51 protein-coding genes and 4 pseudogenes (1 of these 55 only partly in view) are annotated in these 55,659 nt (G+C 74.5%); 28 read left to right on the forward strand and 27 right to left on the reverse strand.

Annotation, left to right across the window (positions count from 1 at the left end):
• Window positions 1-71: 71 nt before the first annotated feature.
• The 4 genes from BJF77_RS02475 to BJF77_RS02490 all read right to left on the reverse strand — a co-directional run bounded on the left by BJF77_RS02475 (window position 72) and on the right by BJF77_RS02490 (window position 3,173).
• Window positions 72-686: an ABC transporter substrate-binding protein gene (locus tag BJF77_RS02475; protein ID WP_255396104.1), complete on the reverse strand. Its 615-nt coding sequence runs from the start codon at window positions 684-686 to the stop codon at window positions 72-74.
• Window positions 683-1,441, reverse strand: coding sequence for an ABC transporter ATP-binding protein (locus tag BJF77_RS02480; RefSeq protein WP_238985986.1), 759 nt, complete (start codon window positions 1,439-1,441; stop codon window positions 683-685). The genes BJF77_RS02475 and BJF77_RS02480 overlap by 4 nt, the downstream gene beginning before the upstream one ends.
• Window positions 1,417-2,508 (reverse strand): acyl-CoA dehydrogenase family protein, encoded by a 1,092-nt coding sequence (locus BJF77_RS02485; protein WP_083664927.1) that lies wholly within the window; start codon window positions 2,506-2,508, stop codon window positions 1,417-1,419. Before BJF77_RS02485 ends, BJF77_RS02480 begins: the two co-directional genes overlap by 25 nt.
• A 128-nt stretch (window positions 2,509-2,636) precedes the next feature.
• Window positions 2,637-3,173, reverse strand: coding sequence for a DUF4242 domain-containing protein (locus tag BJF77_RS02490; RefSeq protein ID WP_075871183.1), 537 nt, complete (start codon window positions 3,171-3,173; stop codon window positions 2,637-2,639).
• A 227-nt stretch (window positions 3,174-3,400) separates the two neighbouring features.
• Between BJF77_RS02490 and BJF77_RS02495 the strand changes: the two genes are divergently transcribed.
• On the forward strand, window positions 3,401-4,066 hold the full coding sequence (locus BJF77_RS02495; RefSeq protein WP_047802428.1) for a metal-dependent transcriptional regulator: 666 nt from the start codon (window positions 3,401-3,403) through the stop codon (window positions 4,064-4,066).
• 16 nt (window positions 4,067-4,082) lie between these two features.
• Here BJF77_RS02495 and pgm read toward each other — a convergent pair.
• Window positions 4,083-5,716, reverse strand: a pseudogene (pgm, locus tag BJF77_RS02500) (phosphoglucomutase (alpha-D-glucose-1,6-bisphosphate-dependent)).
• A gap of 189 nt (window positions 5,717-5,905) precedes the next feature.
• Here pgm and BJF77_RS20415 point away from each other — a divergent pair.
• A complete protein-coding gene (locus BJF77_RS20415; RefSeq protein ID WP_158041167.1) occupies window positions 5,906-6,064 on the forward strand; it encodes a hypothetical protein in 159 nt (52 codons plus the stop codon).
• Between the two features lie 119 nt (window positions 6,065-6,183).
• Here BJF77_RS20415 and BJF77_RS02505 read toward each other — a convergent pair whose 3' ends face one another.
• The 4 genes and pseudogenes from BJF77_RS02505 to BJF77_RS02520 all read right to left on the reverse strand — a co-directional run bounded on the left by BJF77_RS02505 (window position 6,184) and on the right by BJF77_RS02520 (window position 12,967).
• The gene (locus BJF77_RS02505; RefSeq protein WP_075871184.1) at window positions 6,184-7,668 is read right to left on the reverse strand and encodes an amidase; all 1,485 of its coding nucleotides are present in this window, start codon (window positions 7,666-7,668) and stop codon (window positions 6,184-6,186) included.
• A 582-nt stretch (window positions 7,669-8,250) separates the two neighbouring features.
• Window positions 8,251-9,564 (reverse strand): annotated as a pseudogene (gabT, locus tag BJF77_RS02510) (4-aminobutyrate--2-oxoglutarate transaminase); the annotation flags it as partial.
• A gap of 48 nt (window positions 9,565-9,612) precedes the next feature.
• Window positions 9,613-11,151: an NAD-dependent succinate-semialdehyde dehydrogenase gene (locus tag BJF77_RS02515; protein ID WP_075871185.1), complete on the reverse strand. Its 1,539-nt coding sequence runs from the start codon at window positions 11,149-11,151 to the stop codon at window positions 9,613-9,615.
• A 340-nt stretch (window positions 11,152-11,491) separates the two neighbouring features.
• Entirely contained in the window at window positions 11,492-12,967 is a 1,476-nt protein-coding gene (locus BJF77_RS02520; RefSeq protein ID WP_075871186.1) for an APC family permease, read from the reverse strand.
• A gap of 207 nt (window positions 12,968-13,174) precedes the next feature.
• On the opposite strand from BJF77_RS02520, the gene BJF77_RS02525 reads away from it, so the two are divergent.
• The 4 genes and pseudogenes from BJF77_RS02525 (at window position 13,175) to BJF77_RS02540 (ending at window position 16,521) form a co-directional block, all read left to right on the forward strand.
• Window positions 13,175-14,593, forward strand: a complete 1,419-nt coding sequence (locus BJF77_RS02525; protein WP_047801557.1) for an NAD-dependent succinate-semialdehyde dehydrogenase — start codon at window positions 13,175-13,177, stop codon at window positions 14,591-14,593.
• Between the two features lie 164 nt (window positions 14,594-14,757).
• On the forward strand, window positions 14,758-15,093 hold the full coding sequence (locus tag BJF77_RS02530; RefSeq protein WP_047801556.1) for a rhodanese-like domain-containing protein: 336 nt from the start codon (window positions 14,758-14,760) through the stop codon (window positions 15,091-15,093).
• A pseudogene (pheA, locus tag BJF77_RS02535) lies at window positions 15,090-16,060 on the forward strand (prephenate dehydratase). Before BJF77_RS02530 ends, pheA begins: the two are co-directional and overlap by 4 nt.
• Window positions 16,061-16,203: 143 nt before the next feature.
• The gene (locus tag BJF77_RS02540; protein WP_047801554.1) at window positions 16,204-16,521 is read left to right on the forward strand and encodes a hypothetical protein; all 318 of its coding nucleotides are present in this window, start codon (window positions 16,204-16,206) and stop codon (window positions 16,519-16,521) included.
• Window positions 16,522-16,594: 73 nt separating this feature from the next.
• Here the strand turns inward: BJF77_RS02540 and BJF77_RS02545 are convergent, their stop codons facing one another.
• Window positions 16,595-17,536: a diacylglycerol kinase family protein gene (locus BJF77_RS02545; RefSeq protein ID WP_047801553.1), complete on the reverse strand. Its 942-nt coding sequence runs from the start codon at window positions 17,534-17,536 to the stop codon at window positions 16,595-16,597.
• A 163-nt stretch (window positions 17,537-17,699) separates the two neighbouring features.
• Here BJF77_RS02545 and serS point away from each other — a divergent pair, with 163 nt between their 5' ends.
• Together serS and BJF77_RS02555 are read left to right on the forward strand one after the other, a co-directional pair.
• Entirely contained in the window at window positions 17,700-19,004 is a 1,305-nt protein-coding gene (gene serS / locus BJF77_RS02550; RefSeq protein ID WP_075871187.1) for a serine--tRNA ligase, read from the forward strand.
• Window positions 19,005-19,078: 74 nt separating this feature from the next.
• Window positions 19,079-20,077: an HAD family hydrolase gene (locus tag BJF77_RS02555; RefSeq protein WP_047801551.1), complete on the forward strand. Its 999-nt coding sequence runs from the start codon at window positions 19,079-19,081 to the stop codon at window positions 20,075-20,077.
• Between the two features lie 10 nt (window positions 20,078-20,087).
• Here BJF77_RS02555 and BJF77_RS02560 read toward each other — a convergent pair whose 3' ends face one another.
• Window positions 20,088-21,512 carry an NAD(P)/FAD-dependent oxidoreductase gene (locus BJF77_RS02560; protein ID WP_075871188.1) on the reverse strand — a complete coding sequence of 475 codons (1,425 nt, stop codon included), beginning with the start codon at window positions 21,510-21,512 and terminating at the stop codon, window positions 20,088-20,090.
• A 145-nt stretch (window positions 21,513-21,657) separates the two neighbouring features.
• Between BJF77_RS02560 and BJF77_RS02565 the strand changes: the two genes are divergently transcribed.
• The 4 genes and pseudogenes from BJF77_RS02565 to BJF77_RS02580 all read left to right on the forward strand — a co-directional run bounded on the left by BJF77_RS02565 (window position 21,658) and on the right by BJF77_RS02580 (window position 25,315).
• Window positions 21,658-22,299, forward strand: coding sequence for an ABC transporter permease (locus BJF77_RS02565; protein ID WP_047801549.1), 642 nt, complete (start codon window positions 21,658-21,660; stop codon window positions 22,297-22,299).
• Complete coding sequence (locus BJF77_RS02570) at window positions 22,292-23,530, forward strand: ABC transporter ATP-binding protein (RefSeq protein WP_075871189.1); 1,239 nt, start codon at window positions 22,292-22,294, stop codon at window positions 23,528-23,530. Before BJF77_RS02565 ends, BJF77_RS02570 begins: the two co-directional genes overlap by 8 nt.
• Window positions 23,531-23,631: 101 nt before the next feature.
• Window positions 23,632-24,338: pseudogene (locus tag BJF77_RS02575) on the forward strand (ABC transporter permease).
• Entirely contained in the window at window positions 24,335-25,315 is a 981-nt protein-coding gene (locus BJF77_RS02580) for a glycine betaine ABC transporter substrate-binding protein (protein WP_075871190.1), read from the forward strand. The pseudogene BJF77_RS02575 and the gene BJF77_RS02580 overlap by 4 nt, the downstream one beginning before the upstream one ends.
• Here BJF77_RS02580 and BJF77_RS02585 read toward each other — a convergent pair.
• The 5 genes from BJF77_RS02585 to BJF77_RS02605 form a co-directional block, all read right to left on the reverse strand.
• Entirely contained in the window at window positions 25,273-25,935 is a 663-nt protein-coding gene (locus BJF77_RS02585) for a hypothetical protein (protein WP_075871191.1), read from the reverse strand. The genes BJF77_RS02580 and BJF77_RS02585 overlap by 43 nt on opposite strands.
• Window positions 25,936-25,987: 52 nt before the next feature.
• Window positions 25,988-26,659 (reverse strand): hypothetical protein, encoded by a 672-nt coding sequence (locus tag BJF77_RS02590; RefSeq protein WP_139318406.1) that lies wholly within the window; start codon window positions 26,657-26,659, stop codon window positions 25,988-25,990.
• A complete protein-coding gene (locus BJF77_RS02595) occupies window positions 26,656-30,273 on the reverse strand; it encodes a TM0106 family RecB-like putative nuclease (RefSeq protein WP_075871193.1) in 3,618 nt (1,205 codons plus the stop codon). The genes BJF77_RS02590 and BJF77_RS02595 overlap by 4 nt, the downstream gene beginning before the upstream one ends.
• A 407-nt stretch (window positions 30,274-30,680) precedes the next feature.
• Window positions 30,681-31,208 carry an inorganic diphosphatase gene (locus BJF77_RS02600; protein ID WP_047804724.1) on the reverse strand — a complete coding sequence of 176 codons (528 nt, stop codon included), beginning with the start codon at window positions 31,206-31,208 and terminating at the stop codon, window positions 30,681-30,683.
• Window positions 31,209-31,842: 634 nt separating this feature from the next.
• Window positions 31,843-32,172 carry a biopolymer transporter Tol gene (locus tag BJF77_RS02605; RefSeq protein ID WP_075871194.1) on the reverse strand — a complete coding sequence of 110 codons (330 nt, stop codon included), beginning with the start codon at window positions 32,170-32,172 and terminating at the stop codon, window positions 31,843-31,845.
• Window positions 32,173-32,235: 63 nt separating this feature from the next.
• Here BJF77_RS02605 and glp point away from each other — a divergent pair, with 63 nt between their 5' ends.
• Together glp and BJF77_RS02615 are read left to right on the forward strand one after the other, a co-directional pair.
• Window positions 32,236-33,465: a gephyrin-like molybdotransferase Glp gene (gene glp, locus BJF77_RS02610; RefSeq protein WP_075871216.1), complete on the forward strand. Its 1,230-nt coding sequence runs from the start codon at window positions 32,236-32,238 to the stop codon at window positions 33,463-33,465.
• A 97-nt stretch (window positions 33,466-33,562) separates the two neighbouring features.
• Window positions 33,563-33,973 (forward strand): hypothetical protein, encoded by a 411-nt coding sequence (locus BJF77_RS02615; RefSeq protein ID WP_255396105.1) that lies wholly within the window; start codon window positions 33,563-33,565, stop codon window positions 33,971-33,973.
• 4 nt (window positions 33,974-33,977) lie between these two features.
• Here BJF77_RS02615 and BJF77_RS02620 read toward each other — a convergent pair whose 3' ends face one another.
• Window positions 33,978-34,853, reverse strand: a complete 876-nt coding sequence (locus tag BJF77_RS02620) for an alpha/beta fold hydrolase (protein ID WP_083664928.1) — start codon at window positions 34,851-34,853, stop codon at window positions 33,978-33,980.
• Window positions 34,846-35,313 carry a pyridoxamine 5'-phosphate oxidase family protein gene (locus tag BJF77_RS02625; protein ID WP_047802401.1) on the reverse strand — a complete coding sequence of 156 codons (468 nt, stop codon included), beginning with the start codon at window positions 35,311-35,313 and terminating at the stop codon, window positions 34,846-34,848. The genes BJF77_RS02620 and BJF77_RS02625 overlap by 8 nt, the downstream gene beginning before the upstream one ends.
• Before the next feature lie 169 nt (window positions 35,314-35,482).
• Here BJF77_RS02625 and moaC point away from each other — a divergent pair, with 169 nt between their 5' ends.
• The 5 genes from moaC (at window position 35,483) to BJF77_RS02650 (ending at window position 38,803) form a co-directional block, all read left to right on the forward strand.
• Window positions 35,483-35,980 carry a cyclic pyranopterin monophosphate synthase MoaC gene (gene moaC / locus BJF77_RS02630; RefSeq protein WP_075871195.1) on the forward strand — a complete coding sequence of 166 codons (498 nt, stop codon included), beginning with the start codon at window positions 35,483-35,485 and terminating at the stop codon, window positions 35,978-35,980.
• Window positions 35,977-36,585: a MogA/MoaB family molybdenum cofactor biosynthesis protein gene (locus BJF77_RS02635; protein WP_369821348.1), complete on the forward strand. Its 609-nt coding sequence runs from the start codon at window positions 35,977-35,979 to the stop codon at window positions 36,583-36,585. The genes moaC and BJF77_RS02635 overlap by 4 nt, the downstream gene beginning before the upstream one ends.
• Window positions 36,582-37,034 (forward strand): molybdenum cofactor biosynthesis protein MoaE, encoded by a 453-nt coding sequence (locus BJF77_RS02640; RefSeq protein ID WP_075871196.1) that lies wholly within the window; start codon window positions 36,582-36,584, stop codon window positions 37,032-37,034. The genes BJF77_RS02635 and BJF77_RS02640 overlap by 4 nt, the downstream gene beginning before the upstream one ends.
• A gap of 5 nt (window positions 37,035-37,039) precedes the next feature.
• Window positions 37,040-38,230, forward strand: a complete 1,191-nt coding sequence (gene moeB / locus BJF77_RS02645; protein ID WP_075871197.1) for a molybdopterin-synthase adenylyltransferase MoeB — start codon at window positions 37,040-37,042, stop codon at window positions 38,228-38,230.
• 114 nt (window positions 38,231-38,344) lie between these two features.
• Window positions 38,345-38,803 carry an SRPBCC family protein gene (locus BJF77_RS02650; RefSeq protein ID WP_047802405.1) on the forward strand — a complete coding sequence of 153 codons (459 nt, stop codon included), beginning with the start codon at window positions 38,345-38,347 and terminating at the stop codon, window positions 38,801-38,803.
• Between the two features lie 58 nt (window positions 38,804-38,861).
• Here BJF77_RS02650 and BJF77_RS02655 read toward each other — a convergent pair whose 3' ends face one another.
• Both BJF77_RS02655 and BJF77_RS02660 read right to left on the reverse strand, forming a co-directional pair.
• Entirely contained in the window at window positions 38,862-39,314 is a 453-nt protein-coding gene (locus tag BJF77_RS02655; RefSeq protein ID WP_075871198.1) for a VOC family protein, read from the reverse strand.
• Window positions 39,296-39,736, reverse strand: a complete 441-nt coding sequence (locus tag BJF77_RS02660; protein WP_047802407.1) for a VOC family protein — start codon at window positions 39,734-39,736, stop codon at window positions 39,296-39,298. The genes BJF77_RS02655 and BJF77_RS02660 overlap by 19 nt, the downstream gene beginning before the upstream one ends.
• 185 nt (window positions 39,737-39,921) lie before the next feature.
• Here BJF77_RS02660 and BJF77_RS02665 point away from each other — a divergent pair, with 185 nt between their 5' ends.
• On the forward strand, window positions 39,922-40,851 hold the full coding sequence (locus BJF77_RS02665; protein WP_075871199.1) for an NADP-dependent oxidoreductase: 930 nt from the start codon (window positions 39,922-39,924) through the stop codon (window positions 40,849-40,851).
• 84 nt (window positions 40,852-40,935) lie between these two features.
• On the opposite strand, the gene BJF77_RS02670 is transcribed toward BJF77_RS02665, so the two are convergent.
• Complete coding sequence (locus tag BJF77_RS02670) at window positions 40,936-41,607, reverse strand: hypothetical protein (RefSeq protein WP_075871200.1); 672 nt, start codon at window positions 41,605-41,607, stop codon at window positions 40,936-40,938.
• Between the two features lie 216 nt (window positions 41,608-41,823).
• Here BJF77_RS02670 and BJF77_RS02675 point away from each other — a divergent pair, with 216 nt between their 5' ends.
• From BJF77_RS02675 to BJF77_RS02685, 3 genes are all read left to right on the forward strand, one after another.
• A complete protein-coding gene (locus BJF77_RS02675) occupies window positions 41,824-42,621 on the forward strand; it encodes an SDR family oxidoreductase (protein WP_075871201.1) in 798 nt (265 codons plus the stop codon).
• Window positions 42,622-42,898: 277 nt separating this feature from the next.
• Window positions 42,899-44,179, forward strand: coding sequence for a glycosyltransferase 87 family protein (locus BJF77_RS02680; protein WP_083664929.1), 1,281 nt, complete (start codon window positions 42,899-42,901; stop codon window positions 44,177-44,179).
• The gene (locus BJF77_RS02685; RefSeq protein ID WP_075871202.1) at window positions 44,172-45,395 is read left to right on the forward strand and encodes an MFS transporter; all 1,224 of its coding nucleotides are present in this window, start codon (window positions 44,172-44,174) and stop codon (window positions 45,393-45,395) included. Before BJF77_RS02680 ends, BJF77_RS02685 begins: the two co-directional genes overlap by 8 nt.
• Window positions 45,396-45,419: 24 nt before the next feature.
• Here BJF77_RS02685 and BJF77_RS02690 read toward each other — a convergent pair whose 3' ends face one another.
• From BJF77_RS02690 to BJF77_RS02710, 5 genes are all read right to left on the reverse strand, one after another.
• The gene (locus BJF77_RS02690; protein WP_075871219.1) at window positions 45,420-46,172 is read right to left on the reverse strand and encodes a PIG-L deacetylase family protein; all 753 of its coding nucleotides are present in this window, start codon (window positions 46,170-46,172) and stop codon (window positions 45,420-45,422) included.
• Between the two features lie 82 nt (window positions 46,173-46,254).
• Complete coding sequence (locus BJF77_RS02695) at window positions 46,255-46,848, reverse strand: signal peptidase I (protein ID WP_075871203.1); 594 nt, start codon at window positions 46,846-46,848, stop codon at window positions 46,255-46,257.
• Complete coding sequence (locus tag BJF77_RS02700; RefSeq protein ID WP_075871204.1) at window positions 46,845-47,810, reverse strand: hypothetical protein; 966 nt, start codon at window positions 47,808-47,810, stop codon at window positions 46,845-46,847. The genes BJF77_RS02695 and BJF77_RS02700 overlap by 4 nt, the downstream gene beginning before the upstream one ends.
• A gap of 16 nt (window positions 47,811-47,826) precedes the next feature.
• Entirely contained in the window at window positions 47,827-48,423 is a 597-nt protein-coding gene (locus BJF77_RS02705) for a hypothetical protein (protein ID WP_075871205.1), read from the reverse strand.
• Window positions 48,424-48,517: 94 nt separating this feature from the next.
• Window positions 48,518-49,108 (reverse strand): alternate-type signal peptide domain-containing protein, encoded by a 591-nt coding sequence (locus BJF77_RS02710; protein ID WP_053004763.1) that lies wholly within the window; start codon window positions 49,106-49,108, stop codon window positions 48,518-48,520.
• Between the two features lie 391 nt (window positions 49,109-49,499).
• Between BJF77_RS02710 and fdhD the strand changes: the two genes are divergently transcribed.
• The 4 genes from fdhD (at window position 49,500) to BJF77_RS02730 (ending at window position 53,639) form a co-directional block, all read left to right on the forward strand.
• Entirely contained in the window at window positions 49,500-50,363 is an 864-nt protein-coding gene (fdhD, locus tag BJF77_RS02715) for a formate dehydrogenase accessory sulfurtransferase FdhD (RefSeq protein ID WP_047802414.1), read from the forward strand.
• Between the two features lie 40 nt (window positions 50,364-50,403).
• Window positions 50,404-51,138 (forward strand): glutamine amidotransferase, encoded by a 735-nt coding sequence (locus tag BJF77_RS02720; protein ID WP_075871206.1) that lies wholly within the window; start codon window positions 50,404-50,406, stop codon window positions 51,136-51,138.
• A 68-nt stretch (window positions 51,139-51,206) separates the two neighbouring features.
• Window positions 51,207-52,304, forward strand: coding sequence for a CPBP family intramembrane glutamic endopeptidase (locus BJF77_RS02725; protein WP_139318408.1), 1,098 nt, complete (start codon window positions 51,207-51,209; stop codon window positions 52,302-52,304).
• A 9-nt stretch (window positions 52,305-52,313) separates the two neighbouring features.
• A complete protein-coding gene (locus BJF77_RS02730; protein WP_075871208.1) occupies window positions 52,314-53,639 on the forward strand; it encodes a M18 family aminopeptidase in 1,326 nt (441 codons plus the stop codon).
• A gap of 123 nt (window positions 53,640-53,762) precedes the next feature.
• Here BJF77_RS02730 and BJF77_RS02735 read toward each other — a convergent pair whose 3' ends face one another.
• A complete protein-coding gene (locus tag BJF77_RS02735; protein ID WP_075871209.1) occupies window positions 53,763-55,214 on the reverse strand; it encodes a glyceraldehyde-3-phosphate dehydrogenase in 1,452 nt (483 codons plus the stop codon).
• Window positions 55,215-55,417: 203 nt separating this feature from the next.
• On the opposite strand from BJF77_RS02735, the gene BJF77_RS02740 reads away from it, so the two are divergent.
• On the forward strand, window positions 55,418-55,659 hold the start of the coding sequence (locus BJF77_RS02740; protein ID WP_075871210.1) for a carbohydrate kinase. It continues 688 nt past the right edge of the window; the window shows 242 of its 930 coding nt (coding positions 1-242); its start codon is at window positions 55,418-55,420; the stop codon falls past the right edge of the window.

Raw genomic sequence — 55,659 nt, forward strand, 5'->3', positions numbered from 1 at the left:
CCGGTGGATGGTCCCCACCTCCTTCGCCTCGGCGGCCGCGTTGAACGGGTCGGCCACCACGTAGCCGCCGATCACCCGTTGTTCAGGGCCGGGAGCATGTCGGAGGGGGCCATGGGCAGGAGGGCGACGGTGCGGTCCTGCCGGGACGGGGTCTCGCGCATCACCGGGGTGAGGCCGGCTTCGCGCAGCATCTTCTGCACGATCACGTTGTGCACGGACCACCACGCCGGGATCGCCACCGACTCCCCGGACAGGTCCCCGAGCCGGTGCACGTCCGGGCGCACCGTGAGCGCGGACCCGTTGATGTGGTTCCAGGCGGTGATGCGGACGTCGGCCCGCAGCCCGTAGCGCATGTACAGGGCCATGGGCATGAGCATGTGGATCACGTCGACCTTGCCCGCCACGAAGGCCTCGGACAGGGAGGCCCAGCTGCGGAAGAGCACCGGCTCGGCGACCGGCACGGCGGCGTCCTGGTAGTACCCGTTGGCGTGGGCGACCAGCAGGGGGGAGGCGTCCGTGATGGGGAGGTACCCGATCCGCACCGGGCGCGCCGGCCCGGACGCCGCCCGGGCGTCCTGCTGGCGGTCGGCGTACAGGGCCCCGGCTCCCCAGCCGAGCCCGGTGAGCGCCGCCGCCCCGGCCCCGGCCCGCAGCAGCACCCGCCGGCTCGGCCCGCCGGTGCTCATATGACCCAGTTCCCGGAGCCGTCGTCGGCCCCGCGGTAGTGGGCGAGGATCTGCTCGGCCGTCGTGCCGTCCTGCGCCGGCACCCACTGCTGCCGGAATCCGCGCGGACCGGCGAAGAAGCCGATCCGGTCGCCGAGGGTGATGGCCTCGTCGACGTCGTGGGTCACGAGGAAGACCGTCAGCTCCAGCTCGGTCGTCAGGGCGCGCAGCCACAGCTGGAGGTCCTTGCGGGTGGCCGGGTCCAGGGCGCTGAACGGCTCGTCGAGCAGCAGCACGTCGGGGTCCACCGCGAGCGCGCGGCCCACCGACACGCGCTGGGCCTGCCCGCCGGAGAGCTCCTGGACGGGGGTGTGCGCGAGCTGGGCCAGGCCGAGGATCTCGAGCAGCTCGTCCACCCTGGAGTCCTCGAAGCGGTCGCGGTTGCGCCGGTACCGCCCGCCCAGGGCGATGTTCCGGCGCACCGACAGCCAGGGGAACAGCCCGGGGTCCTGGAAGACCACGGCGAAGCGGTCGTCGGCGTCACCGAACTCTATGCTGCCCCCGTCCAGGGGCTCGAGCCCGGCGATGGCCCGCAGCAGGGTCGACTTCCCGGAGCCGCTGGGGCCCAGCACCGCGAGGGTCTCGCCGTTGCGCAGGGTCAGGTCCACCCCGTCGAGGGCGGGGGCGGAGGCCCCCGGGTAGCTCTTGCGCAGCCCGCGGACGGTGAGCGCGGGCCGCGGGGCGGCGCGGCTCAGGCGAGGTTCTGCAGCACCCACCGCAGGTGACCTTCCGTGGGGGACTGCACGGGCAGGAACGCGGCCTCGCGGGCCCGGCGCGCCGTGGGGGAGGACATGGCGTAGCCGCGCCCGCCCACCACCTTCCCCTCGATCCGGGTGGCCCGGCCGGTGAGCAGCGCGGCGTCCAGCCGGAGGGAGAACAGCTCCCGGGGCCCCGCCTCGCGGGGTGCCTCCGCGAGGCGCAGCAGCTCGGCCCGCAGCCGCCCGTGGTCGGCGGTCGCCTGCTCCAGCTCCTCCCGGAACACGTCCGCCACGCCCTGCATGCTCTCGTGCGCGGCGGTCAGCGCGGCGGCCGAGAGGCCGAGGCAGAACGCGGTCTGCAGCAGCAGGAACGGGCCCCGGACGGCGGTGAGGAAGGACGGGACGTCCTCGCTCAGCAGGTCCTCGGCGAGGTCGACGGGCACGTCCTCGAGCACGAGCACCCCCGAGGCCGTCGCGTTGAGCGCCATCAGGTCCTCGAGCAGCCGCACCGTCACGCCGGGCGCCGCGACCCGGGTGCGGAGCACCGCGCGCGAGCCGTCCTCCCGCACGGCGGGCAGCACCACGACGCCCTCGGGGTACAGGTTGGAGGCCCACGGCACGGTGCCGTTGAGGACCGGTCCCGCGGCGCCGTCGGTGAGGGTCACGGGGATCTCCCCGATGCCGGCGGCGTCCTTGAACGCCGGGGCCATCGCCGAGCACCCGGGCACGGCCCCGGACCGCACGTCCGCGGGGATCTCCGTCCCGGTGGCGGCCAGGTACTCCACGGTCGCACGGTGCGCCCACAGGGAGAACGCCGTGGCGGTGCACTCGGTGGCCAGGTCGAACACGACGGCGGCCTGCTGGGCCAGCGACCCGCTCAGCCCGAGGTCCAGCAGCCCCCGGGCCCCCAGTTCGCGCAGGGTCTCCCACGGGGACTCGACGGCCGTGTCGACGTCGTGCGCCCGTGCCGCGGCCGTGCGGCGGACGACGTCGTGGTCGGGGTAGTCGACCAGCGGTGCGAGCAGGGGCCGGCCGCCGAGGGCCGGCCCGCCGGGCGCGGACGGAGGGCGGGTGGACTGGGTCATGGTCTTCCGTTCTGCCGGGGTGTGCGGGGCGGGGCCGGTGCGCACGGCGGGGCGGGTCCGGGGGCGGGACGCACGACGGCGGCCCCCGGGTCGTGGGGGCCGCCGTGCCGCCGAGTGCTGCGGTCCGCTCAGACGTTGAGCTTGAACAGCCGGTCGAACGGGGTGCCCACGGCCTGGCGGGCCCGCTCCACGGACGCCTCGTCGGGGGCGTTGTAGAAGCACAGGCACTTGGCGGTGTCCTCGCGCACGTACGTGCGCAGGAAGGAGACCTCGGGCACCTCGGCGTACTTCGGGGAGTTGGCCTTCTTGCGGGCCAGGTACTGCTCCATGGTGATCTCGGCGGGAATGTCCCACTCCACCAGGTACTGGGCGTCACCCCGCAGCTTCTTGATGTCCTCGAGCTCGGCGCCCACGAGGCGCACGGCGTCGGGACCGGTGACCTCCGTGGCGGCGTCACCGGCGGCGGAGCGCACCGTCCCGGCGAGGCCCTCGGCGGCGTCCTCGGCCTCGACGATCACGAAGACCCGTCCGTGATCGGCCGTGACCTGGGACTCGATGACCTCGGCGCCCGCCGCGGGGACGGCCTCGGAGACCGTGGCGATGAGCTGGGTCACGGCGTCCTTGGACGGGGAGGCGGGCACGATCTCGAGCAGGTGGAGAGACATGGGATTCCTTCCGGGGAGGACGGGGACCGCGGCGCCGGGGCCGCTCGGGCACTGCTCCCAGGCTAGGCTCCGGCGTCCGGTGTGTCCGGGGCGGCGTCACAGTGCGCAACACGAAAGATTCCGAATGGTTCTTCGTGACACGGGGGGCCGCCGCGTGGACAATGCGCCACCACGTCCGGCTCCCGGCGGCCGGGTGCTGCCGCTCCGCGGGTCGCTACCCTGGTGGGATGCGCGCGGAGGAGCTGAACCGGTCCGTCCAGGACTGTCTGAAGACCGTCTGGCTGGCCCAGGAGTGGTCGGCCGACCCGGTGACCACCACCGGCCTGGCCCAGCGGCTGGGCCTGTCGCCGTCGACCGTCTCGGAGGCCGTCAAGAAGCTCACGGCGCAGAACCTGCTGGGCCGCACCGAGCACGCGGGGATCGTGCTGACGGACCGGGGCCGGGAGGTCGCGGTGCAGATGGTCCGGCGCCACCGGGTCCTCGAGGCCTTCCTCGCCACCCGGCTCGGCTACGCGTGGGACGAGGTGCACGAGGAGGCCGAGGTGCTCGAGCACGCGGTGAGCGAGAGGTTCATCGCCCGGGTGGACGCCCTCCTCGGCCACCCGGAGCGGGACCCGCACGGGGACCCCATCCCGCGGCCGGACGGCACCGTGCCGCCGGCCACGGCCGTGCTGCTGGCCGAGGTCCCGCCGGGCACGACCGCGGTGGTGGCCCGGGTCTCCGACGCCGACCCGGGCCGGCTGCGCCGGCTCGGCGAGGCCGGCATCCGCCCCGGGACGGAGCTCGTGCTGGGCGAGGTCCTGCCCCGGGGCGTGGCCGTGACGGTGGGCGGGGCCGTCGTGGAGGTGGGCGTCCTGGCCGCCGAGGCGGTCTGGGTCCGGCCGCGGCCCTGAGGCGGCCGGGGCCGCCTCAGGAGATGACGTCGTCCACCAGGGCCTTGGCCTCCTGCTGCACCTGCGCCAGGTGCTCCTCGCCGAGGAAGGACTCCGCGTAGATCTTGTAGACGTCCTCGGTGCCGGACGGGCGCGCCGCGAACCACGCGTTCTTGGTGGTGACCTTCAGTCCCCCGATCGCCGCGCCGTTGCCGGGGGCGTTGGTGAGCTTGGCGGTGATCTGCTCCCCGGCCAGGGTGTCGGCCTCCACCTGGGCGGGGGAGAGCTGCTTCAGCGCGGCCTTCTGCTCGCGGGTCGCGGGCGCGTCGATGCGCTGGTAGACGGGCGCGCCGAAGTCCGCCGTGAGCTCGGCGTAGCGCTGGGACGGGGTCTTCCCGGTCCGGGCCGTGATCTCCGAGGCCAGCAGCGCGAGGATGATCCCGTCCTTGTCCGTGGACCACACGGAGCCGTCCGTGCGCAGGAAGGAGGCGCCGGCGGACTCCTCGCCGCCGAAGCCGATCGAGCCCTCCATCAGCCCGGGCACGAACCACTTGAAGCCGACCGGCACCTCCACGAGCTCGCGGCCCAGGGAGCCGCGACCCGGTCGATGATCGAGGAGGACACCAGGGTCTTGCCGACCCCGGCCTCCGGGGACCACCCGGTGCGGTGCCGGAAGAGGTAGTCGATCGCCACGGCGAGGTAGTGGTTCGGGTTCATCAGGCCGGCGTCCGGGGTCACGATGCCGTGGCGGTCCGTGTCGGCGTCGTTGCCGGTCGCGATGTCGTACTTGTCCCGGGCGCCGATGAGGGAGGCCATGGCCGAGGGCGAGGAGCAGTCCATCCGGATCTTCTCGTCCCAGTCCAGGGTCATGAACGCCCACTGCGGATCCACCGACGGGTTGACCACCGTCATGTTCAGCCCGAAGCGCTGGGCGATCTCGCCCCAGTAGGCCACGGAGGCGGAGCCCATGGGATCGGCGCCGATGTGCAGGCCGGAGTCCCGGATCACGCCGAGGTCGATGACCTCCGGCAGCGTCCGCACGTACTCCTCGAGGAAGTCGTAGCCGCCGGTGGTCCCCGCCGCACGGGCCTGCGCCAGGGGCACCCTGCGGACCCCCGCCATGCCGTTCTCCAGGAACTGGTTGGCGCGCCGGGCGATCCACTCGGTGGCGTCGGTGTCGGCGGGGCCGCCGTTGGGCGGGTTGTACTTGAAGCCGCCGTCGGAGGGCGGGTTGTGCGAGGGGGTGATGACGATGCCGTCGGCCATGCCCTCGACCCGGCCGCTGTTGTGGGTGAGGATCGCGTGGGACAGCGCCGGGGTGGGCACGTAGCCGTCGCGGGAGTCCAGCAGGACGGTCACGGCGTTGGCGGCCAGCACCTCGAGCGCGGTGTCCTGGGCGGGCCCGGAGAGCGCGTGGGTGTCCTTGCCCATGAACAGGGGCCCGGTGATCCGCTGGCCGGCGCGGTACTCCACGATCGCCTGCGTGATCGCGGCGATGTGCTGCTCGTTGAACGAGCCCTTCAGGGACGAGCCCCGGTGCCCGGACGTGCCGAAGGCCACGCGCTGGTCCGGGTCGGACGGGTCCGGCACGACGTCCGTGTAGGCGTCGAGGAGCTTGCCGAGGTCGACGAGGTCACTGGGTTGGGCGACGGCGCCCGCACGATTGGTCATGCCGCCCAACCTACCGCCAGCCTCCGCGGCGCGCGGAGGCTGGCACGCGATCACGTCGCCAGGTTTCGCCGATTCCGCTCTGCGCGAGGCGCGCGCGGGAGACCTGGAGGAATCGGGGCCGGTGGGACAGGATGAGGGCACCAGCGAGCGCACGACCCAGTGACACGACCCAGCAAGGAGGCCGGCAGCATGAGCGAAGCACCCGACGAGACGAACGAGGACTCGGGCAAGGGCCCGGAGGGCACCGTCCCCGACAACGAGCAGGGCATCGGGCTGACCACCGACGAGGACCGGACCGGCTTCGAGCCGGAGGAGGACCCCGAGGCGGCCACCACGCCGGACGCCTGAGCCCGCCGCGGACCCAGCGCGCCCGCCGGCCGTGCCACGGCCGGCGGGCGCTCGCGTGCGGCAGGTCCGCCGCGGGTGCGGGCGCGGTGGGCCGGGGCCGCGTCCGGGTGCCGGGCGACTCAGTGCGGGGCGTCCTCGAGCTGCGCGACGACGGCGAGCAGCTGCGCCTCCGCGCTGGGGCGGCCGATGAGCTGGACCCCCATCGGGACGACCGGCCCGCCGACCGCCGGGCTGGTCCACAGCGTCGGGACGGTCACCGCGGGCAGGCCCACCACGTTCACCACGGAGGTCCACGGCGTGTACTGGCACTGACGCCTGTAGTCCTGGTCCGCGCCGGCGGGGTCCTCCTGGTCGTGCCCGGCCCAGTACCAGCCCAGAGGCCGCGGCGTCATGGCGAGCGCGGGCGTGAGCACCATGTCCCAGGCCCCGTACGCCCGGATCACGTCCTGTTCGATCCGGCGCAGCGTGCCCACGGCGCGCGCGAGCTCGACGGCCGAGCGGCGCAGGGCGCGGGCGCGGAACGCCGCCGCCAGGCCGGTCAGCCGCTGCGCCTGTTCGTGGTCCAGGGGCGCGGTGCCCATCGAGGTGGTCCAGACGTCGAAGAATGCCCCGGGATACTCGGGGTCGTAGCCGATCGAGGCCTCGCCGACCTCGTGCCCGGCCGCCCGCAGTCGGGCGACCCCCGCGTCGAGGGCGGCCCGCGCCTCGGGGGAGACCTCGATGTCGTGGACGGTGTCGAAGGGCGAGGCGGTGCTCACCCCGATCCGCAGCGGCCGCCCGCCCCAGGGCAGGTTCCCCCGGCGGGCGGCCCGCACGCTCTCGAGGAAGGATGACTCCGGTGCGGCGGCCACCGCCCGGTGCACCACGTTGCCGTGGGCCGGTCCGCGGGCCGGGGCGCAGAGCACGTCCAGCAGCAGGGCCGCGTCCTCCGCGGTGCGGGCGATGGGTCCGTTGACCACGAGCTGCGCGGCGTCCGACTGCGCGTCGGCGGTGGGCACCCGCCCGCGGTTGGGCTTCAGGCCCACCAGACCGCACGCCGCCGCCGGGATGCGCACGGAGCCCCCGCCGTCGGAGCCCGGGGCCAGGGGGAGCATGCCGGCCGCCACGGCAGCGGCCTGGCCGCCGGAGGATCCGCCGGCGCCGGTGGTGGGATCGTACGGGTTCCGCGCGGGTGGGGCCACGAGGTTCTCGGAGTAGCAGTTGAGGCCGAACTCGGGGACCTGGGTCTTGCCCAGGCACACGGCGCCGGAGGCCGTGAGCACGGCCACGAGGTCGTCGTCCTCGGCGGCGGCCGCCGCCCCGGTCCCCGGGTCCGCCACGGCCGCGGAGCCGTAGCCGGTGGGCATGCCGGCGACGTCGTGCAGGTCCTTCACCGCGAGCGGCACCCCGTGCAGCGGCCCGCGGGGCGCACCGGCGGGCAGGGCGTCGAGGGCGCGGGCCCGTGCGAGCGCCGGTCCGTGCGCCACGTGCACGAACGCGCCCAGCTGCGGATTGCGCTCCTCGATCCGGGCGAGGAAGAACTCCGTGGTCTCCGTGGCGCTCAGCTCCCCGCGCGCGAGCGCGTCCCGCAGCTGCACGGCGGTGAGGTCCCCGATCCCGGTCACGGCGGCTCCTGTCTCGGCCACGGCGGTCCGGGGACGGCGGTCCGGGACACACTGTGGGGCGTGGTGCCCAGGCTAGTAGGGTGAGGGCGCCCGGACCGCGACCGCGGTCCCCGATCCGCACAGGAGGGCCCCCGTGCCGACCTCCCGCCCGCCCCGTTCCGCCGCGGCCCGTGCCGCGGCGGCGTCCGCCCTGCTCCTGGCCCTGACCGGCTGCTCCCTCTTCGAGCGCGAGGCCGAGCCCGGCGCCCCGGCGCCGTCGGCCTCCGGCAGCGCGTCGGCCCGGGCCTCGGACCGGGCCTCGGTCAGCACCGTGGAGGAGACCTGCGCCCGGGTGCTGGAGGCGGCCCGCACCGCCCCGGAGCGGCTGCAGGAGGACCCGGCCGGGCTGCTCGCCGAGGTCGAGGACCTCGCCGCCACCGCGCCGCCCGAGCTCTCCGGGCAGATCGCCTCGGTCCGCGAGGCCGTCGACGAGTACCGGCAGGGCGAACGGTCCATGCTCAGCGTCGCCCGGGAGGCCCGGGCCCTGCAGGAGCGCTGCTCCGGCTGACCGCATCCGGTGCCGACCGGCGACGAGCACGAGGGGCCGTCGCGCAGCAGGTCCTCGCCGATGACCAGCGGGGGCAGCAGGCGCACGATGTTGCCGAAGGTTCCGCAGGTCAGGATGATGACGCCCTGCGCCAGGCACTCCGCGGCGATGGCCTTGGCGGCGTCCGCGTCCGGCTCCTTGCCGCCGGGCAGCACGAACTCGAGCGCCATCATGCCGCCGCGGCCGCGGATCTCCCCGACGATGCCGGTCTCCTCGGCCACCGGGGTGAGCTCCTCGCGGATGATCTCCTCGATCCGGCGGGCACGGGCGATGAGGTCCCACTCCTCGATGGTCTCCAGCGCCCCCAGGGCGGCGGCGCAGGCCACGGGATTGCCGCCGTAGGTGCCGCCGAGGCCGCCGGCGTGCACGGAGTCCATGATCTCGGCGCGGCCGACGACGCCGGACAGCGGCATGCCGCCGGCCACGCCCTTGGCCACGGTGATCAGGTCGGGCACCACGTCCTCGTGGTCCACCGCGAACCACTTGCCCGTGCGGGCCACGCCGGCCTGGACCTCGTCGACGACGAACACGGCGCCGTTGTCGGTGCACCACTGGGACAGCGCCGGCAGGAACCCCTCGGCGGGCACGATGAAGCCGCCCTCACCCTGGATGGGCTCGATCACGACGGCGGCCACGTTGCCCGCGCCCACCTGCTTCTCCACCTGGAGCAGAGCGCGGCGGGCGGCCTCGGCGCCCGTCATGCCCTCCGGGTCGCGGAAGGGGTAGGAGACCGGCACACGGTAGACCTCGCCGGCGAACGGGCCGAAGCCCTGCTTGTAGGGCATGACCTTGGCGGTCATCGCGAGGGTCATGTTGGTGCGGCCGTGGTAGGCGTGGTCGAAGACGACGACCGCCTGGCGGCCGGTGTGCACCCGGGCGATCTTCACGGCGTTCTCGACGGCCTCGGAACCGGAGTTGAAGAGCGCGGCCTTCTTGGGGAAGTCGCCCGGGGTGAGCTCGGCGAGCTTCTCCGCGACGGCCACGTAGCCCTCGTAGGGGGTGACCATGAAGCAGGTGTGCGTGAAGTGCTCCACGGCCTCCTTGACCCGGGCGACCACGGCGGGGGCGGAGGCGCCCACGGTGGTCACGGCGATGCCGGAGCCGAGGTCGACGAGCTGGTTGCCGTCGACGTCGAGCACGATCCCGCCGTCCACGTCCGCCGCGTAGGCGGGCACGCTGGAGGCGACGCCGGAGGCGACGGCCTCCTGCCGGCGGGCGGACAGCTCCCCGGAACGGGGGCCGGGCAGGGTGCCCTCGATGCGGCGGACCTGCTCCAGCCGGTACTGGATGTCGGGCAGGGTCTCGGTCATGGGAGACGTCCTTTCGGGAACGGGGTGCGGACCGTCCGGGGACGGAGGTCAGGCGGGGGTGCCGGTGCCGGGGTTGGGGACGTCGGCCCAGGGGTTCTCCACGCCGATGTACTGGGTGGTGGTGTACTCGGCGATGCCCTCGGCCCCGCCCTCCCGGCCCAGGCCGGACTGCTTGACCCCGCCGAAGGGGGCCGCGGCGTTGGAGATCACCCCGACGTTGAGGCCCATCAGGCCGAACTCGATGCGGTCGCCGATGCGCAGGCCGCGGGAGATGTTCTCGGTGAACACGTAGGAGGCCAGCCCGTACTCGGTGGCGTTGGCCAGCTCCACCGCCTCGTCCTCGTCGGCGAAGGTCACCACCGGGGCGACGGGGCCGAAGATCTCCTCGCACACCGCCCTCGCGTCCTTGGGCACGTCGCGCAGCAGGGTGGGCTGGAAGAAGTAGCCGGGCCCCTCCACGCGGGAGCCCCCGACCACGACCTTCGCCCCGCGCTCGACGGCATCGGCGACGAACTCCTCCACGGAGTCCCTGGCCTTGGCCTCCACGAGCGGGCCGACGCTCACGCCCTCGTCCACGCCGGGCCCGACGGTGAGCGCGGCCATCTTCTCGGCCAGCTTGGCGATGAACTCCTCGGCGACGTCCTCGTGCACGAGCAGCCGGTTGGCCGCGGTGCAGGCCTCGCCCATGTTGCGCATCTTCGCGGCCATCGCCCCGGTCACGGCCTTGTCGATGTCGGCGTCCTCGAAGACGATCAGCGGGCCGTTGCCGCCGAGCTCCATGGAGGTGCGCAGCACGTTGTCGGTGGCGGCCTTCATCAGCTGCTTGCCCACCGGGGTGGAGCCGGTGAAGGAGACCTTGCGCAGGCGCGGGTCGGCCATGATCGGCTCGGAGACGTCCGAGGCGGACTTGGAGGAGACCACGTTGAGCACCCCGGCCGGGATCCCGGCGTCGATCATGATCTGCGCGAAGTACTGGGAGGTCAGCGGGGTCAGCCGGGCCGGCTTGAGCACCATGGTGCAGCCGGCGGCCACGGCAGGGGCGACCTTGCGGGTGGCCATGGCCAGCGGGAAGTTCCACGGGGTGATCAGCAGGCACGGGCCCACCGGCTTGCGGGTCACCAGCATCCGCAGGGTGCCCTCGGGTGCCTGAACGTAGCGGCCGTAGTCGCGCACGGCCTCCTCGGAGAACCAGCGCAGGAACTCACCCCCGTACTTCACCTCGCCCATGGCCTCGGCGACGGGCTTGCCCATCTCCAGGGTCATCAGCAGCGCCAGGTCCTCCGCGCGCTCCTGGACGAGGTCGAAGGCCCGGCGCAGGATCTCCGAGCGGACCCGGGCGGGGGTGCGGGCCCAGGACTCCTGGGCGGCCGCGGCGGCGTCCATGGCGGCGGCGGCGTCCTCGCGGGTGGCCGAGGCCATGGTGGCGAGCACCTCGCCGGTGGCGGGGTTCTCCACCTCGAAGGTGCCCCCGTCGGAGGCCTCCCGCCACTGGCCGTCGATCAGCAGCCCGGTGGGGGTCTTGGCCAGCAGCGCGGAGATGCGGTCCTGGATGGGAGCGGCCGTGGCCGTCTGGTCCGTGATGCTCATGAATCAGCCTCTCTATCTCGACGCACGCCCCGGGCACCGGGGCCGGTGCCTGCTCGGTGCGTCAACGGGGTGGTCGGACGGGCGGGCGACAGCACTGGGCCCGCTCGTCCATGGTACGAGTCCCCGGGCGACCGTGACGGGCCCCGGTGTCCCCCCGGAACGCCGCACCGGGTGCCGGGCCGGTCGCCGGGGGCTGCCGGGGAGGCCCCGTGGCCCCTCGACGAGCTCAGACTAGCTCTCCGCCCGAAAGGCGGAGTGCTGAACTTTCTGTGCCCCGATGGGCACAGTGCACAGCATCCCGGGGTGCCTCGTCCGAGCCGCCCCGGGATGCTGTGCCGGATCAGGCCCCGGCGCTCGGGCGCCGGCGGTCGACCTCGGCGACGAGGCGGTGCTCGGCGTCGACCCCGGGGTGGATCCCGGTGGGGATGCGCAGCAGGAACACCAGACCGAGCAGCCACCACAGCCCGAAGATCGTCCAGGCGGGCGCGCTCAGGAACGCGGGCATGCCGGGCAGGTACAGGCTGATGAGGCCGACGCACAGGACGACCGAGAGCACGCCGATGGCCGTGCCGCCGTGGCTGCGGCCCCCGATCCTGAAGGGACGGTCCATGTCCGGCTCGCGCCGGCGCAGGATCACGAAGACCACCGAGACCAGGGCATAGGCGATCACGATCGACGGGGAGCCGGAGTCCACCAGCCAGCCCAGCATCTCCGCGCCGAAGAACGGCGCCACGAAGGAGATGGCGCCCACGAACAGCAGGGCGTTGGCCGGGGTGCCGTACCTGGGGTGCAGCCGGCCGAACCACCGCGGCACCATCCGGGAGTTGCCGAGCGCCCACAGCAGGCGGGACGCGCCCATGAGCAGGGAGTTCCAGGAGGTGAGGATGCCGGCCAGACCGCCCGCGATGAGCAGGTTGGCGACGGCGGTGCTGCCGAACATGGCGCCCATGGCGTCGGCCACGGCGATGTCCGCGCCGGCGATGTCCGCGCCGGACATCGCCGAGGACGTGGTGAGCACGACCATGACGTACCACGCCGCGGCGAGCAGGACGGAGACGATGATGGTCCCGCCCAGCTGCTTGGCCGGCAGGTGCATCTCCTCGGAGACCTGCGGGATGACGTCGAAGCCGACGAACAGGAACGGGACGGTGACGAGCACGAGGAAGAAGCCGGCGGTGCCGCTCGTGAAGAAGGGCTCCATGGTGGCGACCGAGCCGCGGGTGAACGCCCCGAAGAGCATCATCAGACCCACGATCAGCAGGAACAGGATCACGAAGATCTGCACCGTGGACGCGTGCTTGACGCCCCGGATGTTGATCGCGGTGATCAGGACGGCGGTCAGCGCCCCGACCAGGGCCCAGGTCAGGTTCACCTCGAAGCCGGCGACGGTCCACAGCGGGATCTGGCTCAGGCCGGGGAAGATGTACTGCACCGTGCGGGGCACGGCCACGGCCTCGAAGGCCACGATGGTGATGTAGCCGCCGGTGATGGCCCAGGAGCCGATGAAGGCCCACCGGGCGCCCATGCCGCGCAGCAGGTAGTTGTGCTCACCGCCCGCGTACGGCATGGCCGCCACGAGCTCGCCGTAGACCAGGCCGACCACGGCCATGATCAGCCCGCCGGTCACGAGGGCGAGCACGGCGCCCATGGTTCCGGCCTCCACCAGCCAGTCCCCGGTGAGGATGACCCAGCCGAAGCCGATCATCGCGCCGAAGCCGAGGCCGATCGCGTCGAGGCGGCCCAGGACCTTCTTGAAGCCGTGGTCCTCGCGGTCCGGGGCGAGCGGTGTCGCGCCCCGGGGTTCGTTGCTGCTCATGGCCGTGATTCCTTCGTGTCGGGGACGCCGGGGTGGGGTGTCCGGTGGGGGGGGGGCCGTGCGGAGGTCCGGCGGCCGGGGGACAACGTACACAGCCATTGTTTCGTTTCTGTGAGCCACCTGAAAGTCCGGACCCCGGGGACGCCCGCGGCGAACACGGACGCGGTCCCGTGCGGCCGGGGGGAGCCCGCGCATAGGCTCGGGGGCATGACCTACGCAACAGTGAATCCCGCCACCGGGCAGACCGTCCGGGAGTTCCCGACCGCCACCGACGCCGAGGTCCGGGAGGTGGTCGAGCGCTCGCACCGGGCCTTCGGCAGCTGGCGCAGCACGCCCGTGCCGGAGCGCGCCGCGCGCATGCGCGCGCTGGCGGAGCTCTACCGCGAGCGCAAGCGCGAGCTCGCCGCCCTGCTCACCGAGGAGATGGGCAAGCCCGCCCGCCAGGCCGTGGGCGAGGTGCTCCTCGTGGCGAGCATCTACGAGTTCTACGCCGAGAACGCCGAGCGGTTCATGGCCGGGGAGAAGCTCGAGCCCTCCACGGGCGGGGACGCCGAGGTGGTGCTGGAGCCCACCGGCTCGATCCTCGGCATCATGCCGTGGAACTACCCGTACTACCAGGTCGCCCGGCTGGCGGCCCCGAACCTGATGCTCGGCAACACCGTCGTCCTCAAGCACGCGCCCAGCGTGCCGCAGGCCGCCCTGGTCCAGGAGCAGCTCTTCCGCGAGGCCGGGTTCCCCGAGGACGTCTACCGCAACGTCTTCGCCACGAACGAGCAGATCGCCGAGATCGTCATCCCCGCCCGGACCGTCCAGGGCGTGTCCCTCACGGGCTCCGAGCGCGCCGGGTCGGCCGTCGCCGAGCTCGCCGGCCGCCACCTCAAGAAGGTCGTGCTCGAGCTGGGCGGGTCCGACCCGTTCGTCGTGCTCGACGCCGAGGACCTCGAGAACACGGTCAAGCACGCCGTGCTGGGCCGGCTCGGCAACACCGGGCAGGCGTGCACCGCCGCCAAGCGCTTCATCGTGGTCGAGGAGGCCTACGACCGGTTCGTCGACGCGTTCGCGCAGGCCATGGACGCGGTCGAGCCGGGGGACCCGACCGACCGGAAGACCCTGCTGGGCCCCCTGTCCTCGGTCGCGGCCCGCGACGGCGTGGCCGCGCAGTTGCAGGACGCCGTCGAGAAGGGTGCCACCGTCCGCGCCGGCGGCACCCCGGTCGACCGTCCGGGGGCCTGGATGGAGGCCACGGTCCTGACGGACGTCACCCCGCAGATGCGCGCCTACGAGGAGGAGATCTTCGGGCCCGTCGCCGTGGTGCACCGGGTCCGGGACGCGGACGAGGCCGTCGAGCTGGCCAACTCCTCGCCCTTCGGCCTGGGCGGGTCGGTGTTCGCCGCGGACGTGGACGCGGCCCGGGAGGTCGCGTCCCGGATCGAGTCCGGCATGGTCTTCGTCAACGAGGTCACCGGCACCGCCCCGGACCTGCCCTTCGGCGGCATCAAGCGCTCCGGCGTGGGCCGGGAGCTCGGCCGGTTCGGCATCGAGGAGTTCGCCAACAGGAAGCTCATCCACGCGCCCCGGCGGGAGGAGAAGCTCCCGCTGCAGGACGAGGAGATCGTCTCCCCCTGAGCGGGCGCCCCTCGGCGCCGTGTCCCCTGCGGCACGGCGGCTCTCGCCGTGCCGCAGGAGGCCGTCCTGCGGCCGTGGCCGGCGCACCGTTCCGGACCGCGGCCGCAGCGGCCGCGGACTAGGCTGGTCAGCGCAGACCCACCCGCAACGAGAGGACCCGCACGATGGACAACCTGGACAACCTGCCCAGCGCCTCGGTGGAGGAGATCCCCGAGGACGCGCGCATCCTGGACGTGCGCGAGGACACCGAGTGGGAGGCCGGGCACATCGCGGGCGCCCAGCACATCCCGCTGGGCCAGCTCCCCGAGCGCTACGGCGAGGTGCCCGCGGACGAGGACGTCTACGTGATCTGCCGCTCCGGCGGCCGCTCGCTGAGGGCCACGGCCTACCTCCAGCAGTACGGCTTCGACCCGGTCAACGTCCTGGGCGGCATGGGGGCGTGGATGGACGCCGAGAAGCCCATGGTGTCCGAGACGGGCCAGACGCCGACCGTCCGTTGAGATACGCCTACCTGGGCCCCGCCGGCACCTTCACGGAGGCCGCCCTGCTCGGCGTGGAGGGCGCGCGGGAGGCCGAGCGCCGCCCGGTGTCCTCCGTGCCCGTCGCGCTCGCGGCCGTCCGCGCCGGCGAGGTCGACGCCGCGATGGTCCCCATCGAGAACTCCGTGGAGGGCGGGGTGACCGCCACGCTCGACGCCGTGGCCACCGGCAGCGAGCTGCGCATCGTGCGCGAGGCGCTCGTGCCCGTCAGCTTCGTCCTCGTGGCCGCGCCGGGCACGACCCTCGCCGACGTCCGTACCGTGTCCACGCACTCCCACGCCTGGGCGCAGGTGCGCGGCTGGATGGACGGGCACCTGCCCGGCGCCGACTACGTCCCGGCGTCCTCCACGGCCGCGGCGGCCCTGTCGCTGCTGCCCGGTGCGGCGGCGGAGCCCGGCTTCGAGGCCGCGGTGTGCTCTCCCGTGGTCGTCGAGCAGCACCCCGAGCTCGAGGTGCTCGCCGAGGACATCGGGGACAACCGGGCCGCGGTGACGCGCTTCGTGCTCGTGGCCCGCCCGGACGCGCCCCTGCCGCCGCGCACCGGCGCGGACCGCACCACGCTGGTCATCCCGCTGTGGGAGGACCGGGCCGGGGCACTGATGGAGATCCTCGAGCAGTTCGCCACCCGCGGGGTGAACCTCTCCCGGATCGAGTCCCGTCCCACGGGCAACTTCTTGGGGGAGTACTTCTTCAGCGTCGACGTGGACGGGCACCTGCACGACGCCCGCGTGGCCGACGCCTCATGGGCCTGCGCCGGGTCTGCCCGAGCACCCGGTTCCTCGGCTCCTACCCGCGCGCCGACCACAAGCTCGCCACCGTGGCGCGGCACCACTCCGACGGCGCCTTCCGCGAGGCCGCCGCCTGGGTCGCCGCGCTGCAGGGCCGCGGGGCCCACAGGCCCGGGGCGGCGGGAGCGGGTCCCGCGTAACGGAACGTCCCGCGCCGCCCGCCGCTTGTTAGCTATTGCGAATACATGCACCATGGGTGGTGCGGGCACGTCCGTTCCCGCGATCTTCAGCCGGTGTCGATCGACCCCCCGGGTCGGTGCCGAGCCCGACCGGAGGTGCCATCATGCCTGCTCCCGCCGCCCGCCGTCTCGCTCTCGCCGCCGCGCCCGCCGTGCTGGCCTGCGTGCTCGCCGCGCCCCCGGCCGCCGCCGCGACCCCGGAGACCTCCGGGGTGGTCCGCACCGAGCCCGCTCCGGCCCCTGCCGCCGACGACCCGCGGACGGTGGAGGACCTCGTGCCGGCCGCCCGGGTCATCCCCGAGCCGGTGTCCTCGTTCCCGGACCAGGGGCGCGGCCCGCTGCTCGCGGTGGGCGGGGCGGTGGTCGCCCTGATGGGCGCGTTCGTGGCGGGTCTCAGCCGCCGCCCCGACCCGGTCGACTGAACCGGCCCGGTCGACTGGACCAGCCCGCAGGCCGCGCGGGCCGGCCGCCCGGCCGGGCCGGCGGGCCCGCGCGTCAGTCGGCCTGGGAGGGGGGCACGCGCACCGAGAGCACGCCCGGCAGGATCTCGGACTCGAAGCCGGTGATCCGTCCCGTGCCGTCCCCGTCCACCTGGGACTCGATGGGCTCGTGGAACTCCACGCGCACCTTCTTCCCGGCGAAGAACTCGATCACGGGCAGGTCCCGCCGCTGCCGGAACACGACCTTCGCGGCCATCAGCGCCCACTCCAGGGTGCTGCGCGGGGACATCACGACGAGGTCCAGCACGCCGTCGTTGATCTTCGCCTGGGGCACCAGGATCATCCCCGCCGTGAGGATCCCGCAGTTGGCGGCCATCACGGAGCGCACCCGGCGGCTCTGCCACTCGCCGTCGTCGATCCGGAACCGGGCCCACCGCGGCGGGGCGAACAGGTGCCGGACCCCGGCCTCCCCGTAGGCGGCCCAGCCGACCAGCTTCTTGAGCTCGTCCTTGGTGTCCGTCATGATCTGCGCGTCGAAGCCGGCCCCGCCCATCACGCAGAAGGCGTGGTCCTGCACCGTTCCGTCGGCCAGCTCCACCCGGAAGGTCGCCATGTCGATGGCCCGCTCCGCGCCGAAGAGCGCGATGTCCACGTTGCGGTGCGGGTCGCCGAGGTCGGCGCCGAGGTTGCGGGCCAGGAGGTTGCCCGTGCCCAGCGGCAGCAGGCCCATCGGGACGTCCCCGTCGACGAGGGTCTCCGCGACGGCCCGCACGGTGCCGTCGCCGCCGGCGGCGAGGACGAGGTCGAAGCCCTGCTCCAGCGCCCGGCGGGTCATGGAGAACCCGGGGTCGTCCTCCTCCGTCTCGAAGAAGACGGGGTCCGGCAGCCCGCCCTTGCGGCAGCCGATGATGATGGCGTCGCGGGCGAGGTCCGCGTCGGCCTTGATCGGGTTGATGACGACGGCGACCCGTTTCGGGCCCACTGGAGTGGCGGTCACGCGAGGACTCCTCGGTTCGGCGGTGCTGGGGGTGGGCGGCATCGTGCGGTGACCGCACGGCGCGGCGCGCCCGTTCCGGGGCGCCGGGCGGATGGCGGCGGTCCTCCAGCCTAACCCGCCGGCCCCGCCCGGCCCGAGCACGGGTCTTCGGTACCCTGTCAGGGTGATCGACATCAACCAGCTCCGTGAGCACCCCGACGTCTTCCGCGCCTCGCAGCGCGCCCGCGGGGCGGACTCGTCCCTGATCGACCGGATCCTGGAGGCGGACGTCGCGCGCCGCAACCTGATCACCGAGTACGAGAACCTGCGGGCCGAGCAGAACGCGTTCGGCAAGCAGGTGGCCCGCGCCCGGGGCGAGGAGAAGCAGGCGCTGCTGGCCGAGGTCAAGGAGCTGGCCGCCCGGGTCAAGGAGGCGCAGGCGGCCTCCGAGGCGGCCCGCGCCCGACAGGACGAGCTGGTCTCCGTGGTCGAGAACCTGATCCTCGACGGCGTCCCCACCGGCGGTGAGGACGACTACGTCGTGCTGCGGACCGTGGGGCAGCCGCGGGACTTCGCCGCCGAGGGCCTCGAGCCCCGCGACCACCTTGAGATCGGCGAGCTGGTGGACGGCATCGACATGGAGCGCGGCGCCAAGGTCTCCGGGGCACGGTTCTACTTCCTCAAGCGCGACGTCGCCCGGCTCGAGACCGCCCTGCTGCTCATGGGCCAGGACCTGGCCCTGGACAACGGCTTCGTCCCCATGACCACGCCCAACCTCGTGCGCCCGGAGATCATGAGCGGCACGGGCTTCGACATCGCCCACTCGGACGAGATCTACCACGTGGGCAAGGACGAGCTCTACCTGGTGGGCACCTCCGAGGTGCCCCTCGCCGGGTACCACGCGGACGAGATCCTCGACCTCGCCGACGGGCCGCTGCGCTACGCGGGCTGGTCCTCCTGCTACCGCCGCGAGGCCGGCTCCGGGGGCAAGGACACCCGCGGCATCATCCGCGTCCACCAGTTCAACAAGCTGGAGATGTTCGTCTACTGCTCCCCGGAGGACGCCGAGGCCGAGCACGCGCGGATGCTCGGCTGGGAGGAGGAGATGCTCACCCGCTGCGAGCTGGCCTACCGGGTGATCGACACCGCCGCCGGGGACCTCGGCGCCTCGGCCGCGCGCAAGTTCGACTGCGAGGCGTGGGTGCCCACCCAGGGCCGGTACCGCGAGCTGACCTCGACCTCCAACTGCACCACCTACCAGGCCCGGCGGCTCAACGTGCGCGAGCGGCTGCCCGGCAGCACGGAAGACGCCGGCAAGGCCCGCAAGGGCGGCACCCGCACGGTGGCCACCCTCAACGGCACGCTCGCGACCACCCGCTGGCTGGCCGCGATCCTGGAGACGCACCAGCAGGCGGACGGGTCCGTGCGCGTGCCGGAGGCGCTGCGCCCCTACCTGCGCGGCCAGGAGACCATCCCCGTCCGGCGCTGAACCGACGGGTCGCGTTCGACCCGTATTCATCTCATACCGAAATGCTGGTCACCCTGTCGGTGTCATGTGGCACCATGTCCCGCATGACGAAAGAAAAGACGGCTGGCACCGAGGACCAGCACGAACTGATCAGCATCAACTCCACCGTCCCGCTGAAGGTCGAACACTCGGAGGACCTCGGCGACACCGGCGGCACCACCGCCCCCACGCGCTCGGCCGCGGACGTCCGCGTCCCGCTCAAGGTCCAGCCGCCCCGCTCCAACGGGTGGAAGAAGGAGGCGGGGGTCCGCTACCTCGTGGCCCTCGACGTCGACGGCACCCTCGTGGACCACGACGGGCACATGTCCCCGGCGGTGCGCGACGCGGCCCGCGCCGTGCTCCGGGCCGGCCACCACGTGGTCATCTCGACCGGCCGCTCCAAGGGGGCGACCCTGCCCGTGGTCGAGCTCATCGGCCAGGAGCGCGGCTACGCCGTGTGCTCCAACGGCGGCATGACCCTCGAGCTGGACCCGGGGCTGCCCGACTACCACCGCGTGCTCGAGTGCGTCTCCTTCGACCCCGGCCAGGCCCTCGAGGCCCTCGAGCAGCGCCTGCCCACGGCGAAGTTCGCCCTCGAGACCGAGGACGGGTCCTTCTACTCCACGGAGCGCTTCCAGGACGCCTCCTTCGGCATCGAGGCCGTGGGCGTGGACCTGCACCAGCTCGCCCAGATGCAGGCCGTGCGCATGGTCGTCTACAGCACCGAGCACACCCCGGAGGAGTTCGCCCTGGCCATCGACGAGGCCGGCCTGCACGGGGTCACCTACTCGGTGGGCTGGAGCGCCTGGCTGGACATCGCCGCCAACGGCGTCTCCAAGGCCAGCGCCCTGGAGCAGGTCCGCCGCCGGCTCGGCGTGGACCCCTCCCACACGGTGGCGGTCGGCGACGGCCGCAACGACATCGAGATGCTCGACTGGGCCGCCCGCGGCGTCGCCATGGGCCAGGCCCCGGACGAGGTCGCCGCCGCCTGCCACGAGGTCACCCACACCGTCTACGAGGACGGCGTCGCCCGGATCCTGCGCTCCCTGCTGTGAGGCGTGCGGCTCACAGGCCGTACTCCTCGAGCAGGCGCAGCCACACCTCGCTGATCGTGGGGAAGACGGGCACCGCGTGCCACAGCCGCTCCACCGGAACCTCGCCGGCCACGGCCACGGTCGCCGCGTGGAGCAGCTCCGCCACGTCCGGGCCCGCGAAGAACGCTCCGACGATCGTGCGGCGGCGCCGGTCCACCACGAGGCGGGCCCAGCCGCGGTAGCCGTCCCGGTGCAAGGAGGCCCCCGCCACGTCGATGTCGTGCTCCACGACGTCCACCTCCAGCCCGTCCGCGCGGGCCTGCTCCGCGGACCGGCCCACGGAGGCCACCGCGGGATCGGTGAACACCACCTGCGGCACGGCGCAGGCGTCGGCGGTGGACGCGTACCGCGACCACGCGGGAACGGAGTCCCCGAGCCGCCCGGCGGCGCGGGCCACGACGGCGTCCCCCACGGCGCGCGCCTCGTACTTGCCCTGGTGGGTCAGCAGCGGGCCGCCCGCGGCGTCCCCCGCCGCGTACAGCCACTGCTCCTGCGGTCCGGCCACCCGCCCGGAGGCGTCCACCTGCAGCTCCGCGGGGTCCAGGCCGAGCTCCTCGAGCCCGAGGCCGTCCAGGGCGGGGCGCCGCCCGGTGCTCACGAGCAGCCGCTCCGCGCAGACCGTCCCGCCGTCGTCGAGGACGAGCTCGATGCCGTCCTCGCCGTGCCGGACCCGGTCCGTGCCCCGTCCCTCGAGGACGGTGACCCCCTCGGCCTCCAGCGCGTCGGCCACCAGCCGTGCGGCCGGCCGCGGGAACGCGCCCAGCAGCCGGCTGCGGGCGACCACGGTGACCCGGGAGCCCAGCCGGGCGAAGGCCTGCGCCAGCTCCGTGCCGGACACCCCGCCGCCGAGCACCGCGAGGGAGCCGGGGACCTCCCGGGCGGCGGTGGCCTCCCGCGTGCCCCAGAACGGCGCGTCCGCCAGCCCCGGCACCGGAGGCACGACCGGGCGCGAGCCCGTGGCCAGCACCACGGCGTGGCGGGCCGCGAGCCGGCGCACGCCCCCGTCCCCGGCGGTCACCTCGACCTGCCGCGGCCCGGTCAGCCGCGCCCGTCCCCGGAGCAGCTCCACGCCGGCTCCGGCGAGCCACTCGGCCTGGCCCGAGTCGTCCCAGTGCGCGGCGAAGGCGTCCCGGCGGCGCAGCGCCGCGGCCGCGTCCGGGCGCCCGGTGACGGCCTGCGCGGCCCCGGCCACCCCCCGGGCGGCCTCGACCGCGGCGCCCGGGCGGAGCAGCGCCTTGGAGGGGACGCAGGCCCAGTAGGAGCACTCCCCGCCCACGAGCTGCGCCTCCACGAGCGCGGCGCTCAGCCCGCCCCGCACCACGCGGCCGGCCGCGTTCTCGCCGACCGGCCCGCCGCCGATCACCACCACGTCGTACGTCTCCGGGGTCCGTGTCATCCCCCGAGTCTGCCAACGGCGGGGGCACCGGACAACCGGCTCCGCCCCCGGGAGTGACCCGGGCCACGCCCGGGGGAGGCCCTGGTGATAGGGTTTTCGGCAGACCGGGTGACCACGTCATCGCCGACAAGCCGAAAGGCGTACCGTGCTCGATTACGTGTCCGACCGGTGGGAGCAGATCCTCTTCGCCAGCTGGCAGCACTTCTCCCTGGTGGTCCAGTGCCTGGTGCTGGCCACGGTCCTCGCGGTGGCCCTGGCGGCCCTGTGCTACCGCTCGCCCCGGCTCACCACCGTGGCCAACAACGTCTCCGCCGTGGGTCTGACCATCCCCTCCTTCGCCCTCATCGGCCTGCTCATCGCCCCGCTGGGCTTCGGGGTGCTGCCCGCGGTCGTGGTCGTCACCTTCTTCGCCGTCCTGCCGGTCCTGCGCAACGCGGTGGTCGGCCTGGCCGGTGTCCCGCCGGCCACCGTCGAGGCCGCCCGCGGTCTGGGCATGAGCCGTGGCGCCACGTTCCTGCGGGTCGAGCTGCCGATGGCCTGGCCGGTCATCCAGGCCGGCATGCGGATCTCCGCCCAGATGGTGATGGGCGTGGCCGCCATCGCCGCCTACGTCCTCGGCCCAGGCCTGGGCGGCTTCATCTTCTCCGGCCTGTCCCGGCTCGGCGGCGCCAACTCCCTGGCCTCGGTCCTCACCGGCGTCGTGGCGGTCGTCGTCGTCGCCCTCATCCTGGACGGGCTGCTCGTGCTGCTCGGCCGACTCACCACATCGCGAGGTATCCGTGTCTGACTCCGCCCCCCGCACCGCCCCCTCCGTCACCGGAGCCCGCATCCTGCTGGAGAACGTCTCCAAGCGGTACCCCGGGCAGGCCAGGGCCGCCGTGGACGGGCTGACCCTGGAGATCCCCGCGGGCAGCACCGTGATGCTCGTGGGACCCTCCGGGTGCGGCAAGACCACCACCCTGAAGATGATCAACCGGCTCATCGAGCCCTCCGAGGGCCGGATCGTGATCGACGGCCAGGACGTCACCTCGATGAACGGCGACGAGCTGCGCCGCGGCATCGGCTACGTCATCCAGGCCGGCGGGCTCTTCCCGCACATGAGCGTGGCCACCAACATCGGCATGGTCCCGAAGATGCTCGGCTGGGACCGGGCCCGCATCGCCGCCCGCGTGGACGAGCTGCTCGAGCTCGTCTCCCTCGACCCGGCCGTGTACCGGGACCGCTATCCCCGGGAGCTCTCGGGCGGGCAGCAGCAGCGCGTGGGAGTGGCGCGCGCGCTGGCCGCGGACCCGCCGGTGCTGCTCATGGACGAGCCCTTCGGCGCCGTGGACCCCATCACCCGGCAGCGCCTGCAGGACGAGCTCATCAACATCCAGCACGAGCTGCAGAAGACCATCGTGTGCGTCACCCACGACTTCGACGAGGCCGTGAAGCTGGGCGACTGGATCGCGGTCTTCGACGAGGGCGCCCAGGTGGTCCAGTACGACGCCCCCGAGCGGATCCTGGCCGAGCCCGCCGACGAGTTCGTGGAGGACTTCATCGGCACGGGCGCCGGGCTCAAGCAGCTGACCCTCACCCGGGTCCGGGAGGTGGACCTCGTCCCCGCCGTGACCGCCCGGCCCGGCGAGGACGTGCAGGCGGTGCTCGCCCGCGGCGAGCAGGCCGGCACCCGGGACGTCGTGGTCCTCGACGACCGGGACCGCCCGCTGTCCTGGCCCGCCCGCCGCCAGCTGGAGCGCTTCAGCACGGTCCCCGGCGACCGCAACGAGCGGCTGCCGCTGGTCGGCACCGGTGCCACGCTCAACGACGCGCTGGACACGATGCTCGTCTCGAGCACCGGAGCGGCCCTCGTGGTCGGGCCCCGGGACCGCTTCGAGGGCGTCATCTACGTGGAGACCGTCATGGCCGCCATCACGGAGGCCCGCCGCGCCGTGGACCCCGAGGAGGCGCCGCTGGGGCACAACACGGGGGAGATGCCCGCCGTGAGCCCGGCCGGTCCCGGCGGTGGGGACCGATGAGCACGCAGGCGGAACGGCCCGCGGCGGCCGGCCCCGGGCCCCAGGACGGCCCGGCGGCCCCGGACGCCTCCGCCGACGTCGACCGGCGGACCTGGCGCGGGATGCTCCTGCAGCCCGTGGCGATCCTCGCGGCGCTGGGCCTGCTGGCGCTGTGGCTGTCCACCGCGGAGCTGACGGAGACCGAGGCGGTGACCCTGCGCCCCGGGCGCTGTGGGACCTCACGGTGCAGCACCTGCAGCTGACCGTGGTGGCCACCGTGGTGGTGCTGCTGGTGGCCGTGCCGGTGGGGATCCTCCTCACCCGCGCGCCGCTGCGCTTCCTCACCGGCCCGGTGATCGCCGTGGCGAACATCGGCCAGGCCGCCCCGGCCGTGGGGCTGATCGTGCTGTTCGCGTTCTGGCTGGGCTTCGGCTTCCAGGCCTCCGTGGTCGCCCTGATCGTCTACGCGATCCTGCCCGTGCTCAAGAACACCATGGTCGGCCTCGACGGCGTCGACCGCAGCCTCGTGGAGGCCGGCCGCGGCATGGGCATGAGCGCGCTCGCGGTCCTGCTCCGTGTCGAGCTGCCGCTGGCGGTGCCGGTCATGCTGGCCGGGGTGCGGACCGCGCTGATCCTGGTGGTCGGCACCGCCACCCTGGCCACCTTCGTCAACGGCGGTGGACTGGGGCTGCTGATCACCACGGGCGTCAACCTCGACCTCGTGCGGGTGCTCGTCGCCGGCTCGATCCTCGTGGCGCTGCTCGCGCTGACCATCGACTGGATCGGCCGCGTCGTGGAGCACGTCGCGCGCCCGAAGGGACTGCGATGAGAACCCCACGCCCCGCGGGCGCCGCCCTGCTGCTCTCCGGCGCCGCGCTGCTGCTGGCCGGCTGCGGGCTGGAGCCCTCCACCGCCTACGTGCCCGCCGCCGAGCCCGGCTCCATCCAGCCCGTCGAGGGCGCCGAGGGGACCGAGGTGAAGGTGACGTCCAAGAACTTCACCGAGCAGCTGATCCTCGGCAAGATCGCCGTGCTGGCCGTGGAGGCCGCAGGCTTCGAGACCGAGGACCTCACCAACGTGCCCGGCTCCCAGCCGGTGCGCGAGCTCATGCTGTCCGGGGACGCCGACCTGACCCTCGAGTACACCGGCACGGCGTGGCTCACCTACCTCGGCCACGAGCAGGGCATCCCGGACCAGCAGGAGCAGTGGCAGGCCGTGCACGACGAGGACCTGGGCAACGGGCTGACCTGGGGGGCCCCGGCCGCGCTCAACAACACCTACGCCATGGCCGTGCGCACGGAGTACGCCGAGGCCAACGGGCTGGAGACGGTCTCGGACATCGCGGAGCTGCCGGTGGCCGAGCGCACGTTCTGCGTCGAGGCGGAGTTCAACTCCCGCAGCGACGGGCTGACCCCGCTGCTCGCCCACTACGGCCTCGACCGCGGCAGCGAGGTGCCGGAGGACAACATCGGCATCTACGACACCGGGGCGATCTACTCGGCCACGGACAGCGGCGAGTGCAACTTCGGGGAGGTGTTCTCGACCGACGGCCGCATCCCCGCCCTGGACCTGACCGTCCTCGAGGACGACCGGCAGTTCTTCCCGGCCTACAACGCCGCCCCGGTGTTCAACACGGAGCTGCTGCAGGAGTTCCCGGCCCTGGAAGAGGTCCTGGAGCCGATCTCCCAGGCGCTGACCGACGACGTGATGCAGGAGCTCAACCGGCAGGTGGACGTCGAGGGACGGGACCCGGCCGACGTCGCCTACGAGTGGATGCTCTCCGAGGGGTTCATCGTCGAGGCCTGAGCCCCCGGGCCGGCTCCGGGCGGTGCGCACAGCTCGAGCAGCCGCGCCGCGGCGGGGCGGGCGTCCCACTCCTCCTGCCACAGGGCGCGCGCCACCGCCTTGGAGACGGCCTGCGGGGTGATGCCCAGCTCCCCGGCCACGACCTTCTGCTGGCCGCGCGCCCCGGGGACGAGGAGGTCCACGACGCGCCACTCCGCCGCCGTGCGCTGGGCCACGATCCGCCCCAGCAGCCGCAGCACGGACTGGGCCCGGGCCGCGGCCGCGGCGTCCTCCGCGGCCACGCACACCGGGACCCGCCCCGTCCGGGCGGCCGCCGCGGCGGCGTGGTGGGCCTGCACCGTCCCGGGACCGTCGGCGCGCAGGCCCGTCCGCCCGTCGGCGCCGGTGACGGTCTCGAGCCCGACCGGGCCCACTCCGATCCCCACGCGCCACGCCTCGCCGCGCAGCCCGGCCAGGGCCGCGGCCACCGCCTCGGCCGGGTCCGCGGTGATGCCCTGCACCGCGTGCGCCCGGGCGCCCTGGAAGGGCACCACGGTCCCGAGGTCCCCGAGCCGGCGCAGCAGCGCCGGCGCGAGGTCCCCTGCCTCGCGGTGGCGCTGGTCCAGGCTCACGACGTACACGCTCCCAGTATCGGTCACCGCGGGAGCCCGGTCCCGGCGGCGCGGCCGGGGCTCACTCCCAGAACCGCGGCTCGATGTCCACGCCCCGGGCGAGCAGCTCGTCCTCCAGCGGCTCCCGGCAGATCAGGGGCAGGCGCAGGCAGCCGATCCGGTCGTCGGGGTCGAAGTAGGCCGTGAGCCGGTCGAAGCCCTGCCGGAACCGGGCGAGCTCCTTGGCCGTGGCGGCGACCTCCGTGAGGTCGGCGTCGGAGGCGAGCACCCAGAAGGACGCCGGGTCGGTGAGCTGCAGCAGCCCCACCGGCCCCCCGGCGTCGTTGTTCTCGGTGCCGGCCCAGCCGGGCACGCGCAGCCAGCCGCCGGGTTCGGCCGCGCCCAGGGCCGGCGCCACGGGGTCGTACTCCCACGCCCGGGCCCGCTGCACCCACCACGGCGGGGCGGGCAGGTAGAGCGGGCCGTCCAGGTCCACGGGCCAGCGCGCGGCGGCGAAGGCCCCGGCGTCGACCCGGTCCCAGAAGTGCTCCGCGGTGAGGTCGGTGCCCACGCTGTTCAGGGCCGCTCCCGGGTCGTCCCGCTGCATCCCGTGCCAGTAGGTGGGGCGGGTGGCCACCCCCGCGCCCCGCAGCAGGGCGTCGAGCTCCTCGAGGTGGGCCGGCTCCCCGAGCACCACCGTCCGGCTCTCGAAGTGCAGGACGTAGGGCACGCGCACCGAGCGCTCGCCGCTCACGGCGACCCCGGGCCCGCTCCGCGGCGACACAGCCGGGTGAACCGGCCCAGCAGCTGCAGGCCCTCCGGGGTGGCGGGCAGGTAGTCCGTCAGGGTGGGGGAGCGCACGAGCACGGCGCACCACTGCCCGCGGGAGACCGCCACGTTGAGCCGGTGGGGGGACAGCAGGAACTCCATGCCCCGGTGGCCCTCGGCGGACGAGGCGGCCATGGACACGATGACCACGGGGGCCTCCTGCCCCTGGAAGCGGTCGACGGTGCCCACCCGGACCCCTCCGCCCTCCTCGTCCCGCAGCCCGGCCGCGCGCAGCTCCTGGGCCACGAGCTCGACCTGGGCGTTGTAGGCCGCCACCACGAGCACGTCCGCGGGGGTCAGCGCCACGGGCGCGGCGTCCGGACCGGCACGCCACGGGGTGCCCACGAACTCCCGGGCCAGCGCCACGACCTGCCGGGCCTCCTCGGGGGAGGCCGTGCGGTTGCCGGTGTGCTCGACGTAGCAGGTGCGCAGGCCCGGGGCCACACCGCTGAGCTCCCGCCGGGACGCGGCCGGTGCGGAGCCCAGCCGCCCGGCGTAGGAGAGCTCGGAGACCGGCTCGCACAGCTCGGGGTGCATCCGCCAGGTGCGGTCCAGGAAGTAGCCGTACTCCGCCGGCAGCGTGGGGGACCCGTGGGAGAGCCAGCCGAGCGCCGACTCGTCGACGGGCAGGGGATGGGTGCCCTGCGAGACCTGCGGCAGCTGCTGGGGGTCCCCGAGCAGCAGCAGCCGGCGCGCGGCCCGGGACACGGCCAGGGTGTTGGCGAGCGAGTACTGCCCGGCCTCGTCGACCACGAGCAGGTCCAGGGCCTCGTCCTCGAGGTACGCGGCGTTGGAGAAGTCCCACGCAGTGCCGCCGACCACGGCGCCGCCCTCGGCGAGGAACGCGGCGAGGTCCCGGCCCGCGAGCGTCCGCCAGGGCCCCTGACCGGACGGGGGGCGCCCGGCCGGCGCCTTCTTGCCGACGCGCTCGGCGGGCACGCCGCCCTTCGCGATCACCCCGCCCAGCAGGTTCTCCACGACCGCGTGGGACTGGGCGACCACGCCGATCCGCCACCCGGCCTCCACCAGCCGGCCGATGACGTGGGAGCCGAGGAACGTCTTGCCGCTGCCCGGAGGTCCCTGGACGGCGAGGAAGCTGCGGTCCAGCGCGCGCAGGGCCTGGACCACGGCGTCGATCGTGCCGCCGGGTCCCGGGACGGGCAGGGGCCCGCCGCCGGCCGGGCGCGGCGGCTCGCGCAGGAGCAGCCGCAGCCCCGGCAGCTCGGGCAGCTCCGGCAGGGCGTCGGCGGTGCGGGCGGCCAGCGCCTGCAGCGACTCCTCGAGGGAGGCGGTGGCGATCGGCCGCTCCGGGGTCAGCGCCAGGGGCAGCTCGGCCCAGGGCTCGGGGGCGGCGGCGCCGCGGGGCGTGCGCAGCCGCTCCCGCACGGTGAGCACCGCCGTGCCGTCCTCGCGCTCGTCGAGCTCCTCCAGCGCGGCGGTCCAGTCCCCGGCCCGGCCGCTGCCGCGTCCGGCGGCCTCCTCGGCGAGGTGGGCGGGAACGGGCGGGCCGTAGACCAGGAACAGCCCGGTGGCCCCCGGCCGGAGCGTGGAGCCCTCGCCGAACCGGCCCGCGAGGCGCAGCAGGCGGGTGGGCGCGGCGCCGGCGCGCTTGGCCGGGTCCTTCGCCCAGTCCTCGAGCACCTCCGCCCGCTGCACCACGAACACGTCGCGGGTGTCCTCCCAGTCCTCGACCGGGCCCTCCAGGCGGTCGAAGTGGGACCACCAGTACTGCTTGCGCTCACGGCGGTGGTAGCCGGTGGCGGAGGCGACCATCGCCACGGCGGTGCGCTGCCGGGGCCCGAGCCCGTCGGCGGCCCCCGGGCGGTCCAGGAACTCGCGCAGCCGCTGCTCCGCGTCCGTCATCGCGGTCCCGGGCAGCTCCTCGGCGGGCTCGGCCGGGACCGGGGCGGGCCGGTGCCCCGCGGGGTCGGCGGAGATCCCGGCCAGGCCGAGCAGCCAGTCCCGCAGCCGCAGGGTCGAGAGACAGTCGTAGGCGTTGTAGTCGGCGATCCCCGCCAGGATCCGGTCCGCCTCCTCCGCCCGTCCGGCGTCCCGGGCGGCGCAGGAGTCGGCGTAGGCCACCACCGACGCCCCGGCGTCCACCACGTCCCCGGTGCGCAGGTGCCGGCCCATGTACAGCGGCTCCAGCTTCTTGATGGAGTAGGAGTTCTCGGACAGCCGCAGGCTTCCCCGCACCGTGTCGTAGAGGTCCACCAGGACGTTCTCGCGCAGCAGCCGGTCCACGGCGTCCTCGCCCACGGCGTGGACCAGGGAGAGCCGGCACAGGGCCGCCTTCTCGTAGTCGGCGTAGTGGTAGACGTGCATCCCGGGGAAGCGCTCCCGGCGCTCGGCCACGTAGTCCAGGAACTCCCGCAGCGCGGTGCGCTCCTGGTCCCGCGAGTGGGCCCAGAACGGCCGGAAGACGGGCTCGGCGCCCGGGGCGGCGGGCTGTTCGACCACCCCGAAGAGGTACTCGAGCCCCCAGGACGCCGGGTCCTCGGGGTCCTGCCACAGGGGGTCGCCCTCGAAGTCGAAGAACACGTCCCCGGCGTTGGGGGCGGGCAGCCGCCGCAGCGGCTCCGTGCTGGTGACCCGGTAGGCCGTGCGGTGGGTCCGCCCGTCCTTCACCCACTCGACGGCTCCGTCCTCGCCGCCGCGGCCCGTCTGCATCGCGGCCTGGTCCCGCAGCCGGCGGACCGCGGCCGGCAGCCGCGGGTCCTCGAGCCCGGCGAGCTCGTCGACGGTGCGCACCCCGTGCCGTTCCCGCAGCGTGCGGCGCATCCGCACGGACATGCCGGCGGTCAGCAGCAGGTCCCGGTGCTCGGCGACGGCCCGCGCGCAGTGCCCGCAGCGCCCGCAGCGGCCCACACGGTCGTCGTGCCACCGGACGGGTCCGGTGCGCGCCCGGTGGGCGGCGGCGGCGGCCACGAAGCGCTCCCGGCGCTCCTGGTAGACGGCCAGGTGCTCGGCGACGGGGAAGACGGCCTCGCGCTGGTCGCCCAGGACCAGCGTGACCTCCGGCGCCACGGGTGCTCCCGCCCGCTCGAGCTGGTCGGCGTAGGCGGCGAGCTGGAGCAGGGCGGTGACCTTGGCGTGCCGGGCGAGCTTGGTGTCGTGGACGGCGTAGGCACCGTCCGGGCGGCGGACGAGGAAGTCGGCGCGGCCGTGGAAGCCGCCGTCGAAGAAGGAGGCCTGGAAGACGACGTCCGCCCCGGCGCGGAGGGCGGCCAGGGACTCCGCGTGCTTGGCCGCCAGCCCGGCCCGGTCCGCGCCGCGGACCGGCTCGACCTCGTAGACGCCGCGGCCCGTGGCCGGGTCCCAGGGGCCGAACGCCGTCCGGTGGGCGGCGAGGACCCGGTGCTCGTGGGCGTCGCCCAGGGCGGCCGTGCGGGTGCGCATCGCGTCGCGCTCCTCCGGGCCTCGCGGCGCCCGGCCGAGCAGCTCGTCCAGGACGCTCAGGCTCGCGAACGGGCACTCGGCCGCGCGCACCAGGTCGCTCGCGGAGAAGACGAGGTCCGCCTCGGGGCCCAGCAGGAACATGCGCATCCTTCCGACGGGACCGGGGCCGTCCCGGGTCCGGGACCATCGAACCACAGGCGCCGGACGGCGTAGGACGGGGCGGACCGGGATCGGCCGGCAGGTCCTCGGACCTGCCGGCCGACTCCCGGCGGCGGCGGAGCCGGTCCGCCGGGATGGGCCGGGAGAGATCGGTGGATCGCGGCGCGGGTGGGGGACCCCGCCGCCACCGGGCACCTCTCGGGTGCTCACCGGCGACCTCGATCCCGGCCGGCGGCCCGGATGCCATGGGGGGATGCATCCCGGACCGTCGGGCCGGCTGAGCCGGCCGATCCCAATATAACGAAATTCATGGAATTACCACAGGGGTCGGGACACGGCGGGGGCCGGGGACCGGTGTGGTCCCCGGCCCCCGCCGGTGCGCCGTGCGCTCAGTCGGTGGACGCGGCCTTCTCCTCCGCCTCGGCGGCGGACTCGTAGTGGGACTGCTCGAAGCGCTCGAGGGCCTCCGTGACGAGGCGCTCGGCCGTCTCCCGGCCCTCCCAGCCCTCGCCCTTGACCCACTTGTTCGGCTCGAGGTCCTTGTAGCGCTCGAAGAAGTGCTGGATCTCCTTGAGCTTGAACTCGTCGATGTCGTCCAGGCCCTGGATGTGGTCGTAGCGCTTGTCGGTGGACACGCACAGGATCTTCGCGTCCCCGCCGGCCTCGTCGTTCATGTTGAACACGGCGATCGGACGGGACTCCACGAGCACACCGGGGACGATCTCGAAGTCCAGCAGCACGAGGGCGTCCAGGGGGTCGCCGTCCTCGCCCAGGGTGTCCTCGAAGTACCCGTAGTGGGCCGGGTACTGCATCGAGGTGAACAGCACGCGGTCCAGGCGCAGGCGGCCGGTCTCGTGGTCGATCTCGTACTTGACGCGCGATCCCCGGGGGATCTCGATGGTGACGTCCAACTCCATGGTGTTTCTCCTCGTGCGTGCGAAGGCCGGCGGGGCCCCGGGTCGTCCGGGGCGGCCGGACAGGGCTGACAGCGGCCGGGCGCGGCCGCACCACCCAGGCAGGGTGGGGGCAGATCCGACCCCACGATAACCGCGGCCCCGCGGGCGGCGGTAACCGCCGTCGGCGCGGGACACCCCGGGGCGGCCCCGCCGCGGGGGCCACAATGGGCACCATGCACACAGCGGCCGGGCGCGGCCGCACCACCCAGGCAGGGTGGGGGCAGATCCGACCCCACGATAACCGCGGCCCCGCGGGATGCAGTAGGTGCAGCGCAGATTGCACTTGTCGATCACCGACAGCCGCAGATCGGTGGCGCGGCGGCCGTGGCGGTCAAGGAGCCCCGTCCCGGCCGGGGCGCCGCTCGGCGCCGGTCCCGCACTGCGGATCTGCGGAAGTCCCAGGGAAACGCTCATGTCACCGCCTCGGTGGTCGCGTCCGGCCCGCACGGTGCTCGGCGTGCCGGGATGGTCCGCCCAGTGTAATCAGTCCCCAGCATGCCGAGAATGTCCGGTGCGCCGGCCGGGTCCTCCACCGGCGGTCCGCGCCGTGTCCGCACCGCGCCCGTCCTGCGCCTGCACCGCGCCCTGGCCGGGGTCAGGCCGGCTCCGGCGGGGCCTGCTCGTCCAGCCGCGCGAGGGCCTCCGTCCAGCGGGCCTCCCGTTCGGCCGGGCTCTGCTCCCACCAGGGCGTGCCCCGTTCGCCCAGGCCGCGCTTCGCCAGCCCGACCCGGTCCCGCACGGCCCGCAGCCGGTCCTCCGAGCCCTCCCGGCGCGCGGTGCGCACCGCCGCGCGGGCACGCCCCAGGTGGGATCTGAGCCGGGCCGCGACGTCGTCCGGCAGCGCGGGATCCTGCCGCCGCCAGCGCCGCCCGTCCACCACGATCCACCGCCCGTCCGGCGTGTGCTCCACCTCCCGCTGTGCCATGCCACCGATCCTGCCAGGTCCGCCCGCCGCGTGCGCTCCGCGGCGGGCCCCTACGCTGGGGGCATGAGCAGGCACGCGCAGCACCCGGTCCGCAGCGTCGACGAGCACCGCCGTGCGGTCACCGAGGCCCTGCGCGGGATCCGCCCGCGCGGGGAGACCGTCCCCCTGCGGGAGGCCCTGGGCCGGGTCCTCGCCGAGGACCTCGTGGCGCCCATGAGCCTGCAGCCCTTCGAGAACTCGCAGATGGACGGATTCGCGGTGCGCGCCGCCGACACCCGGCGGGCGCCGGGGGAGCAGGACGCGCGGCTCGTCGTCGTCGCCCCCGTCCCGGCGGGCCACGTCCCGGGGCCCCTGGCGGCCGGGGAGGCGGCCCCCGTCATGACCGGTGCGCCGTTGCCGCCCGGGGCGGACGCCGTGGTCCCGGTCGAGGAGACGCTGCCGGGCGGCTTCCCGGCTCCCGGGACCGTGCTGCGCGTCCCGGCCGACCAGCCGGCGGGCCGGTTCGTGCGCCGGGCGGGCGAGGACCTGCTCGAGGGCGCGACGGCGCTGTCGGCGGGGCAGCGGCTCACACCCGCCCGGATAGGCCTCGCCGCGGCCCTCGGGTGCGCCGCGCTGCGCGTGCGGGCCCGGCCCCGGGCCGTGGTCTACACGACCGGGGACGAGGTCGTGGCCCCGGGGGCCGAGCGCGGTCCCGCCCAGATCTTCGACGCGAACGCGGCGATCCTGGCCGCCCAGCTCACGGAGGCCGGCGTGGAGGTGCTCGCCGCCCACCTGGTTCCCGACGACGCCGGGGCCTTCGCCGCGCGGCTGGCCGCCGACGCCGCCCGGGGACCCGACCTCTTCGTCTCCTCCGGCGGCGTCAGCGAGGGCGCCTACGAGGTCGTCCGCCAGGTGCTCGGGCCCCACGGCGAGTTCGTGCACGTGGCGATGCAGCCGGGCGGGCCCCAGGGGCTCGCCCACCGGGACGGCGTGCCCTTCGTGTGCCTGCCCGGCAACCCCGTGAGCACGCTGGTGTCCTTCGAGATGTTCCTGCGGCCGGCGCTGACGGAGACCGTGGGCGCCCCCGTCCCCCGCCCGCTCCGCACCGCGCGGCTCGCGGAGGCCGTCCGCCCGCTGCCCGGCAGGACCCAGGTCCGCCGGGGCGTCTGGGACGGCGCCGTGGTGCGGATGGCGGGCGGTCCCGGCTCCCACCTGCTGGCCGCCGCGGCCCGGGCCAACGCCCTCGTCCTGCTGCCGCCGGGGGACACGGAGCTGCCGGCGGGTGCTCCCGTGGAGCTGCTCGCGCTCGACTGACGGTGGCCGGGACCGTCCGCCCCGCTGACTAGACTGGCCTGCGCCCCTCGCCCGGCCGCCCGGCCCGGGACCGGGGAACCCCGTGTCGACCGATCCCATGACGACCGCTACAGAACAGGCCCTCATGAAGTCCCTGCCCGCGCCCCTGCTGCTCGCCGCCACCGCCGTGATCCAGGCGCTCGGCCGCTACGAGTACCACCAGAACGCGATCACCGTGGTGGGCCAGATGCTGTTCCCCATCTTCTTCGCCGTGCTGGCGATCTTCCTCGCCCGGCGCGGGACGGAGGGCGCCTTCGGCACCGTGCACCTCGTCCTCCTCGTGGCCGGCGCGCTCCTGTTCGTGCTCAGCCTGGTGGGCCGAAACGGCACCGTCCCGCAGCTCTACCCCTCGGTGTGGGTCTACTACACCGCGTTCGCGCTCGTGGCGGTCGAGGCGGCGCTGCGGATCGCCGGCACTCCCGGCCGGGGGCGCGGCACCCCCAGGGACGAGGGGCCCGCCCGGCGCTGAGGGGCTAGCCGGTCCCGCCGGCACGCGCCACGACGAGCGCCGCCAGCTGCTCCGGGCGGGTCTCGGGCAGCCAGTGCCCGGCGTCCAGCTCCACGAACCGGTACGGGCCGCGCACGTGCTCGGCCGTCAGCTCCGCGGCCCGGCGGCCCAGGGCGGGATCCCGGTTGCCCCACGCGTAGGTGGTCGGGACGTCGACCGGTCCCGTGCGCAGCCGCGACAGCGGCACGGCGCGGTACCAGTCCAGGGCCGCGGTCAGCGCGCCCGGCTGCCGCATCCGGGCGGCGTAGCGGGCTGCCTCGGCGGCGGGCAGGCCGGAGCGGCGCAGCAGGTCCTCGAGCCGCGGGCCCAGCGCCGTCTCCGGGAGCCGGGGCAGCTGGAAGGCGGCCACGTAGGCGGAGCGCAGCCCCTGCCCCGATCGGACCAGGGACCGGGACAGCGCCCGCGGATGCGGCACCGAGGCCACGGTGAGGGACGCCGTCCGCTCCGGACGGTGCGCCGCGAGGGCCCACGCCACGATCCCGCCCCAGTCGTGGCCGAGCACGTGCGCGCGCTCCACCCCTGCGGCGTCGAGCACCGCCACGGCGTCCTCGACGAGCAGCTCCAGCCGGTAGGCCCCGCGGCCGCGGGGCCGCGCCCCGGGGGAGTAGCCGCGCTGGTCGGGGGCCAGGGTGCGCAGGCCCGCGGCGTGCAGCGTGGGCGCGAGGCGGTCCCAGCTCGTGCGGTCCTGGGGGAAGCCGTGCAGCAGCAGCACCGGGGGGCCGTCGGCGGGCCCCTCGTCGCGGACGTCGAGCAGCAGGCCGGCCGACGGGCACCGGGCGAGCCGCTCCGTCCCGTCCGGCCCGCCGGGGCGGACGGTCCCGTCGCCGACCCGCTCACTCATCCGGGGCCCGCCGCGCCTCCGACACCGGGGTGCGCCACTCTCCCGGGTCCGCGACCGGGAACCGGCGGCCGGTCACGAGACCCGGCACGACGCGCACGAAGCTGCCCTTCCGGCCCGACTGCCACGGGAACAGCGGCAGGTCCAGGGTGTCCGTCAGCTCCTGGATCTGCTGGATGCGCTCGGCCCGGCCCTTGAGCACCACGCTCCACCCCTGGGCGGAGGACGCGTCGTACCCGTCGATCTCCACCGCCACCGGGACGCCGGTCAGGGCGGCCGCGAGCTTCGTCCCCTCGGCCGAGCGGAAGACGAGCGTCCCGTGGTCCACCACGAAGTTGATCGGGAAGATGTCCGGGTGGTCCTCCACCCACACGGCGAGGCGGCCGACACCGGCGTCCCGCAGCAGCTCCCAGCAGGTGTGCACCGGCAGGTCCTCGACGTGGCTGGCGTGCTCGTCCGTCATCGTGTGCTCCTTCGCAGGTCGGCGGCATCGGCGGCGCGGGAGGGCGTGCGGCCAAGCTAGCACCGCGCCCGACCCGGAACCAGGCCCGGCCCCGGAACGGACGCGGGCCGGAGCAGTGGGCCAGAATAGGAGGACGCACCGACCGGAGACCCGAAGGGACCGCACCGAGATGACCGATCAGCAGCAGGGCCTCACGCACGTCCGGGCGGACGGCTCCGCGCACATGGTGGACGTCTCGCACAAGGACGTCACCACCCGCGAGGCCACCGCGACCGCCACGCTGCGCACCCGGCCCGACGTCGTCGAGCAGGTCTTCGCCGCGGACCTCCCCAAGGGCGATGCCCTGCCGGTGGCCCGGGTCGCGGGGATCATGGCGGCCAAGCGGACCCCCGAGCTCGTCCCGCTGTGCCACCCCCTGCCGATCAGCAAGGTGGTGGTGGACTTCGAGCGCCTGGCGGACGGGGTGCGGATCACGGCCACCGTGCGCACCCGCGGGGTGACCGGCGTGGAGATGGAGGCGCTGACCGCGGCGTCGGTGGCCGCGCTGACGCTCTACGACATGATCAAGGCCGTGGACAAGCTCGCCGAGATCGACCGGGTCAGGGTGCTCGCCAAGTCCGGCGGGAAGTCGGGGGACTGGGCACGGGACGGCGGGGACCGCGCATGAGGAGCGCCGCCGTCATCGTCGCCTCCACCCGCGCGGCCGCCGGGGTCTACCGGGACCGGAGCGGGCGGATCGCCGCGGACTGGTTCGGCTCCCACGGCTTCACCGTGGAGGGCCCCTTCGTGGTGGCCGACGGCGAGGACGTCCGCGCCCAGCTCGAGCGCCTGCTCGTGGCACGGGCCCCGGAGGACCGGCCCAGCGTCGTGGTGACCAGCGGCGGCACCGGCCTGGCCCCCGACGACCTGACCCCGGAGGTCACCCGCCCCTTCCTCGACCGGGAGCTGCCGGGGATCATGGAGGCGCTGTGGGCGGAGGGCCGGAGGACCACGCCCCTGGCGGTGCTCAGCCGCGGGCACGCCGGCGTCAGCGGGCACACCTTCGTCGTCAACCTCCCCGGCTCCACGGGCGGGGTGTGGGACGGGCTGAAGGTGCTCGAGCCCCTGCTCGACCACGTCTGCGACCAGCTCGAGGGCCACCGCGACCGCGGGCACACCGCCCCCGGGTCCCGGCACCACGCCTCCGCCCCGCAGACCCCCGAGCAGCGGGCCCGGCCGCCGCAGACCCCCGGACCGCAGCACCCCGAACCGCACGAGGAGAACGACCGATGAGCACTCCCGGACCCATCCAGGCCGACACCGCCGTCGTCGCGGCGTTCGTGACGGACGAGCCGCTGGACCACGGACAGGCGGTCTCGGCCGTGCAGGACGAGCGCACCGGCGCCGTGGTCTCCTTCAGCGGCGTGATCCGGGACCACGACGGCGGACGTTCCGTCACGAGCCTGGACTACACCTGTCACCCCGGCGCCGACCGGGCGGTCAAGGACGTGGCCCGGGCGGTCGCCGAGGAGTTCCCGGGCACCCGGATCTGGGCGGCCCACCGGATCGGCCACCTGGAGGTCGGGGACTCCGCCCTGGAGGCCGCCGTCGGCGCCGCCCACCGCAAGCTCGCGTTCGCCGCCTGTGACGCGCTCGTCGACCGGATCAAGGCCGAGGTGCCCATCTGGAAGGAGCAGTCCTTCGCCGACGGCTCCACCGAGTGGGTCGGACTGGACGCCTGAGCGCCGTGGACCTGACCCCGCTCGTCGACCCCGCCCCCGAGCTCACCGATGCCGAGCTCCGCCGCTACGCCCGGCACCTCACCGTCCCCGAGATCGGGGAGGAGGGCCAGCGGCGGCTGAAGAACGCCCGGGTGCTGTGCGTGGGCGCGGGCGGACTGGGCTCCCCGGCGCTGCTCTACCTCGCCGCCGCGGGGGTGGGGACCCTCGGGATCGTCGACGACGACGTGGTGGACTCCTCCAACCTCCAGCGCCAGGTGATCCACGGGGAGGCCGTCCTGGGCGCGCCCAAGACGGTCTCGGCCGCGGCGCGGATCGCCGACCTCAACCCGCTGGTGCACGTGGTCGAGCACCGCGAGCGGCTCACGGCGGCGAACGCGCGGCGGGTCCTGGCCGGCTACCACCTCGTGCTGGACGGCTCGGACAACTTCGGGACCCGCTACCTCGTCTCGGACGCGTGCGAGCTCGGCGGGATCCCGCACGTGTGGGGCTCGATCCTGCGCTTCGACGGCCAGTACTCGGTCTTCTGGGGCGCGCACGGGCCCACCTACCGGGACCTCTACCCGGTGCCGCCGGCGCCGGGCACCGTGCCCAGCTGCGCCGAGGCCGGGGTGCTCGGCGTCCTGCCGGGCCTGCTGGGGACCGCCATGGCGGTCGAGGCCGTCAAGCTGGTGACCGGGATCGGCGCCACCATGCTGGGCCGGGTGGCCACCTACGACGCCCTGTCCGCGCGCTGGTGGGAGATCCCGCTGGCGCCCACGCCGGGACGCCCGCCCGTGCGCTCCCTGCAGGACGACGCCGGGACTCCCCCCTGCGTGGCGCCCGCCCCGGCGCGGCCGGCGGGGGAGGGGCCGACCGCGCCGCTGCCCACGGTCACGGCGCCGCAGCTGGCACAGCTGCTCGCCGCCCGGGAGCGCGGCGAGGCGCAGTTCGAGCTCCTCGACGTGCGCGAGCCCTACGAAGCCCGTCTCGCGGCCATCCCGGGTGCGCGGCTGGTCCCCCTGGCCCGGTTCGAGTCCGGCGAGGCGCTGGCGGGGATCGACCCGGGACGCCGGGTGCTGCTGCACTGCAAGGCCGGGGCGCGCTCCGAGCGGGCGCTGCGGCTGCTGCGGGCGGCCGGGCACGCGGACGCCGCCCACCTGGAGGGCGGGGTGCTGGCCTGGATCGAGCAGGTGGATCCCGCCCAGCGGCCCTACTGACCGTCCGGGGCGCCCCGCCGGCCCGGGTACGCGGGGAGCGGAATGCGCTGGCGGGTCCGCCCCTGCACATGCCTACGGTGGGGCCGTACCGTCCCGACGAAAGGAACATCCCGCATGTCCGAGAACAGCATCTCCGCCAGCCGCCTCATCGACGCCCCCGCCGACGCCATCTTCGACGTCCTCAGCCTCCCGTCCCGGCACCAGCAGATCGACGGCTCCGGCACGGTGGTCTCCGGCGACGACCAGCGCATCCAGCAGGTCGGCCAGGTGTTCGTGATGAACATGAACGGTGAGCACATGGGCGGCGACTACGTCATGGAGAACACCGTCTCGGGCTTCGACGAGAACAAGCTCCTGGCCTGGCGGCCGAAGCCGCAGGGCGCCGAGCTCGAGGGCTGGGAGTGGATCTGGGAGCTCGAGCCGCAGGGCCCCGGCGCGACCCTGGTCACCGAGACCTACTCCTGGGAGCACGCGACCCCGGAGGCCAAGAAGGCCGTGTCCTTCCCGCTCTTCGAGGAGGGCGCCCTGGAGGGCTCCCTCGAGCGGCTCGCGGCGGCCGTCTCGGAGGAGTGACCGGCTGATCCGCGCCGCCCGGTCGCTCCGCGGCCGGGCGGCGTGCGTCCGGCGCCGCTCAGGCGTGCCCGGAGCCCTCCAGGGGGTACTTCTGCTGCACCGCCGTCCAGTTCCCGGAGCTGGCCAGCGGGTCCATCCACACGATCTCCCAGAGGTGGCCGTCCGGGTCCTGGAAGCTGCGCGAGCGCAGGAAGTCCTGGTCCTGGGGGCGGCCCTCCGGGGCGCCGGCGGCCACCGCGCGGTCGACGAACACGTCGACCTCCTCCGGGGTCGCGACGGACAGGGACGTGATGACCGAGGCGCAGCGCCTGGTGTCCGTGATGTCCTTGTCCGCGCGGCCGCGGAACGTCAGGTGGTCGAGGAGCACGACCCACAGGCCCTCGCCGGCCACGACGGTCACGGCGTGCTGGTCGGAGAATCCGAGGTCGGGAGTCCATCCGAGTGCGGTGTAGAAGCTCCGGGACGCCGCGAGGTCGACCACCGGCAGGTGGATCAGGACGGACGGCGCCACGGCTGCTCACCCGCCCCGCCGGCCCGGACCGGCGCCTGATCCACCCACAGGACCTCCCAGTGGTGCCCGTCCGGGGCCTGGAAGCCGCGCGAGCGCAGGAAGCCGTAGTCCATGATCTCGCCCTCCGTCGCACCGGCGCGGACGGCCCGCTCGACGACGGCGTCGACCTCCGCGGGAGACTCCACGTCGATCGCGGTGACGACGGAGGAGTCGGCCGCGGTGCCGGGTGACTCCGGGCCCACCGGGTGCCGATGACGGTCCTCGCTGAGGACCATGACGTGCGCCGCGCCCCGCACCAGCATCGTGGCGCCCGCCGGGACGTTCCGGCTCGGGGGGCCCAGCTCCCAGCCGAGACGGGCGTAGAAGCGCCTCGCCCGGTCCAGGTCTGCGACGGGCAGGGCGACGTAGTCCGCCGTGATCATGATGTCTCCTCCAGAGTGCGGCTGAGCCCGGCTCCAGGATGGTCCCGGGGTGTGTGCCCCTGCAACCGTGTGACGGGGGATCGGCGTGCATGTCGCAATGGCAACGGCACGGCATCGGCACGTCGTCGCGACGTCGTCGGGCGGGGCTCCGGAATGGGCGCAGGACCGCCGCCGTTGGAACGGTCATGCTGGTCATCGGAGTCACGTCGTTCGGAGGGCCGGAGGCCCTCGCCGCCCACGAGGCGCCGGATCCGCACCCGGGCCCCGGCGAGGTGCGGATCCGGGTGCGGGCCGCGGCCGTCAGCCCCACGGACACCGTGCTGCGCGCCGGCGGACAGCCGCTGGGCGAGCGGCGCCCGCCGTACGTGCCGGGCATGGACGCGGCCGGGACCGTCGACGAGGTCGGCGAGGGCAGCGCCTGGCGGGTGGGGGACGCCGTGATGGCGATCGCCCTGCCCCGCGGCGAGCACGGGGGCGCCTACGCGGAGCTGCTGGTCGCCCCGGACGACTCGATCGCCCGGATCCCGGCGAACACGGACTTCGCCACGGCCTCGACCCTGCCGATGAACGGGCTGACGGCCCTGCAGATCCTCGAGGAGCTCGACCTCCAGCCGGAGCAGACCCTCGCCGTCACCGGGGCCGCCGGCACCCTGGGCAACTACGTGGTGGAGTTGGCCAAGCACCAGGGGCTCACCGTCGTGGCGGACGCCGCCGACCGGGACCTGGAGCTCGTGGAGAGCCTGGGCGCCGACCACGTGGTCGCCCGCGGCGACGACGTGGCGGAGCGGATCCGGGAGTTCTTCCCGGAGGGGGTGGACGCGCTCGTGGACGCCGCTGTGCTGAACGAGAAGGCCGCTCCGGCGGTGCGCGACGGCGGCCGTTTCGCGACCGTCCGGCACTGGGACGGGAACCCGGGCCGGGACATCACCGTGCACCGGATCAGCGTGCCGCGCGAGTACCGTTCCGGCCACAAGCTCGAAATCCTGCGCCGCTGGGTGGAGGAGGGAGTGCTGACCCTGCGCGTGGCCGGCGTCCTGCCCGCCGCGGAGGCCGCCGAGGCCCACCGCCGGCTCGAGAGCGGCGGTGTCCGGGGGCGGCTGGTCCTGAGCTTCTGACCACGGGACGGCACCGCCCGGGACCTCACCGCCCGGGACCAGGCCTCCGGTGCCTCAAGGTCCGGTGCCTGAGGGGCCGGTGCCTCAGAGACCGGAGCGGTACTGGTGGTCGATCCCGGCCTGGTCGACCCTGCGGTGGAAGCGCATCCCGGCGAGTCCGCCGAGGATCGCGGCGACCAGCGGGATGACCACGGCGACGACCAGGGCGACGATGCCCCCCGTGGTCAGGGCGCCCTCGCCGATCGGGATCCGCGGGACGCCGTTGAGGTCCCGCAGGACGTTGAACTGGCCGCCCGCCACGGCGCCCACGACCGCCAGCACGATCGCGATGACGACGGCCCAGACCCACACGGCCACGCCCTGCTTGGCGCCGTCGAACCGCGCCATCCGGCCGGCCACGTAGCCGCCGGCGAAGTAGGCGACGAACAGGATCACGGCCAGGACGATGCCGCTGACGATCCCCACGGTGCCGGCGTTCTGCCCGACCTGGTCCGCGATCTCGGCCGGATCGGTGCTGGTCGCCACGCCGACGCCCGCCCCGATCGCGGTCAGCAGGGCGGTGAGCAGCACGGCGATGCCGGTCGCGGTCATCCAGCCGAAGAACGCGCAGCCGAACTTCACACCCCCGTACTGCTGCTTCTCCGCGGCGACCACGTTCTGGCGGCGCCCCCGGGGCGTCGTGGCGCCCGCACCGTTCGGGACGCCTCTCCCGGCACCCTCGGGAACGGACGCTCCTGCCGGCTCCTGGTGCACCATGGCGCTCTCCTCACGTCCTATCATCAGCTTGCTTAACAGTTTCCTCCGAACGTCCGGGACCCGCAACCGTCCGTCACGGACCCGACGGGGCCGACGGACCCGACGGACCCGACGGACCCGACGGGCCCGGTGCCCCCGCCCGGAACCGGTAGTAGGCTGATGGTTCCGGCAGCACCTCGGGAACAGCCCGCCGGCGGCGGGCGGAGAGGCACGACCATGGACTTCACCCCTCGCACCGCCATCGTGACCGGCTCGGACTCCGGGGTCGGCCGCGCGACGGCCGTCGCCCTGGCGGCGGCCGGGATGGACGTCGGCATCACCTGGCACCAGGACGAGGCCGGTGCGCAGAGCACGGCGGAGGAGGTCCGCTCCTACGACCGCCGCGCCGTGGTCGCCCGGCTGGACACCACGGAGCTCGACGGCTGCGGCGGGGTGGTGGACGACCTGGTGGAGCAGCTCGGCGGGCTCGACGTGTTCGTGAACAACTCCGGCACGGGGGCGAACGTCCCGTTCCTGGAGACCTCGCTGGGCACCTGGCGCAAGGTCGTGGCCACCGACCTGGACGGGGCGTTCGTCTGCCTCCAGGCGGCCGCCCGGCACATGGTCGCCGCAGGGCGCGGCGGACGGCTGATCGCCGTGACCAGCGTGCACGAGCACCTGCCGCGGGTCGGCTCCAGCGCCTACGACGCCGCCAAGCACGGGCTGGGCGGGCTCGTGAAGACCATCGCCCTGGAGCTGGGGGAGCACGCGATCACGGCGAACGCGGTGGCCCCGGGGGAGATCGCGACCCCCATGACGGGCCAGGAGGACGAGAACCCGCGGCGCACCCACCGTCCCGGCGTTCCGCTGGGCCGGCCCGGGGACGCCCGGGAGATCGCCTCGGTCATCGCCTTCCTCGCCTCCCCGGCCTCCGCCTACGTCACCGGCGCGTCCTGGGTGGTCGACGGCGGCATGGTGCAGATGGGGCCGCAGGCCGGCTCCCACCTGACGAACGACGACTGGCGCCGAGGCTAGGCCGGCCGGGCCGGGACGCTCGAACCGCCCGGCGGCGCCGGCGGAGCCGCCACCCTCGCGGCCCCGCGCACGGGCCGACGGACCCCCGCGCCGGACGGCGCGGGCCCCTCCTGCGGCGGGCTTAGAGTAGGGACCGCCCCGCCCGCCGCACGAGGAGTCCCGCCATGCGCGCCAGCACGACCGCGACCGGTCCCGACCACCACGGGATCGTGGCCGCGGTGGCCCGCGAGTGCTCCCGCTCCCGGGCCGGCCTCCCGACCCCCGAGCCGAGGCCCCGGTGACCGTTCCCTCCGGCTCCGCGGCCGTGGCCTCCCGCCCCCGGCGCTCCGCGCCGCTCACCGGGCTGGTCTGGCTGCTGCTGGCGGGGGCCCTGGTGCGGTCCGTCTGGCTGGTCTTCGACGGCAGCATCGACCTGGACGTCTACCGGTTCGGCGGCATGGCCGTGGTGGACCGCCACGGGTTCGACGACGAGCTCTACGGGCCGGGCCTGAGCCCGGACGGCGACGGGGGCCTGCCCTTCACCTATCCGCCGTTCGCCGCCCTGCTGTTCGTGCCGCTGGCCTACCTGCCCGAGTGGCTCACCGAGCTCGCCCTGGCGCTGTTCACGATCGGCTTCGCGGCCGGGCTCTCGTGGATGCTCCTGCGCTACGCGGCGGACCGCGGCCGGCCGCTGCTGACCCGCCTGGATCCGGTCACGGCGGTGGCGGCGGGCACCGCCGTGCTGCTGTGGTCCGGGCCGTGGATGCGCAACGTCGGCCTGGGACAGATCAACGCCCTGATCCTGGCCCTCGTGCTCTACGACCTCCTGCGCACCCGCGACGACAGCCCGCTCGGCCGGGTGCCGCGCGGGTTCTGGATCGGGCTGGCCGCCGGGATCAAGCTGACTCCGCTGGCCTTCGGGCTGGTGTTCCTGATGCGCGGGCAGCTGCGGCCGATCCTCACGATGGGCCTCACCTTCGCCGCGACCGTGCTCGCCGGGTTCCTCGTGCTGCCGCGGGACGCGGTCGTGTTCTGGACCCAGGCCGTGGTCAGCGACGAGCGGGTGGGCAACCCGGCCTACGTGGACAACACCTCGCTGCAGGGCGTGCTGCTCCACCTAGGCGTTCCCGGCGGCCTCGAGCCCCTGCTGCGCTGGGGGCTGCTCCTCGTGCTGCTGGTCGGCGCCGCCCTGCTGATCCGGATCCTCGCCGCGCGCGGGATGGTCCTCTCCGTGGTGGCCGTGAACGCCCTCGTCATGCTCTACCTGTCACCGGTCACCTGGTCCCACCACCACCTGTGGTGGGGACTCGTGCTGACCGCGCTGTGGGTGGAGGCCTGGCCCGCGTTCCTCCGGGACGGCCCGCGCCGGCTGGTCCCGGCGCTGGGCGGAGTCGCCCTGGTGGGCCTGTACGTGGGCCCGATCCGCTGGGATGCCTGGCTGCGCCCGCTCGGCGCCTCCGGTCCGGTGATCGACGTGGTGGCCGCCCTGCCCTACCTCGCGCTGCTGCTGCTCCTGGCCCTCTGGGTGGTCACCGGGCTCCGGGCCGGGATCCCGGCGGCCGGCGCCGGTCGTGGCTGAGCACGTCCCGCCGGGAACCTGGACCGGCTACGACCGCGGCAGCCGGGGCTATCGCCGGGTCCTGCTCGCCCTGCTGTGCGCCGGCGTCGCCACGTTCGCCCAGCTCTACTCCGTGCAGGGCGTCCTGCCGCTCATGGCGGCCGACCTGCGGATCGACGCCGCCCGCGCGTCCCTGGGCGTCTCGGCCGCGACCTTCGGACTGGCCGTGGGCGTCCTGCCCTGGTCCGTGGTGTCCGACCGCTGGGGTCGGCTGCGGACCATGGTGATGGCGGTCGTGGCCGCCACGGCCTTCGGGCTCGTGATGCCCTTCGCCCCGACCTTCGAGTCCGTGGTGGCGCTGCGCTTCGTGGAGGGCGTGGCCCTCGGCGGCATCCCCGCCGTGGCCATGGCCTACCTCGCCGAGGAGCTCGACCGCCGGCACGCGGCCGTCGCCGCCGGCACCTACGTGGCGGGCACCAGCCTGGGCGGGCTGGCCGGGCGCATCATCGCCGCCCCCGTGGGCGAGGCGTTCGGCTGGCGGACCGGCACGGTCACCGTCAGCGTGCTGGCCGCGCTCGCCGCCGTGGTGTTCGTCCTGATCGCCCCGCGCCAGCGCGGCTTCGTCCGCCAGACCGTCCGGCTCACCGGGCCGTCCGGGCTGCTGCGCCGGCTGGGCGCCAACCTCGCGGACCGGGGCCTGCTGGTGCTGTACCTGCAGGGCTTCCTGCTCATGGGCGGGTTCGTGGCCATCTACAACTACCTGGGCTTCCACCTGGGCGAGGAGCCGTTCGGCGTCTCCCAGACCGTGGTGAGCCTCCTGTTCCTGGCCTACCTCTCCGGCACCTGGTCCTCGGGGACGGCCGGGCGGCTCGCGGCCGCCCGCGGCCGGAGGTCGGTGCTCGTGAGCAGCGGAGTGGTCATGCTGGCCGGGCTGCTGGCCACCCTCGTCCCGTCGATCCCCGTGATCGTGGCGGGGCTGCTGCTGTTCACCGCGGGCTTCTTCGCGGCCCACGCGGTGGCCTCGGGCTGGGTGCCGGTGCGCTCGCGCACGGGCAAGGCCCAGGCGTCGTCCCTCTACACGCTCTTCTACTACGGGGGCTCGTCCGTGCTCGGCACGGCCGGCGGCGTCTTCTACACCGCCGGCGGCTGGTCCGGGGCGGTCGCGTTCGTGGCGGCGCTCGTCGTCGTCGCCGTCCTGCTCGTGCTGGTGGCCCTCCGGGACCCGGAGCGGGCCTGACCCGGCACCGGGCCGGGGGAGCCGTCAGTCGTCCGCGCCGCCCCACTGCAGGGGGAACACCTCGAAGGAGCTCGCGAGCGGCACCCCGGCCCGTTCGCCCACGGCCTGCGCGTTGCCGCGCAGGAACGCGTCCGGGTCGAAGTCGGCCCAGCCCAGGCCGTCCAGGTACGCCTGGTGGGCGCGCAGGGACGCCACACCGGTGTCGAAGTCGTCCGTGACGTCCACAGCGTGCCGTGCCTGCGGGGAGCCTGCGGCCCACACGGCCACGACCCCCGGCCACGGCGCCAGCCCGGACTCGACCTGCTCCGGGAAGATCCACCGGTTGCCGGCATCGCGGGCGGCGTCCAGGGTGGCGCGGCCCACCGCGATGTGGTCGGCCTGGTTGAGGTTCGTGGCGCCGTCCCAGGTGTCGCGGAAGTTGTTGGTGACCACGACGTCCGGCCGGTGCCGGCGGACCACCTCGGCGATCCGGCGGCGCAGCGCCACCCCGTACTCCAGGACCCCGTCCGGGAGGCGCAGGAACTCGACCTCGTCCACGCCCACCACCCGGCAGGACTCCCGCTGCTCGTCCTCCCGCAGCGGGCCCGCCTCCGGCGGGGCCATCCCGTCGATCCCGGCCTCCCCGCTGGTCACCAGGCAGTAGACCACGTCCTTGCCCTGGCCGGTCCACCGGGCCACGGCGGCCGCGGCGCCGAACTCCATGTCGTCCGGGTGGGCGACCACCACGAGGGCGCGGTCCCAGTTCTCGGGCAGGGCGGTGAGCGGCGTCTCGGTCATGGTGCCCATCATGGCCCGCCCGGCGCCGACCGGCAACGGCCGTCCGGCCGCCGCGGCGCTCAGCCGGCGACGGACCCGGCGGTCACCACGGACAGCTGCTCCGTCCGGGCGTCCTGCGGCGGCGCCGGTGCCGCGGCCCCGGCCGGGCCCCCGCCCGGTCCCGGGCCGCGCCGACGAGCTGCCACAGGGCGTAGCCGAACAGGGCCGCGGCGACCAGCACGACCCCGCCGCGCTTCTGCTCCGCGTCCAGCAGCGTGGCGGCGTGACCGGCCCAGGGCACGTGGTACTTCACCACGCCGCGCAGCTGGGTGGCGGTGACCGGCTCCGCGTCCGGGGCGGCGTTGGCGTCGCCCTGCGTCGTGAAGCTGCGCCGGCCCTCACCGTCCACCGCGACGGCCACGATCCGGTGGGTGACGAGGGTGTCGTCGTCGGGGCGGGGCATGAACGTCACGACGTCCCCGGTGCTCAACCGCGCGGCGCCGCCCTCGCCCTCGAGGGGCTCGACGACGACCTGGCTGCCGGTCGGGACGGTCGGCTCCATCGAGCCGGAGAGCACCGTCAGCGGCACCCAGCCCAGGGCCAGGGGCACGACGACGACGGCCAGCAGCAGCGCGGACACCGCGGCCAGGAGCACGACGAGCAGCGGGTGGAGGGCCTTGCGGACCATGGCGGTCATGACGGGAGTCCTTCACAGTTGATGTTGTCGCTGGCGCCGGCGATCTTGATCGTCCAGGCGTAGGCGCTGTCCACGTGATGACCGGTCCCGGGTCCGAGCACGGCCCGGACGAGGGCCTCGTACTCCTGGTTCTTCTCGTACCCCGCGATCCGCCGAAGGTCTGTGGCCGTAAGCGGGATGTCCCGCGTGGCGGCGCCCGGCACTCGCTTGACCAGCGTGGGTGCTCCGGTGCTGCCTCTGGGGCGCACCAGGACCTGCCACTCCGTGACGGCCGGAGCGCCGGACGCGCCGCTCCAGGTCCACCGCAGGGACGCCGTGTTGTCGGCCGCCCGGCACTGCGCCGCATCCGCCGGCACCGGGGGCATGGGCGCGGTCACGGGCGGGAGATCCACCGTGAACGGCATGGTCCACGAGCGGGTCGCCGACCAGGAGCCCCCGTCGAGGGTGGTCGCCTCCACCTGGGTGACCACCTGCAGGGGCCGCCCGGCCAGGAGGCGCAGCGCGTCCTCGGCGACGTCGTCCGTGGACACCGTCAGGCACAGCTCCGCGGGCCGGTCCCGCTCGAGGGGTGCCCGGGTGCTCCCCGGGACGGCCACCGCGGCGGACCCGCCCGGCGCGACGGCGGCCCAGGTCGCCGGGGACTCCGGGGCGCCGCAGTCCGTGCCGGTGCGGTAGGCGAGGCGCAGGCCGGCCGGCGGGGCCACGGGTGCCCCGCCGTCGAGGACGGAGATCTGCGCCGGCCGGTACCGGACCCCGAACCCGGAGGCGTTGGTCAGGGTCGCCGAGCTCCCGGTCCCGGCGACGTCGAACCCGACCACGCCCACGGTGAGGGCGGGCACCTCGGCCTGCCCGGCGGCGGACCAGCGCGCACGGGTGGCGCCGTTCGGCGTCGTGAGCACGACGACGACCAGCAGGAGGAGGACGGCGAGCGCATAGGCCGCGGGGGTGCGGTACTTGCTCATGGGATGCTCCCGGGGGTCAGTTCTGGACGAGGGCGACCGTCAGCGGGCCCGGCGCGAGGGCCGTGCCCTGTGCCGACGGATCGGCGGGGACGTCGTAGGAGACGGTGATGTCGTAGACGGCGCCGTCCTGGGCCGCGGTCACGGTCCAGGCGGATGGGCCGGGACCGGGGGACAGGGACGCCGTGCCGGGGGCCGGGGCCAGCTCCACGTGCGGGGCGACCGCGCCGCCGGCCGGCCCTCCGGGGTCGACCGTGAGGGTCGCGGTGAGGTTCGTGCCCGCGAGGTCGAGGTGCGCGCGGGTCGTGACGACGACCGTGTCGCCGGGCGCCAGCGCCGGAACGGCGTCCGGGGACCCGGTGAGGTCGGTGGTCCCGCGCTGCACGGCGCCGGTCGCCGGGTCGAAGTCGGTGTGCTCGAGGGCCGTCCGCGCCGGCTCGAGCACCAGGCCGAGGTTGCCGGTGCTGACGGTCTGCGTCTCGAGCGGGACGGCGTCGGACCACCGTGCCGCCGTGCCCATGCTGTTGCCGAGCAGCGTCAGGGCGAGCAGGGAGGCCGCGGTGGCCGCGAAGGCGCGGCCGGCGGCCGAGGGGCGGGGGCGGACGGGAAGTGTCACGGGAGCCTCTGGGGGTGAGACGGAGTCTGTGAGGGTGGGGTCCCCGGTGCGGCGGCGCCGTACCGGGGACCCTGGGGCCGACCGGCCCCTGCGGTCACTGCTGCGTCAGGACGAGCTTGGTGCCGGTCAGCGACGTGTCGGCGTTCTCGCCGAAGCTGTCGGTGGTCTTGTCCGCATCCCAGGTGAACGTCGCGATGGCCTCCACGACGTGCCCGTTGTCGTTCTTGGTGATGGGGTACGAATCCTGAGTGGTCTTCGCCCCGCTGCTGAACGTGACGTCATAGGACACGTAACCGGCCTCGGCGAGCTCATCGATCTCCTTCTGCAGCTCTGCCGGGAACTGCAGCTCCAGAGCGCCTTCGAGGGTGTCCCCCTTCGCAGTCACAGTCGTCGAAGCGTGCAGCTCGATGGTGTCGCCCGGAACGATCCGGTAGGTGTCGGGCTCGATCGTCCGGCCGGTCCCATCGGTCCAGAAGACCGTCGGGGTCGACATGGAGAGTTCGCCGGCGGTGATGATGTCGTCGGAGGCGATGGCCTTCTCCTCGGACCACTTGGAGAAGGTGCCGCCGCCGGCGGCGAGGAGACCGACGGCCACGACGCCGGCCAGGACGGCCTTGCCGGTGTGGCGGTTCCTGGCGCCCCGCGCGGGGGACTCGGACGGGAGGTGCTGTGCTGCAGAGGACATGGTTCCGCCTTCGTGCGAGAGGGGTGGGAGGAGAGGTGCGCGGGATCGGTGCGCGGCGCGCGGCATCCGGTGCGGGGCCCGGTGGAGCGGGGGACACCGGCCCCGGGATCAGGGGAGCCGGCGTCCCGGTGCAACGACCGCGCCCGAGGGCGCGGGTCCGCGGGACCGCGGGACCGCGGTGGATCGCCGGGCGAACCGCCGGTAGCCCTACCGCCGGATCGCCTTGACACGTCGACTCTAGACAAAAGTCTATGTATTCGAACAGAGTTCGGTTGTCCCCACTTCACCCGACGTTACTACTGGGTAATGACGGCGTTCCGGCCGGTCCGGCCCCGGGCCTAGGATGCCGGGGGAGGGCTCCTACCCGGAGGGCCCGGAGCGGAGGACCCCCATGACCCGAGCATCCCAGCGACGCCGGGTGCACCGGTACACGGCCGAGGGCGACGGGGGCGGCCGCGCGGACACCCTGGCCGGGGAGGAGCCCCTGGAGATCCGGCTCCACGGCAGCCCCTTCACCGTCACCATGCGCACCCCGGGGCACGACTTCGACCTCGTGGCCGGCTTCCTCGTCTCCGAGGGCGTCGTCCGGGCGCCGTCCGAGCTCGTGCAGATGGACTACCGCAGCGGCATCGGTCCCGACGGGCAGCGCACCTACAACGTGGTCGACGTCCGGCTCGCCCCGGGGGTCGCCCTGCCGGACACCTCCATGCAGCGGCACGTCTACACGTCGTCGTCGTGCGGGGTCTGCGGCACGGCGTCCATCGAGGCCGTCACCAAGGTCTCCTCCTTCGACCCCGCGGCGGACCCGGTCCGGCTCCCCGTGCCCGGGCTGCTCGCCCTGCCGGACCGGCTGCGCACCGGGCAGAAGCTGTTCGCCACGACCGGCGGCGTCCACGCGGCCGGCCTCTTCCGCTGGCCCGCGCACTCCGCCGGGGCCGGCGACGGTCCGGCCGAGCCGGAGCTGCTGTGCGTGCGCGAGGACGTCGGGCGGCACAACGCCGTGGACAAGGTCGTGGGCTGGGCGCTGCGGGAGGGCCTGCTGCCCCTGCGCGGCACCGTCCTGCAGGTCTCCGGGCGCGCGTCCTTCGAGCTCGTGCAGAAGGCCTCCATGGCCGGTGTCCCCGCGCTCGCGGCGGTCTCGGCGCCCTCCGCCCTCGCGGTCGACCTCGCGGACGAGGTGGGCATCACGCTGCTCGGCTTCAGCCGGGGGACGTCGTTCAACGCCTACGCCCACCGGGAGCGCCTCGTCCCCTGAGCGGGCGGGGGAGCACCCCGGCGCTGGCTACGATGGGGTCATGAAGCCCTTCCTGCTGCTCGCCACCCGCGCCGAGGACGACGTCGCGGACGAGGAGTACGAGACGGTCTGCCGCTTCAGCGGCCTGCAGGAGGGTCTGCTCCACCGGGTCCGCCTGGAGGCCGGGCCCATGCCGCCGATCGACCTCGAGCGCTACTCCGGGGTCATCATCGGCGGCTCCCCGTTCAACTCCTCCGACCCTCCCGAGCTGAAGTCGGAGACGCAGCGGCGCGCCGAGTCGGAGATGCGGGACCTGCTCGACGAGGTCGTCGCCCGGGACTTCCCCTTCCTGGGCGCCTGCTACGGCGTCGGCACCCTCGGCACCCACCAGGGCGGGATCGTGGACCGCACCCGGGGCGAGGAGATCGGCGTCATCGAGGTGACCCTCACCGAGGAGGGGCGGCGGGACCCGCTGCTCCGGGACTTCCCAGGCACCTTCCACGGATTCGTGGGGCACAAGGAGGGCACGCGCACGCTCGCGCCCACCGCCGTCCTGCTGGCCACCGGCACGGGCTGCCCCGTCCAGATGTTCCGGGTCAGGCAGAACCTCTACGCCACCCAGTTCCACCCCGAGCTCGACGCCCCCGCCCTGCTGAACCGGATCGAGGCGTACAAGGAGCACGGCTACTTCCCGGTCGGCGGGGCCGAGGAGGTCAAGGACCGGATCCGCCGGGGCCCGCCCGTGACCGAGCCGGCGAAGCTGCTCGCGGCGTTCGTGGACCGCTACGCGCGCTGAGCCCCGGACGGGTCCGCCCCCGGAACTGCCGCGTGTCCGCGGGGCGCCGGGGCCGATAGCGTAGGGACATGACCATGCGCGCCGCCCCGTGGAGCCCGGGCCCTCTCGACGACCACCGCCCGGAGCCCGCCCCCCGGGTCCTGCCGTACCACCGCCTGGCCCACGCCGACCCCGAGCACCGGTGGTGGAAGCCCCTCGTGGAGCTGCTGCTCTTCGGCGCCTTCTACCTGGTGCTGACGGTCGTCTTCGGCATCGTGTGGGCCGTCGGCCTGATGGCGGTGCGCGGGGAGGAGGCCATGGACGACCTCGTCCTCGACGCCACGGCCCTGGACATCATGGACCCGGCGATCTTCTTCATGCTCTTCTTCTCCCTGGTGCTCATGATCCCCGCGCTGCTGGCGGCCCGGGCGATCATGGGCCCCCGCCCCATCGGGCTGCTGCTGTCGGTCACCGGGCGGCTGCGCTGGGGCTTCCTGGCCCGCTGCCTGCTCGTGGCGCTGGGGATCTACGCGCTCGGCCACGCGGCCGCGCTCGTGCTGGAGCTGGCGACGCTCGGGGCGCCGCCCCCGCCCCGGCCGGTCGAGGGCTTCTGGTGGCTGATCGCGATGATCGTGCTCGTGGTGCCGCTGCAGTGCGCGGCCGAGGAGCTCGTCTTCCGCGGCTACCTGCTCCAGACCGTCGGCCGCTGGCTGCGCCGGCCCGTGTTCGCCATCCTCCTGCCGGTGCCGCTGTTCACCTTCGGGCACCTGTACGACGTCTGGGGCCTGCTGGCCGTGGCCGTCATGGCGGTCGTCGCCGGGTGGCTGACCTGGCGCACGGGCGGGCTCGAGGCCGCGATCGCGCTGCACGTGGTCAACAACGTGGTGGCGACGCTCTTCGGGGCCTTCGGCCTGGCGGATCCGGACGCCCAGGAGTCCACGGGGCTGGCCCTCGCGCTCTCGGCGGCCATGCAGGTGCTCTTCGCGTGGCTCGTGGTCCGCGCCGCGCGCAAGCACGGGGTGGAGGTCACCCGCACCGTGCGCCCGCCGCGCCCGGCCGTGCTCGGCCCCGGCGCGCCGGCGTGGGGCGGGCCCGGGGCCGGCGCCTGGGTGTGCCCCGGTCCTCCCGCCTGCCCCGGCCACTGGGCCGGCCAGGCTCCCGGGACCGTGCCGCAGCGCCTTCCGTAGACTGACGCCATGGACCCCCGCCGCGCTCCCACCGCCGATCCGCTGTCCACCGCCGAGGACCTCGGCCGCTACGTGCTGGACTCGCCGAGCTCCTTCCACGCGGCCCACGCCGCGGCCGCGCGGCTGGAGGAGGCCGGCTTCACCCGGCTCGACGAGACCGTGGACTGGTCCCGGACCGGCGTGCGCGGGCGGCGCTACGTGCTCCGCGACGGGGCCCTCATCGCGTGGGCCACGCCGGCGGACGTCACCCCGGCGGCGGGCTTCCGGATCCTCGGCGCGCACACCGACTCGCCGGGTTTCAAGCTCAAGCCCCGGCCCACCACCACCGCCCACGGCTGGTACCAGGCGGGCGTGGAGGTCTACGGCGGGCCGCTGCTGAACTCGTGGCTGGACCGCGAGCTGCGCCTGGCCGGGCGGCTGGTGCTGCGCGGCGACGACGGCGCACCGGTCGAGCGGCTCACCGCGACGGGTCCCGTGGCGCGGATCCCGCAGCTGGCCATCCACCTGGACCGCGAGGCCAACAAGGGGTTGCAGCTGGACCGGCAGCAGCACGTGCAGCCGATCTGGGGGGTGGGGAGGCCGGAGGACGCCGACGTCCTGGCGCTGCTGGCCGAGCACGCCGCGGGCGGGCCCGTGGACCCGGCGCGGGTCCTCGGCTACGACGTGGTGCTGGCGGACGCCCAGCCGCCCGCCGTGTTCGGGCACGGCGGGACCCTGCTCGCCTCCGGGCGGCTGGACAACCTCTCCTCCGTGCACGCCGGGCTCAGCGCCCTGCTCCGCGAGGCCGGGGCCGTCGAGGCCGGGCGCCACATCGCGGTGCTCGCCGCCTTCGACCACGAGGAGATCGGCTCCGGCACCCGCTCCGGGGCCGCCGGACCGTTCCTGGAGGACGTGCTGGTGCGCGTCGCCGACGGGCTGGGGCGCACCGCGGCCGAGCACCGCCGGGCGCTGGCCGGGTCCGTGTGCCTGTCCGCCGACGCCGGGCACCTGGTGCACCCCAACTACCAGGGCCACCACGACCCGGTGAACCGGCCCGTCCCCGGGGCGGGTCCGCTGCTGAAGATCAACGCCGACCAGCGCTACGCCACGGACGCCGTGGGCGCCGGGATCTGGGCCGAGGCCTGCGGGCGCGCCGGGGTCGGCTACCAGGAGTTCGTCTCGAACAACCGGGTGCCCTGCGGATCCACGATCGGGCCCCTCACGGCCGCTCGGCTGGGCATCCGCACGATCGACGTCGGGATCGGCCTGCTGTCCATGCACTCGGCCCGGGAGTTGTGCCACGTGGACGACGTCGCGGCCCTCGGCGCCGTCGCCGGGGCCTTCTTCACCGGCTGAGCCGGGCCCCGGTCCGTGGCTGGGCCATGCCCCGGTCACCGCCCGGGGCGGGTCCCGCAGACGCGAGGAGGGGCCGTGCCCGGGTGGCACGGCCCCTCCTCGCGGGCACCGCCCGGGAGCGCATCAGCCCGACAGCGCGCCCACCGCGACCCGCTCGGCCGGGAACTGCGGCATGGCGATGTCGGCCATCCGGGCGAGCACCCGCACCACCTGGCAGGAGTAGCCGAACTCGTTGTCGTACCAGACGTAGAGCACCAGCGAGCTGCCGTTGACGATCGTGGCCAGGCCGTCCACGACGCCCGCCCGGCGGGAGCCGACGAAGTCGGTGGAGACGACCTCCGGGGAGTCGGTGTAGTCGATCTGCTTGCGCAGGGACGAGTTCAGCGAGATGTCCCGCAGGTACCGGTTGACGGCGGCCTCCGACTCCGGTGCCTCCTCGAGCTGGAGGTTCAGGATGGCCATGGAGACGTCCGGGGTGGGCACGCGGATCGCGTTGCCGGTCAGCTTCCCGGCCATCTCCGGCAGGGCCTTGGCCACGGCCTTGGCGGCGCCGGTCTCGGTGATGACCATGTTCAGCGCGGCGGAGCGGCCGCGGCGGTCGCCCTTGTGCCAGTTGTCGATGAGGTTCTGGTCGTTCGTGTAGGAGTGCACCGTCTCGACGTGGCCCTGGGCGATGCCGTACCTGTCGTTGACGACCTTGACCACCGGGGTGATCGCGTTGGTGGTGCAGGACGCGGCGGAGAGGATGGTGTCCTCCGGGGTGATCATGTCGTCGTTGACGCCGCACACGATGTTCTTCAGCTCGCCCTTGCCCGGGGCCGTGAGCAGGACCTTGGCGACGCCCTTGGACTGCAGGTGCTTGGACAGGCCCGCCTCGTCGCGCCACACGCCCGTGTTGTCCACGACGATCGCGTTGTCGATGCCGTAGGCGGTGTAGTCGATCTCGGAGGGGTCGTTCGCGTAGATGAACTTGATCGCCACGCCGTTGGCGGTGATGACCTCGTTCTCCTCGTCGACGTGGATCGTCCCGTCGAACTTCCCGTGCACCGAGTCCCGGCGCAGCAGCGAGGCGCGCTTGACCAGGTCGTTGCCGGGCTTCTTGCGCACCACGACGGCGCGCAGGTTCAGCCCGGTGCCGTCGTTGCGGTTCACCAGGATGCGGGCGAGCAGACGGCCGATGCGGCCGAACCCGTAGAGGACCACGTCCTGGGACTCCGGGAGGTTCTGCGCCTTGCGGTCCACCACCGGGGCGAGCTCCTCGCGCAGGAACGCCTCGAGGTCCTGGTCCGACTCCCGGGCCAGCCGGTTGAGCTTGCCGAGGTCCACCGCGCAGGTGCCGAGGTTGAGCCCGGACATCACCTCGAGCAGGCGGGTGGTGTCCTCCAGCGGAAGCTCCTGGCCGTCGATGCGGCGGGCGAAGCGGTGCGCCTTGAGGATCTGGGTGACGGACTTGTGCACCAGCGAACGGCCGTAGACGGTCGGCACGACCTTGTTCTCGCGGTGCAGGCGGCCGACCAGGGGGACCATGAGCTCGGCGAGGGCCTCGCGGTCGGACCAGCTTTCGGGAGTGCTCAAGAATGACTCTCTTCCTCGGCCGGGGACGTCATCGTGTCCGGCCGTGACAGGCCGCGCCTCGTTGCGCGGTCTCGGGTGCGCGCGCCGCTGCGGGTCGCGCACGGTGCCACCGCCCATTCTAAGGGCACCGCGGCGCCGGGACGGGGCCGCGTTACGGCCCCGGACGCCGGTGCGGCGGGAGCCGCGGGTGCTACCGTGAGGACATGCTGACGGTGATCGGTGAGGCGCTCGTGGACGTGGTCTCGAAGCGCGGACAGGAGCCCCGCGCGCACGCCGGGGGGAGCCCGATGAACGTGGCTGTGGGCCTGGCCCGCCTCGGGCACCGGGTCCAGTTCCTGGGCCGCTACGGCGAGGACGAGTACGGCGCCCAGGTCGAGGCCCACCTGCGGGACAACGGCGTGCTCCTGCCGTTCGAGGCCGACGCCCGGCCGACCTCCGTGGCCGA

Source organism: Kocuria sp. CNJ-770, assembly GCF_001942375.1.
GTDB lineage: Bacteria > Actinomycetota > Actinomycetes > Actinomycetales > Micrococcaceae > Kocuria > Kocuria oceani.

Bases quoted from the DNA above. Each gene is read 5' to 3' on its own strand.
- BJF77_RS02525 (WP_047801557.1), top strand. From the start codon at position 13,175: ATGACCTACGCAACAGTGAATCCCGCCACCGGGCAGACCGTCCGGGAG.
- BJF77_RS02600 (WP_047804724.1), bottom strand. From the start codon at position 31,208: ATGGAGTTGGACGTCACCATCGAGATCCCCCGGGGATCGCGCGTCAAG.
- BJF77_RS20415 (WP_158041167.1), top strand. From the start codon at position 5,906: ATGAGCGAAGCACCCGACGAGACGAACGAGGACTCGGGCAAGGGCCCG.
- BJF77_RS02640 (WP_075871196.1), top strand. From the start codon at position 36,582: ATGAGCACTCCCGGACCCATCCAGGCCGACACCGCCGTCGTCGCGGCG.
- BJF77_RS02515 (WP_075871185.1), bottom strand. From the start codon at position 11,151: ATGAGCATCACGGACCAGACGGCCACGGCCGCTCCCATCCAGGACCGC.
- BJF77_RS02730 (WP_075871208.1), top strand. From the start codon at position 52,314: ATGGACCCCCGCCGCGCTCCCACCGCCGATCCGCTGTCCACCGCCGAG.
- BJF77_RS02540 (WP_047801554.1), top strand. From the start codon at position 16,204: ATGCCTGCTCCCGCCGCCCGCCGTCTCGCTCTCGCCGCCGCGCCCGCC.
- BJF77_RS02720 (WP_075871206.1), top strand. From the start codon at position 50,404: ATGAAGCCCTTCCTGCTGCTCGCCACCCGCGCCGAGGACGACGTCGCG.
- BJF77_RS02675 (WP_075871201.1), top strand. From the start codon at position 41,824: ATGGACTTCACCCCTCGCACCGCCATCGTGACCGGCTCGGACTCCGGG.
- BJF77_RS02695 (WP_075871203.1), bottom strand. From the start codon at position 46,848: ATGACCGCCATGGTCCGCAAGGCCCTCCACCCGCTGCTCGTCGTGCTC.
- BJF77_RS02615 (WP_255396105.1), top strand. From the start codon at position 33,563: ATGACGACCGCTACAGAACAGGCCCTCATGAAGTCCCTGCCCGCGCCC.
- BJF77_RS02665 (WP_075871199.1), top strand. From the start codon at position 39,922: ATGCTGGTCATCGGAGTCACGTCGTTCGGAGGGCCGGAGGCCCTCGCC.
- BJF77_RS02725 (WP_139318408.1), top strand. From the start codon at position 51,207: ATGACCATGCGCGCCGCCCCGTGGAGCCCGGGCCCTCTCGACGACCAC.
- BJF77_RS02625 (WP_047802401.1), bottom strand. From the start codon at position 35,313: ATGACGGACGAGCACGCCAGCCACGTCGAGGACCTGCCGGTGCACACC.
- BJF77_RS02635 (WP_369821348.1), top strand. From the start codon at position 35,977: ATGAGGAGCGCCGCCGTCATCGTCGCCTCCACCCGCGCGGCCGCCGGG.
- glp (WP_075871216.1), top strand. From the start codon at position 32,236: ATGAGCAGGCACGCGCAGCACCCGGTCCGCAGCGTCGACGAGCACCGC.
- BJF77_RS02710 (WP_053004763.1), bottom strand. From the start codon at position 49,108: ATGTCCTCTGCAGCACAGCACCTCCCGTCCGAGTCCCCCGCGCGGGGC.
- BJF77_RS02555 (WP_047801551.1), top strand. From the start codon at position 19,079: ATGTCCCGCATGACGAAAGAAAAGACGGCTGGCACCGAGGACCAGCAC.
- BJF77_RS02495 (WP_047802428.1), top strand. From the start codon at position 3,401: ATGCGCGCGGAGGAGCTGAACCGGTCCGTCCAGGACTGTCTGAAGACC.
- fdhD (WP_047802414.1), top strand. From the start codon at position 49,500: ATGACCCGAGCATCCCAGCGACGCCGGGTGCACCGGTACACGGCCGAG.
- BJF77_RS02650 (WP_047802405.1), top strand. From the start codon at position 38,345: ATGTCCGAGAACAGCATCTCCGCCAGCCGCCTCATCGACGCCCCCGCC.
- BJF77_RS02700 (WP_075871204.1), bottom strand. From the start codon at position 47,810: ATGAGCAAGTACCGCACCCCCGCGGCCTATGCGCTCGCCGTCCTCCTC.
- BJF77_RS02520 (WP_075871186.1), bottom strand. From the start codon at position 12,967: ATGAGCAGCAACGAACCCCGGGGCGCGACACCGCTCGCCCCGGACCGC.
- BJF77_RS02560 (WP_075871188.1), bottom strand. From the start codon at position 21,512: ATGACACGGACCCCGGAGACGTACGACGTGGTGGTGATCGGCGGCGGG.
- BJF77_RS02660 (WP_047802407.1), bottom strand. From the start codon at position 39,736: ATGATCACGGCGGACTACGTCGCCCTGCCCGTCGCAGACCTGGACCGG.
- BJF77_RS02485 (WP_083664927.1), bottom strand. From the start codon at position 2,508: ATGACCCAGTCCACCCGCCCTCCGTCCGCGCCCGGCGGGCCGGCCCTC.
- BJF77_RS02475 (WP_255396104.1), bottom strand. From the start codon at position 686: ATGAGCACCGGCGGGCCGAGCCGGCGGGTGCTGCTGCGGGCCGGGGCC.
- moaC (WP_075871195.1), top strand. From the start codon at position 35,483: ATGACCGATCAGCAGCAGGGCCTCACGCACGTCCGGGCGGACGGCTCC.
- BJF77_RS02580 (WP_075871190.1), top strand. From the start codon at position 24,335: ATGAGAACCCCACGCCCCGCGGGCGCCGCCCTGCTGCTCTCCGGCGCC.
- BJF77_RS02620 (WP_083664928.1), bottom strand. From the start codon at position 34,853: ATGAGTGAGCGGGTCGGCGACGGGACCGTCCGCCCCGGCGGGCCGGAC.
- BJF77_RS02530 (WP_047801556.1), top strand. From the start codon at position 14,758: ATGGACAACCTGGACAACCTGCCCAGCGCCTCGGTGGAGGAGATCCCC.
- BJF77_RS02690 (WP_075871219.1), bottom strand. From the start codon at position 46,172: ATGACCGAGACGCCGCTCACCGCCCTGCCCGAGAACTGGGACCGCGCC.
- BJF77_RS02605 (WP_075871194.1), bottom strand. From the start codon at position 32,172: ATGGCACAGCGGGAGGTGGAGCACACGCCGGACGGGCGGTGGATCGTG.
- BJF77_RS02490 (WP_075871183.1), bottom strand. From the start codon at position 3,173: ATGTCTCTCCACCTGCTCGAGATCGTGCCCGCCTCCCCGTCCAAGGAC.
- BJF77_RS02595 (WP_075871193.1), bottom strand. From the start codon at position 30,273: ATGTTCCTGCTGGGCCCCGAGGCGGACCTCGTCTTCTCCGCGAGCGAC.
- BJF77_RS02670 (WP_075871200.1), bottom strand. From the start codon at position 41,607: ATGGTGCACCAGGAGCCGGCAGGAGCGTCCGTTCCCGAGGGTGCCGGG.